General features: G+C 52.2%; 61 protein-coding genes (2 of these 61 cut by a window edge). 33 read left to right on the forward strand and 28 right to left on the reverse strand.

The features are described 5' to 3' along the window. A protein-coding gene (gene fpr, locus BZK40_RS18280; protein WP_048215185.1) for a ferredoxin--NADP(+) reductase crosses the window boundary here: on the forward strand, positions 1-152 show its end. The gene continues 595 nt to the left of window position 1, outside the view; 152 of the gene's 747 nt are visible here — the last part of the coding sequence; its start codon lies off the left edge, out of view; it ends in the stop codon at positions 150-152. 63 nt (positions 153-215) lie between these two features. Here fpr and BZK40_RS18285 read toward each other — a convergent pair whose 3' ends face one another. Beyond that, positions 216-644, reverse strand: a complete 429-nt coding sequence (locus BZK40_RS18285; protein WP_008787028.1) for a DUF805 domain-containing protein — start codon at positions 642-644, stop codon at positions 216-218. A 100-nt stretch (positions 645-744) separates the two neighbouring features. Here BZK40_RS18285 and BZK40_RS18290 point away from each other — a divergent pair, with 100 nt between their 5' ends. Then, positions 745-1,344, forward strand: a complete 600-nt coding sequence (locus BZK40_RS18290) for a YiiQ family protein (RefSeq protein WP_079935065.1) — start codon at positions 745-747, stop codon at positions 1,342-1,344. Positions 1,345-1,452: 108 nt separating this feature from the next. Beyond that, positions 1,453-2,220, forward strand: a complete 768-nt coding sequence (tpiA, locus tag BZK40_RS18295; protein ID WP_003028783.1) for a triose-phosphate isomerase — start codon at positions 1,453-1,455, stop codon at positions 2,218-2,220. 39 nt (positions 2,221-2,259) lie between these two features. On the opposite strand, the gene BZK40_RS18300 is transcribed toward tpiA, so the two are convergent. The 6 genes from BZK40_RS18300 to fieF all read right to left on the reverse strand — a co-directional run bounded on the left by BZK40_RS18300 (position 2,260) and on the right by fieF (position 9,318). Then, positions 2,260-3,732 carry a DASS family sodium-coupled anion symporter gene (locus tag BZK40_RS18300; RefSeq protein WP_003825206.1) on the reverse strand — a complete coding sequence of 491 codons (1,473 nt, stop codon included), beginning with the start codon at positions 3,730-3,732 and terminating at the stop codon, positions 2,260-2,262. 113 nt (positions 3,733-3,845) lie between these two features. After that, positions 3,846-5,150, reverse strand: a complete 1,305-nt coding sequence (locus BZK40_RS18305) for an SLC13 family permease (RefSeq protein WP_008787026.1) — start codon at positions 5,148-5,150, stop codon at positions 3,846-3,848. A gap of 73 nt (positions 5,151-5,223) precedes the next feature. Then, positions 5,224-5,973, reverse strand: coding sequence for a CDP-diacylglycerol diphosphatase (locus tag BZK40_RS18310; protein ID WP_020996109.1), 750 nt, complete (start codon positions 5,971-5,973; stop codon positions 5,224-5,226). 104 nt (positions 5,974-6,077) lie between these two features. Next, the gene (sbp, locus tag BZK40_RS18315; RefSeq protein WP_008787024.1) at positions 6,078-7,067 is read right to left on the reverse strand and encodes a sulfate/thiosulfate ABC transporter substrate-binding protein Sbp; all 990 of its coding nucleotides are present in this window, start codon (positions 7,065-7,067) and stop codon (positions 6,078-6,080) included. A gap of 200 nt (positions 7,068-7,267) precedes the next feature. Next, complete coding sequence (gene pfkA / locus BZK40_RS18320; protein WP_003825214.1) at positions 7,268-8,230, reverse strand: 6-phosphofructokinase; 963 nt, start codon at positions 8,228-8,230, stop codon at positions 7,268-7,270. 185 nt (positions 8,231-8,415) lie between these two features. Next, on the reverse strand, positions 8,416-9,318 hold the full coding sequence (gene fieF, locus BZK40_RS18325; RefSeq protein ID WP_003825216.1) for a CDF family cation-efflux transporter FieF: 903 nt from the start codon (positions 9,316-9,318) through the stop codon (positions 8,416-8,418). A gap of 247 nt (positions 9,319-9,565) precedes the next feature. Here fieF and BZK40_RS18330 point away from each other — a divergent pair, with 247 nt between their 5' ends. After that, positions 9,566-10,129 (forward strand): type IV secretion protein Rhs, encoded by a 564-nt coding sequence (locus BZK40_RS18330; protein ID WP_079935066.1) that lies wholly within the window; start codon positions 9,566-9,568, stop codon positions 10,127-10,129. Further along, entirely contained in the window at positions 10,126-10,485 is a 360-nt protein-coding gene (locus BZK40_RS18335) for a putative T6SS immunity periplasmic lipoprotein (protein WP_079935067.1), read from the forward strand. The genes BZK40_RS18330 and BZK40_RS18335 overlap by 4 nt, the downstream gene beginning before the upstream one ends. Positions 10,486-10,692: 207 nt before the next feature. Here the strand turns inward: BZK40_RS18335 and cpxP are convergent, their stop codons facing one another. After that, the gene (gene cpxP / locus BZK40_RS18340) at positions 10,693-11,193 is read right to left on the reverse strand and encodes a cell-envelope stress modulator CpxP (RefSeq protein WP_008787022.1); all 501 of its coding nucleotides are present in this window, start codon (positions 11,191-11,193) and stop codon (positions 10,693-10,695) included. Between the two features lie 150 nt (positions 11,194-11,343). Between cpxP and cpxR the strand changes: the two genes are divergently transcribed. Together cpxR and cpxA are read left to right on the forward strand one after the other, a co-directional pair. Further along, the gene (gene cpxR, locus BZK40_RS18345; RefSeq protein ID WP_003028763.1) at positions 11,344-12,042 is read left to right on the forward strand and encodes an envelope stress response regulator transcription factor CpxR; all 699 of its coding nucleotides are present in this window, start codon (positions 11,344-11,346) and stop codon (positions 12,040-12,042) included. Beyond that, positions 12,039-13,412, forward strand: a complete 1,374-nt coding sequence (gene cpxA / locus BZK40_RS18350) for an envelope stress sensor histidine kinase CpxA (RefSeq protein ID WP_003028758.1) — start codon at positions 12,039-12,041, stop codon at positions 13,410-13,412. The genes cpxR and cpxA overlap by 4 nt, the downstream gene beginning before the upstream one ends. A gap of 43 nt (positions 13,413-13,455) precedes the next feature. Here the strand turns inward: cpxA and BZK40_RS18355 are convergent, their stop codons facing one another. The 4 genes from BZK40_RS18355 to yiiM form a co-directional block, all read right to left on the reverse strand. Beyond that, positions 13,456-14,706 carry an MFS transporter gene (locus tag BZK40_RS18355; protein WP_095533158.1) on the reverse strand — a complete coding sequence of 417 codons (1,251 nt, stop codon included), beginning with the start codon at positions 14,704-14,706 and terminating at the stop codon, positions 13,456-13,458. Positions 14,707-14,828: 122 nt separating this feature from the next. Then, positions 14,829-15,782: a sugar phosphate isomerase/epimerase family protein gene (locus BZK40_RS18360; protein ID WP_020996111.1), complete on the reverse strand. Its 954-nt coding sequence runs from the start codon at positions 15,780-15,782 to the stop codon at positions 14,829-14,831. A gap of 8 nt (positions 15,783-15,790) precedes the next feature. Continuing rightward, complete coding sequence (locus BZK40_RS18365) at positions 15,791-16,495, reverse strand: GntR family transcriptional regulator (RefSeq protein ID WP_020996112.1); 705 nt, start codon at positions 16,493-16,495, stop codon at positions 15,791-15,793. Positions 16,496-16,724: 229 nt separating this feature from the next. After that, on the reverse strand, positions 16,725-17,399 hold the full coding sequence (gene yiiM / locus BZK40_RS18370; protein WP_020996113.1) for a 6-hydroxyaminopurine reductase: 675 nt from the start codon (positions 17,397-17,399) through the stop codon (positions 16,725-16,727). Between the two features lie 152 nt (positions 17,400-17,551). On the opposite strand from yiiM, the gene BZK40_RS18375 reads away from it, so the two are divergent. Further along, positions 17,552-18,448 carry a dihydrodipicolinate synthase family protein gene (locus tag BZK40_RS18375; protein WP_048237085.1) on the forward strand — a complete coding sequence of 299 codons (897 nt, stop codon included), beginning with the start codon at positions 17,552-17,554 and terminating at the stop codon, positions 18,446-18,448. 41 nt (positions 18,449-18,489) lie between these two features. On the opposite strand, the gene kdgT is transcribed toward BZK40_RS18375, so the two are convergent. Next, positions 18,490-19,473, reverse strand: a complete 984-nt coding sequence (gene kdgT, locus BZK40_RS18380) for a 2-keto-3-deoxygluconate transporter (RefSeq protein ID WP_020996114.1) — start codon at positions 19,471-19,473, stop codon at positions 18,490-18,492. Positions 19,474-19,706: 233 nt separating this feature from the next. Then, positions 19,707-20,327 (reverse strand): superoxide dismutase [Mn], encoded by a 621-nt coding sequence (sodA, locus tag BZK40_RS18385; protein WP_003825239.1) that lies wholly within the window; start codon positions 20,325-20,327, stop codon positions 19,707-19,709. Between the two features lie 289 nt (positions 20,328-20,616). On the opposite strand from sodA, the gene rhaT reads away from it, so the two are divergent. Further along, a complete protein-coding gene (gene rhaT / locus BZK40_RS18390) occupies positions 20,617-21,651 on the forward strand; it encodes an L-rhamnose/proton symporter RhaT (protein WP_003825242.1) in 1,035 nt (344 codons plus the stop codon). On the opposite strand, the gene rhaR is transcribed toward rhaT, so the two are convergent. Together rhaR and rhaS are read right to left on the reverse strand one after the other, a co-directional pair. Further along, positions 21,648-22,496, reverse strand: coding sequence for an HTH-type transcriptional activator RhaR (gene rhaR / locus BZK40_RS18395; protein WP_048215191.1), 849 nt, complete (start codon positions 22,494-22,496; stop codon positions 21,648-21,650). The genes rhaT and rhaR overlap by 4 nt on opposite strands. A 147-nt stretch (positions 22,497-22,643) precedes the next feature. Further along, positions 22,644-23,492, reverse strand: coding sequence for an HTH-type transcriptional activator RhaS (rhaS, locus tag BZK40_RS18400; RefSeq protein ID WP_008787013.1), 849 nt, complete (start codon positions 23,490-23,492; stop codon positions 22,644-22,646). A 303-nt stretch (positions 23,493-23,795) separates the two neighbouring features. Between rhaS and rhaB the strand changes: the two genes are divergently transcribed. From rhaB to rhaM, 5 genes are all read left to right on the forward strand, one after another. Further along, positions 23,796-25,265 (forward strand): rhamnulokinase, encoded by a 1,470-nt coding sequence (gene rhaB / locus BZK40_RS18410; protein ID WP_079935068.1) that lies wholly within the window; start codon positions 23,796-23,798, stop codon positions 25,263-25,265. Next, positions 25,262-26,521, forward strand: a complete 1,260-nt coding sequence (gene rhaA / locus BZK40_RS18415; protein WP_008787011.1) for an L-rhamnose isomerase — start codon at positions 25,262-25,264, stop codon at positions 26,519-26,521. The genes rhaB and rhaA overlap by 4 nt, the downstream gene beginning before the upstream one ends. A gap of 143 nt (positions 26,522-26,664) precedes the next feature. Further along, positions 26,665-27,492: a rhamnulose-1-phosphate aldolase gene (gene rhaD, locus BZK40_RS18420; protein ID WP_057066661.1), complete on the forward strand. Its 828-nt coding sequence runs from the start codon at positions 26,665-26,667 to the stop codon at positions 27,490-27,492. Between the two features lie 74 nt (positions 27,493-27,566). After that, positions 27,567-28,715: a lactaldehyde reductase gene (gene fucO, locus BZK40_RS18425; RefSeq protein WP_048237089.1), complete on the forward strand. Its 1,149-nt coding sequence runs from the start codon at positions 27,567-27,569 to the stop codon at positions 28,713-28,715. Continuing rightward, positions 28,712-29,026, forward strand: coding sequence for an L-rhamnose mutarotase (gene rhaM / locus BZK40_RS18430; protein ID WP_003825253.1), 315 nt, complete (start codon positions 28,712-28,714; stop codon positions 29,024-29,026). Before fucO ends, rhaM begins: the two co-directional genes overlap by 4 nt. Positions 29,027-29,083: 57 nt before the next feature. Here the strand turns inward: rhaM and BZK40_RS18435 are convergent, their stop codons facing one another. Beyond that, complete coding sequence (locus BZK40_RS18435) at positions 29,084-29,632, reverse strand: helix-turn-helix domain-containing protein (RefSeq protein ID WP_003825255.1); 549 nt, start codon at positions 29,630-29,632, stop codon at positions 29,084-29,086. Between the two features lie 101 nt (positions 29,633-29,733). On the opposite strand from BZK40_RS18435, the gene BZK40_RS18440 reads away from it, so the two are divergent. Both BZK40_RS18440 and BZK40_RS18445 read left to right on the forward strand, forming a co-directional pair. Continuing rightward, a complete protein-coding gene (locus BZK40_RS18440; RefSeq protein ID WP_079935069.1) occupies positions 29,734-30,393 on the forward strand; it encodes an AzlC family ABC transporter permease in 660 nt (219 codons plus the stop codon). Continuing rightward, positions 30,393-30,716, forward strand: a complete 324-nt coding sequence (locus BZK40_RS18445; RefSeq protein WP_003825260.1) for an AzlD domain-containing protein — start codon at positions 30,393-30,395, stop codon at positions 30,714-30,716. Before BZK40_RS18440 ends, BZK40_RS18445 begins: the two co-directional genes overlap by 1 nt. 42 nt (positions 30,717-30,758) lie before the next feature. On the opposite strand, the gene BZK40_RS18450 is transcribed toward BZK40_RS18445, so the two are convergent. After that, complete coding sequence (locus tag BZK40_RS18450) at positions 30,759-30,971, reverse strand: YdgH/BhsA/McbA family protein (RefSeq protein WP_003825262.1); 213 nt, start codon at positions 30,969-30,971, stop codon at positions 30,759-30,761. A gap of 129 nt (positions 30,972-31,100) precedes the next feature. On the opposite strand from BZK40_RS18450, the gene BZK40_RS18455 reads away from it, so the two are divergent. Together BZK40_RS18455 and BZK40_RS18460 are read left to right on the forward strand one after the other, a co-directional pair. Next, a complete protein-coding gene (locus tag BZK40_RS18455; RefSeq protein ID WP_079935070.1) occupies positions 31,101-31,622 on the forward strand; it encodes a Crp/Fnr family transcriptional regulator in 522 nt (173 codons plus the stop codon). Between the two features lie 58 nt (positions 31,623-31,680). Continuing rightward, positions 31,681-32,187: a YgjV family protein gene (locus BZK40_RS18460; RefSeq protein WP_048237092.1), complete on the forward strand. Its 507-nt coding sequence runs from the start codon at positions 31,681-31,683 to the stop codon at positions 32,185-32,187. On the opposite strand, the gene fdhD is transcribed toward BZK40_RS18460, so the two are convergent. After that, on the reverse strand, positions 32,154-32,990 hold the full coding sequence (fdhD, locus tag BZK40_RS18465) for a formate dehydrogenase accessory sulfurtransferase FdhD (RefSeq protein ID WP_057066657.1): 837 nt from the start codon (positions 32,988-32,990) through the stop codon (positions 32,154-32,156). The genes BZK40_RS18460 and fdhD overlap by 34 nt on opposite strands. A 194-nt stretch (positions 32,991-33,184) precedes the next feature. On the opposite strand from fdhD, the gene fdnG reads away from it, so the two are divergent. The 4 genes from fdnG to fdhE are packed head-to-tail and all read left to right on the forward strand — an operon-like array spanning position 33,185 to position 38,708. Then, the gene (fdnG, locus tag BZK40_RS18475; RefSeq protein WP_139762116.1) at positions 33,185-36,235 is read left to right on the forward strand and encodes a formate dehydrogenase-N subunit alpha; all 3,051 of its coding nucleotides are present in this window, start codon (positions 33,185-33,187) and stop codon (positions 36,233-36,235) included. Positions 36,236-36,247: 12 nt separating this feature from the next. Next, on the forward strand, positions 36,248-37,150 hold the full coding sequence (fdoH, locus tag BZK40_RS18480) for a formate dehydrogenase O subunit beta (protein WP_003825273.1): 903 nt from the start codon (positions 36,248-36,250) through the stop codon (positions 37,148-37,150). After that, positions 37,147-37,782 carry a formate dehydrogenase cytochrome b556 subunit gene (gene fdoI / locus BZK40_RS18485; protein WP_003028686.1) on the forward strand — a complete coding sequence of 212 codons (636 nt, stop codon included), beginning with the start codon at positions 37,147-37,149 and terminating at the stop codon, positions 37,780-37,782. Before fdoH ends, fdoI begins: the two co-directional genes overlap by 4 nt. After that, a complete protein-coding gene (fdhE, locus tag BZK40_RS18490; RefSeq protein WP_079935072.1) occupies positions 37,779-38,708 on the forward strand; it encodes a formate dehydrogenase accessory protein FdhE in 930 nt (309 codons plus the stop codon). The genes fdoI and fdhE overlap by 4 nt, the downstream gene beginning before the upstream one ends. A gap of 43 nt (positions 38,709-38,751) precedes the next feature. Here fdhE and nadS read toward each other — a convergent pair whose 3' ends face one another. Continuing rightward, entirely contained in the window at positions 38,752-39,039 is a 288-nt protein-coding gene (gene nadS / locus BZK40_RS18495; RefSeq protein ID WP_038635893.1) for a NadS family protein, read from the reverse strand. After that, entirely contained in the window at positions 39,040-39,351 is a 312-nt protein-coding gene (locus BZK40_RS18500; protein WP_079935073.1) for a toxin HigB-2, read from the reverse strand. 220 nt (positions 39,352-39,571) lie between these two features. On the opposite strand from BZK40_RS18500, the gene BZK40_RS18505 reads away from it, so the two are divergent. The 3 genes from BZK40_RS18505 (at position 39,572) to BZK40_RS18515 (ending at position 41,067) form a co-directional block, all read left to right on the forward strand. Continuing rightward, a complete protein-coding gene (locus BZK40_RS18505; RefSeq protein WP_079935074.1) occupies positions 39,572-40,480 on the forward strand; it encodes an alpha/beta hydrolase in 909 nt (302 codons plus the stop codon). A gap of 64 nt (positions 40,481-40,544) precedes the next feature. Further along, positions 40,545-40,787, forward strand: coding sequence for a type II toxin-antitoxin system ParD family antitoxin (locus tag BZK40_RS18510; RefSeq protein ID WP_003825282.1), 243 nt, complete (start codon positions 40,545-40,547; stop codon positions 40,785-40,787). After that, entirely contained in the window at positions 40,780-41,067 is a 288-nt protein-coding gene (locus BZK40_RS18515) for a type II toxin-antitoxin system RelE/ParE family toxin (protein WP_003825284.1), read from the forward strand. The genes BZK40_RS18510 and BZK40_RS18515 overlap by 8 nt, the downstream gene beginning before the upstream one ends. Positions 41,068-41,072: 5 nt before the next feature. Here BZK40_RS18515 and fabY read toward each other — a convergent pair whose 3' ends face one another. From fabY to BZK40_RS18545, 6 genes are all read right to left on the reverse strand, one after another. Then, entirely contained in the window at positions 41,073-42,014 is a 942-nt protein-coding gene (gene fabY / locus BZK40_RS18520) for a fatty acid biosynthesis protein FabY (protein ID WP_003825286.1), read from the reverse strand. Positions 42,015-42,058: 44 nt separating this feature from the next. Further along, positions 42,059-42,496 carry a D-aminoacyl-tRNA deacylase gene (gene dtd / locus BZK40_RS18525; RefSeq protein WP_003825289.1) on the reverse strand — a complete coding sequence of 146 codons (438 nt, stop codon included), beginning with the start codon at positions 42,494-42,496 and terminating at the stop codon, positions 42,059-42,061. Further along, positions 42,493-43,365 (reverse strand): virulence factor BrkB family protein, encoded by an 873-nt coding sequence (locus tag BZK40_RS18530; protein WP_079935075.1) that lies wholly within the window; start codon positions 43,363-43,365, stop codon positions 42,493-42,495. Before BZK40_RS18530 ends, dtd begins: the two co-directional genes overlap by 4 nt. Beyond that, positions 43,359-43,958: a glucose-1-phosphatase gene (gene yihX / locus BZK40_RS18535; RefSeq protein WP_008786997.1), complete on the reverse strand. Its 600-nt coding sequence runs from the start codon at positions 43,956-43,958 to the stop codon at positions 43,359-43,361. The genes BZK40_RS18530 and yihX overlap by 7 nt, the downstream gene beginning before the upstream one ends. A 105-nt stretch (positions 43,959-44,063) precedes the next feature. Beyond that, positions 44,064-44,867, reverse strand: coding sequence for a DeoR/GlpR family DNA-binding transcription regulator (locus tag BZK40_RS18540; protein ID WP_079935076.1), 804 nt, complete (start codon positions 44,865-44,867; stop codon positions 44,064-44,066). Between the two features lie 33 nt (positions 44,868-44,900). Beyond that, entirely contained in the window at positions 44,901-45,797 is an 897-nt protein-coding gene (locus tag BZK40_RS18545) for a sugar kinase (RefSeq protein WP_079935077.1), read from the reverse strand. Between the two features lie 166 nt (positions 45,798-45,963). Here BZK40_RS18545 and yihU point away from each other — a divergent pair, with 166 nt between their 5' ends. The 8 genes from yihU (at position 45,964) to ompL (ending at position 55,601) form a co-directional block, all read left to right on the forward strand. Beyond that, positions 45,964-46,860 carry a sulfolactaldehyde 3-reductase gene (gene yihU / locus BZK40_RS18550; protein WP_079935078.1) on the forward strand — a complete coding sequence of 299 codons (897 nt, stop codon included), beginning with the start codon at positions 45,964-45,966 and terminating at the stop codon, positions 46,858-46,860. Positions 46,861-46,870: 10 nt separating this feature from the next. Beyond that, positions 46,871-47,746, forward strand: a complete 876-nt coding sequence (gene yihT, locus BZK40_RS18555; protein ID WP_079935079.1) for a sulfofructosephosphate aldolase — start codon at positions 46,871-46,873, stop codon at positions 47,744-47,746. A 12-nt stretch (positions 47,747-47,758) separates the two neighbouring features. Next, positions 47,759-49,000, forward strand: coding sequence for a sulfoquinovose isomerase (yihS, locus tag BZK40_RS18560; RefSeq protein WP_079935080.1), 1,242 nt, complete (start codon positions 47,759-47,761; stop codon positions 48,998-49,000). A gap of 18 nt (positions 49,001-49,018) precedes the next feature. Beyond that, positions 49,019-49,861 (forward strand): aldose-1-epimerase, encoded by an 843-nt coding sequence (locus tag BZK40_RS18565; RefSeq protein ID WP_079935081.1) that lies wholly within the window; start codon positions 49,019-49,021, stop codon positions 49,859-49,861. A gap of 48 nt (positions 49,862-49,909) precedes the next feature. Then, the gene (locus BZK40_RS18570; RefSeq protein WP_079935082.1) at positions 49,910-51,946 is read left to right on the forward strand and encodes an alpha-glucosidase; all 2,037 of its coding nucleotides are present in this window, start codon (positions 49,910-49,912) and stop codon (positions 51,944-51,946) included. A gap of 45 nt (positions 51,947-51,991) precedes the next feature. After that, positions 51,992-53,374, forward strand: coding sequence for an MFS transporter (locus tag BZK40_RS18575; protein ID WP_048227542.1), 1,383 nt, complete (start codon positions 51,992-51,994; stop codon positions 53,372-53,374). Between the two features lie 46 nt (positions 53,375-53,420). Next, complete coding sequence (locus BZK40_RS18580) at positions 53,421-54,842, forward strand: MFS transporter (RefSeq protein ID WP_079935083.1); 1,422 nt, start codon at positions 53,421-53,423, stop codon at positions 54,840-54,842. Between the two features lie 66 nt (positions 54,843-54,908). Further along, complete coding sequence (ompL, locus tag BZK40_RS18585) at positions 54,909-55,601, forward strand: porin OmpL (RefSeq protein WP_060683033.1); 693 nt, start codon at positions 54,909-54,911, stop codon at positions 55,599-55,601. A 68-nt stretch (positions 55,602-55,669) separates the two neighbouring features. Here the strand turns inward: ompL and typA are convergent, their stop codons facing one another. Continuing rightward, on the reverse strand, positions 55,670-56,693 hold the 3' portion of the coding sequence (gene typA, locus BZK40_RS18590; RefSeq protein WP_008786988.1) for a ribosome-dependent GTPase TypA. It continues 800 nt past the right edge of the window; 1,024 of the gene's 1,824 nt are visible here — the last part of the coding sequence; the start codon falls outside the window, past its right edge; the stop codon is at positions 55,670-55,672.

The following is a 56,693-nucleotide window of genomic DNA, read 5'->3' on the forward strand; positions in this document are numbered from 1 at the left end:
GGCTGCCAATGGATAAAGAAACCTGTCATGTGATGCTGTGCGGAAACCCGCAGATGGTGCGCGATACCCAGCAGTTGCTGAAGGACACCCGGCAGATGACCAAACACCTGCGCCGCCGACCGGGCCATATGACCGCAGAGCACTACTGGTAAGAACGTTTCAATGCCCGGTTAACACCCGGGCATTTTGCCGGATGGCGCATACACTTATCCGGCCTACGAGTCAGCCCTGTACTTTACGTCCTGCGTATCCTTACCATATTTATTTGCGTCCTGGGTGCCAATGAACGCACCCAGATCGATAAGCATGCCGACCAGAATCAACGTTGGAACAAAGCGGCCTACCGCCCATTGCCAGACGCCGGGTAACATCGCCCAATTTCCGGCCAGCAGCATCCACGCCAGAATCATCAACAGCGCCCACGCTCCGGAACGCCCCCGGTCATGCAGACGTTTTACCGTCACTGCCGCCGTTGGCCATAGCAGACACACCAGACAAAAAGCCGCGGTCTGAATATCGAGTAATTGTTTGCTCGCCAGCGAAAACAGAACCAGCATGCCGACGATCCATAGGCCAATCCAAATCCAGAAATCACGGCGCCCGATGCGCCCTTTAAATGAGAATAACCACTGCTGTATGGTCATGTAAGTTCCTTTATTATTACCGTCCAGAACAGTTTACCCTTTTGACAAGCTCGACGGTTACCGTTTTAATCGTGAGCAGTGAGAATGAAAGGTACGATTGATGAAGCACGGATTTACACTGTTTTTATTATTGTTTTCAGCCTTAACCGCGAGCACTGCGGCATTGGCGGAAGAGCCATCGACGGCAACCACAGCCCCCTATTTACTGGCGGGCGCGCCGACCTTTGACCTGTCGATTAGCCAGTTTCGCGAAAACTTTAATACACAGAATCCGAAGCTGATCCTGAATGAGTTCCGCGCCATCGACAGCAGTCGCGATCGGGCAAATCTCACCCGCGCGGCCAGCAAAATCAATGAAAACCTGTATGCGTCTTCCGCCCTTGAGCGCGGCACCCTGAAAATCAAAAGCATGCAAATAACCTGGTTACCAATTCAGGGACCAGAGCAAAAGGCAGCTAAAGCGAAAGCGCTGGAATACATGACCGCCGTCATCCGCACCGTCGCACCGCTACTGACGAAGGAACAGAGCCAGAAAAAGCTACAAAAACTGCTCGCCGCAGGCAAAGGTAAGCACTATTACGCCGAAACAGAAGGCGCAATTCGCTATGTCGTAGCAGATAACGGTGAAAAGGGGCTGACCTTCGCTGTTGAACCGATTAAGCTGGCTCTATCTGAAAACCTCGAAGGGTCGAATAAGTGACAAAAAGCAAAGCCTTTCGGGGGATGAATCTCTATACTGTTTCACAGACCATGCTGCCCTGAGGGGCGGCCATATTCCTTAATTCGCTGACAAGCGTGGAGAAATGAAATGCGACATCCTTTAGTGATGGGTAACTGGAAACTGAACGGCAGCCGCCACATGGTAAACGAACTGGTTGCTAATCTGCGTAAAGAACTGGCTGGCGTTGCTGGCTGTGCAGTAGCGATTGCTCCGCCGGAAATGTATATCGACCTGGCGAAACACGCCGCTGCCGGTAGCCACATCATTCTGGGCGCGCAGAACGTTGACCTGAACCTGTCTGGCGCATTCACTGGTGAAACAAGTGCTGAAATGCTGAAAGACATCGGCGCGCAGTACATCATTATCGGTCACTCTGAGCGTCGTACTTACCACAAAGAATCTGACGAGCTGATCGCTAAAAAATTCGCCGTACTGAAAGAGCAGGGTCTGACTCCAGTTCTGTGCATCGGTGAAACCGAAGCAGAAAACGAAGCGGGCAAAACTGAAGAAGTTTGTGCACGTCAGATCGACGCAGTTCTGAAAACTCAGGGCGCGGCAGCATTCGAAGGCGTCGTTATCGCTTACGAACCAGTATGGGCTATCGGTACCGGTAAATCTGCAACTCCTGCTCAGGCTCAGGCTGTTCACAAATTTATTCGTGACCACATTGCTAAAGCTGACGCGAAAATCGCTGAGCAAGTAATCATCCAGTACGGCGGTTCTGTAAACGCAGCTAACGCGGCAGAACTGTTTGCTCAGCCGGACATCGACGGTGCGCTGGTTGGTGGTGCTTCTCTGAAAGCAGACGCCTTCGCCGTCATCGTTAAAGCAGCAGAAGCCGCTAAACAGGCTTAAGTTGTTAAGGCGGGAGGAGCACTCCTCCCGCCGTATTAACTACCAGTACCCCAACCAGTGCCACCAGAAGGCGCCGGTCACCCCCCAAATGGTCAGGTTGACCACACTCATCACCAGCCCCGTTTTCCACCACTCTGCCAGCGTGACATAGCCCGAACCAAAGATGATCGGCGCAGTGCCCGTGCCATAGTGCGTGAGCGACATCATCAGGGAGGAGGAGAAACCGAGCATTAAACCAAGCAGCGCTGGCGGCGCGCCGAGGCCTAATCCTGCGGCGAAGAACGCAGCGAACATAGCCGTAATATGCGCAGTTGTGCTGGCGAAAAAGTAGTGCGAGTAGACATAAAGCAGAATCAACAGCAGCGTTGCAACACTCCAGTGCACGCCAAGATGGTCGATTGCACTACCAACGCTGGTTGCCAGCCATCCCACCAACCCCAGTTTGCTGAGAAAATCCGCCATCATCACCAGCGCGGCAAACCAGACTATCGTATCCCATGCCCCGCGGCATTTAAGAATGTCATCCCAGCTCAATACGCCCGCCATCAATAGAATCGACAAACCAATTAACGCGGCGCTAGTGGGGTTTACGCTCCAGGCACTACCCATCAGCATCGCTGGAACACCCGCCCACAGGCAGAGCAGCAAAATGAACACTGCCAGGGTGATTTTTTCTGCCAGTGATAGTGGACCCAGCGCATCCAGTTTTTGCCGCGCGAACTGCGGCGCATTTGGCGTGCGCGTGATAGCTGGCGGATAGAGCCACCAGATTACAATCGGCATGACAACCAGTGATACCAGAGCAGGAAGAAGCGCCGCAATAGCCCACATTCCCCAGGTCATGTTCAGCACGCCATCCGTCCCCTTCGTCAAAAAGCTGACGATTAACGGGTTAGGTGCGGTCGCGGTGATGAACATTGCCGAGCTGATCGGGTTAATGTTGTAGTTCACCAGCGCGAGATAACGGCCCGTTGAGCCATTCTCGGCATGGCCTGGCTGCGAGCCGAGGCTCTCCGCAATCGCCCGCATTACCGGGTGGATAATGCCGCCACCACGCGCGGTATTGCTTGGCGTTACGGGTGCAATTAGCGTTTCCGCAAGGGTTAATGCCCACGCAATACCCAGCGTTCTTTTACCAAATAGCGCAATAAACCCGTAGCCAATACGCGCTCCCAGACCAGTCTTTAACAGACTTTGCGACAGCATAATGGATAAACCAATCAGCCAGATTAACTGGTTAGAAAAGCCACTCAACGCATCGTTCAACGCCGCGGAGGGTTTGCCGGGGTTAGTAACGCCAGTCATCGCCACCAGCATAATCGCCACAATCGCAATTGCGCCAATGGGCATAGCTTTACCGATAATCGCGGCGATCGTACCAATAAACAGTGCCAGCAGGTGCCACGCTTGCGGGGTTACGTCAGGAGGACACGGGATAACAAACCAGATGGTCAGCGTAATCACGAGCGAGATGATGGCGGGCCAACAGCGGATGGGGGTCAAACTGTCCATGAATCAATCCTTGAGTTTCCAGTGCGCAAATCTGCGCTCGGGCATTAACCGATATTGCCGCACATAATACAATTCACTCACTCACAAAACATAAAATTAACATTTTGATACATCTACAGTTTTCCTAACACCGTAAACCAGGCGTAATCCAGCGGCAGAAGAATCAAATACGTTGCCGCCGCCAGTGCGATACACAGCAGCATCCCCGCCCTTGCAGGTACTTTCCCGAGCGCCATCGCCACTACGATCGGTGAAGCCTGATACGGCAACAGTGGCGTTGAATAACCCAGCACCTGGATCATAATCACCGACAGCAGTGGAAATCCCGTCGCATCGGCAAAACTTTGCGCCAACGTGGTATACAGCGCCGGAACACCGTTCGCCGTCATAATAAAATTAAGCGCAGTGGTAATACCGGTCAGCGCGAGGAAACTGGTAAACGGCTTTTCCGCATCCAGCGGCATCACCTGTAACAGCGCTTCGCCAACAGCGCTACCAATACCGGTTTGCGTGACGGTGATCGCCAGCCCCAGAATACCCGCCACATAAATACAGGTACGAATGTTGACCCCAGTGGAAAACTCGTCGCCATTGATAAAGCCAACCCGTGGTAGCAATGTGATAACTGCCGCAGCCAGCCCGGTCCACGCAGGGCCAATGCCGTGCCAGCTTTCGCTTACCCACAAGAACAGCACCACCGCTAACATCCAGGCCAGACGTTTTTCATCCCGGCTCATCGGCTCCGGCGGCGTGAGATCGCGCGGCGCATGCGGCTTGCCAGGGAACAACCAGCAGATAAGCACAATGAGCACCGCGCCTTTAAGCCAACCCAGAACCGGCGTATGCAGCAGCAAATAGGGAAGATAATTGAGGTGGATGCCGTAAGAGCCTTCCGCCGCGCCGCTCATCACCAGATTCGGTACGTTAGCGGGTAAAATCGTCGCAGAAAGCTGGAACGTCCCAAACCCGACGGCCAGTGCCAGACCATACCAGGCGCGCGTGCCGTCGTTAATTCCAGCCCGTTTCGCCATCGCCGCGACGATCGGCATCAGCAGCGCAATGCGGCCCATGTTGGATGGCATTACAAATGCCAGCGCGTAACTCAGCAGCACTACGCTCGCCACCATTAACGGCCAGGAATCAGTCAACCTCGATGACAGCGCCCTCGCCGCCCTGTCCGCCAGCCCCGTTTTACGAATCGCGATACCCAGTACAAAGCCGCTAAACACCAGCCAGAACGCGGAGGACGCAAAGCCGCCAAAAATCACATCCGGTGGCGCGATTTTGGCCACCATCGCCACGGCAAAGAACAGCAGCGCCGTTATAAACTCCGGCAGCAGCGACGTAGCCCAGAGCAGAATGGTGATACCAACCACCAGAGAGGGGATAAACAGAGGGTGTGTAAGCCAGAGCGACATGCCTGTCTCCTGTTGTTTTTTTCAACAAGAATACGGGGACAGGCATGCGGAGTAAACGCCAGATTAGGTGGGGTTAACGCAGAATATCACATTGATGATCCTGAATTTCCTCAGCGGAGGCGAGATTCAGAGCCAGCAGATTGCGCTGAGTAGCCAGCAGGACAAAGGATTCGTCGCTCTGGCGCACCATCGCCAACGCATAGCTGCCCATATGCTCACGCGCATCCGGCACCTCTTCCGCCAGCATCATAAACGGGCTGCGTTGTGCCAGTTCATTTTCCGTGACGCGACGCGCCAGATATTCATGACCGCGCAGCCCACCCGGTAATGGTAGCCAGCGGGTGCTGATTTTCGCCAGGTTGTCATCCAGCTGCTTTCTGACATCGGTTCGCAGGCAGGAGATATGAATATGCAGGTGATTTTGCGTACGCCCGCTACGTGAGTTAATGGTCAGAGAGACTGCTTTGTCAGGGATTTCCTGGCCGTATTTTTGGCTCATAAAGCTACGCGCCTGCCAGGCCAGCCAGAAAAAGTTCGGCGTGCCTGATTTCAACAGCAGCGGACTTTCCGTACCGTTGATCCGCCAGGTAGGCATCAACAGATATTGCAGTGGGCCGTTACGGTCTTTGAACACCACATATCCGGCATCCGGCTTTACTTCAGCGCATGGGGCGGGGTCCTGCTGCTGCAACTGGTGCGGCAGGCATTGCTGAAGAACGATCTGGCGTAATGCGTCCGGGTTGCCGGTGAATTTCCAGTACCCGATACCTGCAGCGGCGGCGACCACAATCACCGCCAGTAAAAGATAGCCTGCTTTTTTCATTACGCGTTTCCTGTATCCCATTGAAGGGCAAGAGTAACGCAAAACCATGACAAATAAAAAACCCGGTCGCGCTAGGCCACCGGGTCGGTAAATCACAGACTTATTTATCGTTTACTGATTTGGTCGAACGTACCGCCGTTAGAGAAGTGCTCTTTCTGCGCTTTCGTCCAGCCGCCAAACTCTTCGTCGATAGTGAACAGCTTCAGCTTCGGAAATGCGTTTTCGTATTTCTTCGCGACTTCTGCATCACGTGGACGATAGTAGTTTTTCGCCGCAATTTCCTGGCCTTCCGGAGAGTAGAGATACTTCAGGTAAGCTTCCGCCACCGCTTTGGTATCTTTCTTTTCCACCACTTTATCAACCACGGACACGGTCGGCTCCGCGAGGATAGATTCACTCGGGGTCACTATCTCGAATTTATCTTTGCCCAGCTCGTTCGTTGCCAACAGCGCTTCGTTTTCCCAGGCAATCAGCACATCACCGATACCACGTTCAACGAAGGTATTGGTTGAGCCACGTGCGCCAGAATCCAGCACCTCAACGTTTTTATACAGGGCCTTCACAAAGTCTTGTGCCTTGGCCTGATCGTTGTTGTTGTGGTGCAGGGCATAGCCCCATGCCGCCAGATAGTTCCAGCGAGCTCCGCCGGAGCTTTTCGGGTTCGGCGTAATGACCGACACGCCCGGTTTGATTAAATCATTCCAGTCATGAATTTGTTTGGGATTGCCTTTGCGGACCAGGAACACGATGGTGGAGGTGTAAGGCGCGGAGTTATCAGGCAGGCGTTTAATCCAGTTTTTATCGATACGGCCACGTTCAGCAATGGCATCCACGTCGTAAGCCAGTGCCAGCGTCACAACATCGGCTTCAATGCCGTTGATGACGGAAGTCGCCTGTTTACCCGAACCGCCGTGCGACTGGCGGATCACAACGTTGTCGCCCGTTTCCTGCTTCCAGTGCGCGCTGAAGGCCTTATTGTACTGCTCGTACAATTCACGCGTTGGATCGTACGATACGTTAAGTAACTGAATATCCTTTGCCAGAACGCTGGTCGATGCCAGCAATAATGTTAACCCTACGCCCCATTTGTTCATCGCCCAGCTCTCTTAGGTAGTGTTGTGATGAGCAAAGCGTGCCAGAAAGGAATCCAAACATTAAAGAATAAAAAAAGATTTGCTATAACTTGGGGGAATATATGGAGTCGAGTTTTTGCCTGATGGCGCTACGCTTATCAGGCCTACGATTTGCATCATGTAGGCCGGATAAGGCGCAAGCCGCCATCCGGCAATTGCATTTAGTACAGTTTTTTCGCGCAGTCCAGCCAGTCACCTTTGAACGGACGCTTCATGTTTTCGATAGCGTCGATGATGTCGTGGTGAACCAGCTGCTCGTTCTGAATACCTACGCAGCGACCGCCGTGACCTTCCAGCAGAAGTTCAATGGCATAGGCGCCCATACGGGATGCCAGGATACGGTCGTAAGGAACCGGGGAACCACCACGCTGGATGTGACCCAGTACGGTTGCACGCGTTTCACGACCCGTTTCTTTCTCAATGTAATGCGCCAGTTCGTCAACGTCACACATGTGTTCAGTGATCGCTACGATTGCGTGTTTTTTACCTTTCGCGATGCCCGCTTTGATTTCAGTAACCAAATCGTCACGGCTGAATTCCACTTCCGGAACCACCACGAACTCACAACCACCGGCAATTGCAGCCGCCAGGGTCAGGTCACCACAGTAGCGGCCCATCACTTCAACGATAGAAATACGCTGGTGAGAAGAAGATGTATCACGCAGGCGGTCAATCGCTTCGACAACGGTACCCAGAGCGGTGAAGTAACCGATGGTGTAGTCGGTACCTTTGATATCGTTATCGATAGTGCCCGGCAGACCGATGCATGGGAAGCCCATTTCGGTCAGGCGTTTTGCACCCATGTAAGAACCGTCACCCCCGATAACAACCAGGGCGTCGATGCCACGCTTCTTCAGGTTTTCGATCGCCACCGCACGTACGTTTTCATCACGGAATTCCGGGAAGCGAGCAGAACCGAGGAAAGTACCGCCACGGTTGATCATGTCGGACACGCTGTAGCGGTCAAGCTGGACCATACGGTCTTCATACAAACCCAGGTAGCCATCATGGATCCCCATGACTTCCAGCCCTTCCGTCAACGCTGCACGTACAACACCACGGATTGCTGCGTTCATGCCCGGCGCATCACCGCCGCTTGTCAACACACCGATTTTCTTAATCATGACTACCTCTGAACTTTGGAATGCAAAATGAAATCTGCTGCCGGAAGTCGATTCCGCATATCGAAACGATCCAACGAATATGCAGATAGTATAACAATCACTTCCTGCTGAATTGATTCAGGTCAGGCCAAATGGTGGTAATTTATACACAAAATGCTGGCCCGGTTCACTTTTTTTACAACGAATTATGAAAGCTCAAACATCTTGCCTTCCTTGGGTACGACTGAACAGGGATCCTGATGAATGATGACATCCGATCCCGGGAAACGCCGTAAAATTGCCTGCTCAACCTGTTCAGCCACTAAATGCGCCTGAACGAGCGGCAGATTATCTTCCATTTCCAAATGAATCTGAATAAAGCGGGTCGGCCCTGACTGCCGCGTGCGAAGATCGTGAGCGCCGCTGACTCCAGGCCATGACGTCACGATATCAATAATTTCCTGACGTTCCTCATCGGGTAAAGCGCGATCCAGCAAAGATTGCACTGCCTCATACCCCATGCGTAATGCGCTATATAAAATATAGATGCCAATCCCGAGCGCAAACAAGGCATCTGCACGATGCCAGCCATACCATGCCAGCCCGAGCGCAATGAGAATCGCACCGTTCATCATAACATCAGACTGATAATGAAGCATATCTGCCCGAACGGCCTGACTTTGCGTGCGCTTCACTACCCAGCGCTGAAACGAGACCAGAATGATTGTACACACTAACGCAATGATGGTGACAACCACCCCAACGCCAGGATCTTTCATCGGCGTGGGTTGGATGAGATGCTGAATCCCGGTCAGGAATAAAAACAGCGCCGAACCAGAAATAAACATGCTTTGCGCCAGCGCCGCCAGCGATTCCGCTTTTCCGTGTCCGAACGTATGCTCATCATCGGCCGGTTGCAGCGAATAGCGCACCACCAACAGGTTGGTTAACGACGCCGCGATGTCCACCAGAGAATCCACCAGTGCAGCCAGAATACTGACCGATCCGGTGTACCACCACGCGAAAATTTTGATCAAAAGTAACAGCGATGCCATCACGGTCGCCGCGATTGCCGCCCTGCTCACCAGCCGCCCATAGGTTTGATTCATAAACACTCCTGCCAGGATATGCCGCTAGTATAACGGATGAAGTAAAACAGTCAGGCAATAACCGAGGGACAAATTTTGGGCAAAAAAACCACACACAATGTGTGGGAAACAGGAATGGAATGTTGCAGCAATACGCCACCTGAATACGTTTTATTCTGAATTTTTAAGGCCTCTCTGTAACACTTCTATTCCTCATTTGCTTTAGGTGTACGATAAACACTCAATCTACATATCTTGAGGGATTAAGATGGCGTATTACCCTAATTCTATTGACTGGAAACCGATCCAAGACGGAGGTCTGCGTAGGTTAAGGCTTGGCGAGATAAATCTTGCAAACTCGCTCTTTGGCTTCAGCATTCTTTACTATCAGGTTTGGGTTCATCTGGAAAGTTATCTTCCTTTTGATACTCAAAACCCAGGTCAGGCGATGACGCCTGACGGCGAAATGTGGTTTAGAACAATAAAATACGAAGATGATTTCTCGATGCCAACAAAACAGCCAACTCCAAATGACCAGCATCTTTTTTTGCATGAAATGATGCATGTTTGGCAGCACCAATATGGAATGTGGGTACGAACACGCGGGGCGTTCTCATGGGCTGCTGACTATACATACAGCCTAAATGAAAAAAATCTACTTGATTACGGACTGGAGCAACAAGCATCCTTAGTCAGTGATTACTGGTTGTTAAAGCACTATGGGTTTGATGGGCATAGCGATCTGTATGTTTACCGTGATTATGACCCAGAAGAACCGGCGCTGGAATTAATGCAGAAATATGAAAAGGTACTCGGGAGCTTTCCGATATGAAGAAATCGTTCTTTTTTCTCCCTTTACTTTTATTTCTGGCAGGGTGCCCAGGGAAAGGCAGAGAGGGTGCAGAGTCCGGTGAACGACGGGCGATCTACGTAGATGGCAATCGTGTTTGCTTTACCATAGATAAAAATGATGTGTTAAACCGCTATATTCTGTCAACTAATGGTAGAGAAGATAAAAAATTATTAGTCGGCGATTTTAAACATCTCATCTACCCAAGTACCTGCTTCACGGTCAATTTAGAAAAAGGGGTGGTGTATGGTGCAAGCTATACCTTAAATGGAAAAAATCACTACTACACATTTATCATTACCAATGATGGAAAAGTGTTGGATTTAGGAAAAAGCTAAGCATTATTATCAGATTACGCCGCTCTACATAAAGACAGTAAGTTACATTGAAGTCAGCCACACATAACAAAAGCTGTTTTCAGCTCCAAATACTATCTGCGAGTAGCTGTTTATCTTTGGTAATTCACTGTAATTTTGGGCAAAAAAAACCCCCACATCATGTGGGGGAAGACAGGGATGGTGTCTATGGCAAGGAAAACAGGGTTACTACTGGGAACGTGAGTTGCTACTACTCAATAAATTCAACGATGAGCTTTTTTTCCAGTGCGCTACATCGCGCAGTTGCTCCATTCGTTGTTCATGTTTCTCATTTAAAACCGCTTGCTGCTCTGGCGTTAACAGGCGATACATCTGGTTGCGGATCCTGGCTATTTCAACCTGGCGGGCAACCTGTTCTTGCGCCATTCTTTCTGCCTGAGCGCGCACTGCGCTTTCATCAAATTTCTCTGCGGTGACAAGGCGATGCATTGTCTCCATTTCGCTAACATTAACAGGAGGCTGTTCGTGTCTTGCCTGCTGCATTAAATCTCGCATCTGTTGACGTTGATGTTCGGTTAAACTGATACCGTCAAACATGTGGCTCTGAACGCTGCGTTGCGATGAGCCTTCACCCAGGTGCCAGTGATCGCCTGTGACGACTTCAGCTGCATGGCTAAATGTACTGAGTGCCAGCGTTGAGGCCATGACGGCAGCGGTAACTTTGCCCATCACTTGCTCCCAAAATCTTTTCTGTCGCGATTCAACGAGAGACAGTTTACGATTCGGGCTGCAAACATGCGTCAGGGGGTGTAAAACAACGTAAAGTCATAGATTAGCGACGCCTGATGACGTAATTTCTGCCTCGGAGGTACGTAAACAATGAATAAAATCCTGTTAGTTGATGATGACCGAGAGCTGACTTCCCTGTTAAAGGAGTTGCTCGAAATGGAAGGTTTCGATGTGCTGGTTGCCTATGATGGGGAACAGGCGCTTGAGCTTCTGGATGACAGCATCGATTTACTTTTGCTCGACGTCATGATGCCGAAGAAAAACGGCATTGATACGCTGAAAGCACTTCGTCAGACACACCAGACACCTGTAATCATGCTGACCGCTCGCGGCAGCGAATTGGATCGCGTACTTGGCCTTGAGCTGGGCGCGGACGACTATTTACCTAAACCGTTTAACGACCGTGAACTGGTCGCGCGCATCCGCGCTATTCTACGTCGCTCACACTGGAGCGAACAGCAGCAGAACAGCGATAACGGCTCGCCGACGCTGGAAGTAGATGCGTTAAGCCTTAATCCGGGTCGCCAGGAAGCCAGCTTTGACGGGCAAATTCTGGAGTTAACCGGCACCGAATTCACCCTGCTCTATTTGCTGGCTCAGCATCTCGGTCAGGTGGTTTCGCGTGAACACCTGAGCCAGGAAGTGCTGGGCAAACGCCTGACGCCTTTCGATCGCGCGATCGACATGCATATCTCGAACCTGCGTCGTAAGCTGCCAGAGCGTAAAGACGGACACCCGTGGTTTAAAACCCTGCGTGGTCGCGGCTACCTGATGGTCTCCGCTTCATGATAGGGAGCTTAACCGCACGCATCTTTGCCATCTTCTGGTTGACGCTGGCGCTGGTGTTGATGTTGGTACTGATGTTACCCAAGCTCGACTCACGCCAGATGACCGAGCTACTGGACAGCGAGCAGCGCCAGGGGTTAATGATTGAGCAACATGTTGAAGCTGAACTGGCGAACGATCCACCCAACGATTTGATGTGGTGGCGTCGCTTGTTTCGGGCGATAGACAAGTGGGCGCCGCCAGGACAGCGGTTATTACTTGTTACGACGGAAGGACGCGTGATCGGCGCAGAACGCAACGAAATGCAGATCATTCGTAACTTTATTGGTCAGGCCGATAACGCCGACCATCCGCAAAAGAAAAAATACGGTCGCGTTGAGATGGTCGGGCCTTTCTCCGTCAGAGACGGTGAAGATAACTACCAGTTGTATCTCATACGACCTGCCAGCAGCTCACAATCTGACTTTATCAACCTGCTGTTCGACCGACCGCTGTTGTTGCTGATCGTCACCATGTTAGTCAGCTCACCGCTATTGCTTTGGCTTGCCTGGAGTCTGGCGAAACCGGCGCGTAAGTTGAAAAACGCGGCGGATGAAGTAGCTCAGGGTAACCTGCGTCAGCATCCAGAGCTGGAAGCCGGTCCGCAGGAGTTTCTGGCGGCAGGCGCAAGCTTTAACCAGATGGTTACGGCGCTGGAACGGATGATGACCACACAGCAACGCCTGCTGTCGGACATCTCTCACGAGCTGAGAACACCGCTAACGCGTCTGCAACTGGGCACCGCTCTGCTGCGCCGTCGTAGCGGTGAGAGCAAAGAGCTGGAGCGCATTGAAACAGAAGCACACCGACTGGACAGCATGATCAACGACCTGCTGGTGATGTCACGTAATCAGCAGAAAAACGCGCTGGTCAGTGAAACAGTGAAAGCTAATCAGCTTTGGGGCGAAGTGCTGGATAACGCCGCCTTTGAAGCTGAGCAGATGGGTAAATCGCTCACGGTGAATTTCCCGCCGGGTCCGTGGCCGCTGTACGGTAACCCAAATGCGTTGGAAAGTGCGCTGGAAAACATTGTGCGCAATGCCCTGCGCTATTCACATACGAAGATTGAAGTTGGCTTCGCGGTGGATATCGACGGGATTACCATCACCGTGGACGACGATGGCCCAGGCGTTAGCCCTGAAGACAGAGAACAGATTTTCCGTCCGTTCTATCGTACCGATGAGGCGCGCGATCGCGAGTCTGGCGGAACGGGTCTGGGTCTGGCGATTGTTGAAACCGCAATTCAGCAGCATCGTGGCTGGGTGAAGGCCGAAGACAGCCCGCTGGGTGGTTTACGGCTGGTGATTTGGTTACCGCTGTATAAACGCGCGTAACAGGCTTCCCCGGTACGACATAATTACCGGGGAAGCATTCACGTTATGCCGCCGCAGCCGCCGCCGCTAGCTTTTGCTTTTTAATTCGCTTCACCAGAATGGTCGAGCAGATAAAGCCCATTAAGCTGAACGCAATCATCACGCTAAAGACATAGTTGTAGCCAGTGATGCCGCTATTGGTATCCAGCAAATAGCCGTACAACGTGTACGCAAACATCGCTGGCATATAACCGATGATGCAACCAAATGCCATTGCCGAGCCCGCATACTCACGTGGGGTACCGATCTCATCCATCGGCGCGAAGAAAATGGCGCGCTGTGAGAAGATAATCGCTCCGAACCCTAATGTCGCCGCCATACCGATATACACGTTCATTGTTTGATGCGGTAACTGCATGAACACAAGCATCGCCACAGCAGAGATCAGGAACGTCCACTTCAGATACACTGTCGGTGATTTAGCAACTTTATCTGCCAACATTCCACCAATCGGCCCACCTACCATTTTTAACGCATACTGGTTGATGATGCCGTACGCACCGACGAGAGCTACCGGAAGCATATAGATATCTTTTAAGAACGGAATAAAGTAAGTCAGTCCACAGTACGCGGCATAAACGAAGAAAATACCTAAAGAAGCCAGCCAAACATTAGGGCAGGACAAAACATGTTTGATACCCTTTAACACTTCCATGTTGGCACTGGTTTTCTCGCCGCCTTTCACTTTGTCATCATCGACAATAAAGTACGTCACAATACCTGCCACAAGCGTAATTACCGTATAGAACAACAGGCCCGCCTGCATCCCCGCTTTACCTTCACCAAACTGAACGAAGACAAACAGAGCGCCAGATGCAACGATAACATCCACCACACCACGTCCGGCTTCTAAAAAGCCGAACATGCGTCCTTGTTCTTCTTTCGTTCCCAGCAAACGAACGGCTTTCAGCAATACCGGCCAATAAACCACATCGGCAAAGAAAGCCATCGCGGCAAAGCAAATGAGATAACCAGTAAATGACGGTAGCGTTGCCAGATATAAGCCACATAACCCAACGCCAATCAGACCGAACGGTAATAATATTTTCTTGGAGTAACGATCTGCGATATAGAGAGAAAGAAAAAGTCCGGTTGTCTGAACAATCGTATAAACCGTAAAGCTCAACCCAATTTGCGTATTAGTTAAACCCCAGTCATTCTGCATTGGCACATAGAAAACATCTTTCATACTTGAAAGCTTGAATATCGTGCCGCCGCCTAAAATCAAAAAACAGAGCCTTGCCCATTTATTCATGAACATGATTAAACCCTCATTGCTTGTTGAGAGAAATATCTAAATTAAATTGTATAATTAATAAAGCCAGGGGATTATTTTCATAATCCTTTCCGCATTTAATAATATTTTAAGAAAACTAATTAATTGCCTATAAACTTGTCACATATATCACGAATGTATTTTATTTGGGCAAGAGCATGTTCTTTTTCCTGCGCCAGTCGCGCATCAATCATGTTGCTGTCAGGCAGCGGCGTATAACTTGCATCGCGCCATGGGATCCATGGATTATCACCCTCATCGTCGAAGCGAAATGCAGGGGCATAATATTCAACTTCTTCTTCCAGGCCAAAAGCATGTACTTGCGGTTTATCTTCACCTAAAAGTAATAATGCCTTAAGCATCTCTTCCATGGGTAAATCGCCGTGTCCTGAACGACAAGCCTCATGCCCCCAGCCTTTACCTTCTTTAATAATTTTTGCGTCTTTGATATGCACCTGAGTGATCAGAGGAGACATAACCTCTAACGCAGAAAGCGGCTGCTCATTGGCATTAATCATGTTGCCAAAATCAAACAGAATAGAGAGATTTTTCATCCCGCTATTGTTAACCAGCGTCACCAGCTCATGGCCTTGCAGATCTTCATGCTGTTCGATAGTAAAGCTTAGTCCGCAATCGTCATACTGAGACAGCCACGCAATATCATTGGCAATCTTCGCCATAACATCGTTGAGATGCCCTTCATAACGCGGGTAGAAACGCACTGAAGTTGCACCAGTAGCAACAGCAATACGGATGGCATCCGTCAATGTCGCCTTATCCGATGCGCTCGTTTCGATATGCACATCCAGATTATATTTTTTGGCCTTCTCTTTAAAATCGTGTAGCTGCTGATCGTTCAGTTTCTGCAGTGATTGGGACTCACCATCCTCAACATGTATTTTTACACCCTTCAATTTTTGCTGATGCGCAATATCCAGAAGATCCCCCGGCAGGACTCTCTCGTAGCGCATATTCAGATGAAAAGCATAAGCATGTAGGTACAGCGGTATATTTCTCGCGCGTTCCGCAAGAAGTTCTTGGTTACATTTTCCCATTATTTTTCTCATTCATCGCGAATAACAAGTTCCACTGATTCAAGTCGCCAGTATTCGAAATCAACCTGAACCACTTTTTTATCTCGGGTAGCCCGATGTTTTTCTACTAAAATTCCATACGTATTAGGCGCAACACCCAGCTCTTTGCAGGCCACTTCTGGCATATTGACCGGTTTAAAAATCATTTCTTTGATATTTAAAACATGACCAAACGCATCTTCCCAGACGCTGGCAAAAGACTGATTGCCCAATTTATTAATGAATCCTGGCGCAACATCAGCATCAATATAGGATTCATGGTAAAACACTTTATGTGAATCAAGACCGCACCAGCCGGTAACTAAATAGCGGTCACCGGAGGAGAGAAAAACATCATCAACATGATGCGGAACTGTATCAATGGTTTCTTTGGTTAAATAATCCCAAAAAGGCTTACGTCCCTGAGCACAGGCTTCAGCATTGAAGCTGGAAAGTGATTTAGGGTTATAAATAAATCGCTTCGACGAAATAAACCAACCACTGCGGTTCTTGCGGAAAATACGCGCATCGATCTCAAGCTCAATCAGAACCTGACGTAAGGTCATACGCTTTGCATCCAGCAGCTCACATAACTCCCTTTCCGAAGGCAATTTGGACCCCGCTGGTAAATTCTTCTCGTTTAACCAGCTTTCAAAGCGCTCCCTGAGCACATCAACATTGTTTTTCTTTTTCATTTCGCTCATCTGGTTTAAACCAATTTGAAGCTAAGATATTTGAGTGCAGGAAATACTCAAGTTTTTTTTCAACGCAGAGTTTCTTTTTGTGGACCAGGTATCAAGAATGGCTTTGAAGCAAACCGAGACCGTCAGGTTTTTGCCCGGTTTTGTACACAGGGGGGATGAAGCACGGGGGAGAGGTAAATCAGGTGTCTCCACCTGATTTAACTGCCAGATGAAGGTAGGTTTATTTTCCCCACAAACGGCGGGAATTGTCTTCGATCTTGCCGCTTAAACGGCGCTTTTGCATCGTTCTGGTCCAGCTTTTTGATAACCCAGCAGCCGACAGTAAACGGTGATATTGCGAATCATCAAACGGCATATGCCAGGCGATAGCAATGGCCTCCCGCACGCTGACGTCGCTCACGCGTGACGCCAGGATCAATGGCGCGTCTGCTGACACCTGACCAGGCGCGATGACGCTACACAGCCAGCCCGTCTTGCCCGCATCCTGCATCTGGCTGGCCATATCGCTGATGCCAAAATGGAAATTCAGCTTAAAGCACGGCGAGCGCGGCTGCGTGACCTGAATCAGCGCCTCTCCCCACTGGAAAATGTCGCCAATATACACATTATCTTCAGTCAGCCCCTCAGTAGAGAGGTTCTCACCAAACGCGGGGGCGACAAATAGCTCCGCCTGCTCCGGAAACGCTTGTCTCCAGTGCTGATAGTGTTCACGCGGATAGTGACACAGCGCGCGATCCGGCCCGCCGTGAATTTTCGTTTCCGCTTGTTCATCCCCCGTCAGCCCCAGTTCGGTCAGCATCAACTCACCGTCAATCTGGACTTTAGCAATCGCGCTGGGACGGCTTCCCGTGTAGTCCCGAACTTTGCCTGTAAAAACATCGACCGGATATCGCATCTGTTCCCTCTCCCGATAAATTTCCCCCATTACACCACATTTATTTTACCCCAGTCGCTCAAAATGAGAGCACGGTTCACATGAAACTTAGGGACACATGCTATCAATGTAATCTGGTTTTGAAACATCATTTCAAATAAGGAGTCGACAACGTGACTGGTCAATCGCAATTTGCTGGCGTCTGGTGTCCTTCCATTACGCCAATGGACAATGATGGCAAGATCGATCTCAACGGTCTAAGCCAACATCTCAAACGCCTTACCGAGGCCAAAATCGACGTGATTTTGCTGATGGGCAGCATCGGGGAATTTGCCTCCTTCACGCTCGAAGAAAGACTGCTGCTGATCCGCGAGGCCCGCGCCATGAGCTCGCTGAAGATGGTCGCCAACGTCTCATCCACCTGCCAGAATGATGTTTTATTGATGGCGCAGGAAGCGTATCGCTCAGGTTACGATGCCGTGATGATCCTGCCGCCCTACTACTACGGACAAACAGCGAAACAGCTGCTGAGCTACTTCCGTCAGTTGGGGCAGACACTCAGCGGCAAATGGTTTGCTTATAACTTCCCGGCACGCACCGGCTGCGATTTAACTCCCGAACTGGTAGCCACCCTCGCCGCCGAGTTCCCGAATTTCGCTGGCATTAAAGACACCGTCGACTGCCAGTCCCATACCCGCAGTATGATTCAGACCACCCGCGCCGTGCGGGAGGATTTTGCCGTGCTGTCCGGCTATGACGAATACTACATTCCCAACCTGTTAGCAGGTGGCGCGGGGATTATTTCAGGGTTGAACAACGTCATGCCGGAACTGTTTGTCAGCGCGCGGGAAGCGTTCAAACAGGGCGACCTGGCAGCGCTTCGCGATATTCAGGACCAGATTGGCACCTACATGTCCATCTATGCCATCGGCGAAGATTTTGTCACCACCATCAAAACCGTGGTATCGCGTAAGTTTGGCTATTGTACCAGCGTGTCACGTAATGCCGGTGGAGAGTTGAACGAGAGTGAGTGTCGAACAATCGATGAGGTGTTTGTCGTCAAAGGGTAAATAATTAAGCCGGATGGTGCAGACCATCCGGCTTAAGAGACTTACTTCACGGTGCCACGAATATCAATTTCTGCCGCCCTTGCTTTGGCCCTTTTCGACCAGATAGACGTGATAATCGGCACCAGAATGGAGGTCACAATCACCGACGTGGCGACCAGGGAAGTTGCTGCCGGTGCCATCGGTTTAAATGCCGGAACCATTTCAGCAATCAGCACAGGCGTAGCAACCGCCGCCCCCGCAGAACTGGAAGCGGCAATCCCCGCCGTACCATCGCCACCACCAATCAGTTTATCGGCGATAATCAATGGAATACCAGTGATAATAATCACCGCCACGCCCAGCAGAATACCCAGCACGCCGGTCTGCGCAATCACGCTCAAATCAATGGTGTTACCTAATGCGAAGGCAAAGAACGGGATCAGCGTCTGCACCGCTTTGCTGAAGAACTCCCGCAGTTCAGGGTCCAGATTCCCCAGCGCAAAGCCAATCAGGAACGGCAATACCGCACCAACAAATACGTGTGGTTCAAACGACGCGATCCCGGCGGTTCCCAGAATCACCATGGTCATCAGCGGGCCAGACTCCAGCGACATCAGGACAAACGCCCCGGCCTCTTCTTTGGTGCCGTACTGCTGCATAATCGAGGCATACAGCCCGCCGTTGGTCATATCCATCGCGGCCACCAGCGCCAGCGTAGACAACCCAGCGAAGAATCCGACCTCTACACCATGTTCCGGCAGAATGCGTGAAGCAATCGCTGCAACCACCCACGCCACCAGAATCTTGGTTATGACTAACGTACCTGATTTGCGCAGCACGGTGCCGGTGGCGCTTAGCTTGATCGACGCCCCCATGCAAAAGAACCAGACTGCCAGGATAGGCACCGTACCGGTGATCATACCGTTGGTAAAAGAGCCGAAATATTTCCCGGCGCCGGGGGAAAAGGTGTGACACAACGCGCCCAGGAAAAGCGGCACCAGCATCATACCACCTGGGATTTTCTCTATCGTACGTTTGATCTGCATTTCCATCACCTGTAGACATAAAAATGGGGCAATTTTTATGGGCGATTGCATCTTGCTTTGAGATGCGCCCGTCTTGATGAAAAGAAGATAGACATTCATAGAGACTATAAAAGTGATCCCACTCGCATAATAAAACCTTGTTTCAATTTAAGTGGATCATTGTTTTTATATTGAGTTTGATCACAAAAAAACCCCACAAGCATCGCTTGCAGGGCTTTGTTAAAGCGTAGAACTTATTTTTTTGCTGCGAAACGCGCGGCAGCTTCGTCCCAGTTCACGACGTTCCAGAACTCTTTGATGTAGTCCGGGCGACGGTTCTGGAATTTCAGGTAGTAAGCGTGTTCCCAAACGTCCAGGCCCACGATTGGGAAACCGGAAGCGCCAGAGATAGCTTCACCCATCAGCGGGGAATCCTGGTTGGCGGTGGAAACAACAGCCAGTTTGTCACCTTTCAGAACCAGCCACGCCCAGCCGGAGCCAAAGCGGGTTGCCGCTGCTTTTTCAAATTCAGCTTTGAAGTTGTCAACGGAGCCGAAGTCACGTTCGATAGCCGCTTTCAGGTCGCCCTGCAGCGTAGTACCGGTTTTCAGGCCTTTCCAGAACAGGCTGTGGTTAGCGTGACCGCCCGCGTTGTTACGCAGTACGGTTTTCTTGTCTGCTGGCAGTTGATCCAGTTTGGTGATCAGCTCTTCAACGGACAGGCTGGCGAATTCAGGCAGGCTTTCCAGCGCAGCGTTGGCGTTATTTACGTAAGCCTGGTGGTGTTTGGTGTGGTGGATTTCCATCGTCTGCTTATCGAAGTGCGGTTCAAGGGCATCATAAGCGTACGGCAGGGATGGCAGTGTATAACTCATAATCATCTCCAGTATTGTCGGGCGGCCAGTGTTAACGCCGCGTAAGCAGTTGGGTCATTATAGTTAATTAAATGATATTGAAAATGATTATCAATGCCGTACTTTTTACATGGTCTTAATGAATCAAACCCATTGTTAAAGATGTGAGCCGAATCACCCACTTAACGTGATAATTGCCAACATGCGCAAAAGGGCGGCAATCGTCAAAAGGTTAACCACCTGCGTAATTTTTAAACTCGTTAGGTCGGAGGGGTCATTACCGACGATAAAAAATAACGAGGATTAAGTCATGAGTAACGCGATTACGATGGGTATCTTTTGGCATTTGATAGGGGCAGCCAGTGCCGCCTGTTTCTATGCCCCGTTCAAGCAAGTCAAACATTGGTCATGGGAAACGATGTGGTCGGTTGGCGGGATCGTCTCCTGGATAATCCTGCCGTGGACCATCAGCGCCATGTTACTTCCCGATTTCTGGGCCTACTTCAGCTCCTTCAGCCTCTCCACGCTGGCGCCGGTATTTCTGTTTGGTGCAATGTGGGGGATTGGCAATATCAACTATGGCCTGACCATGCGCTATCTCGGTATGTCGATGGGTATCGGGATTGCGATAGGTATTACGCTGATTGTCGGCACGCTGATGACCCCGATTATCAACGGCAATTTTGATGTACTGATCAATACCTCTGGTGGCCGCATGACGCTGCTTGGCGTACTGGTCGCGCTGATTGGCGTGGGTATTGTTACCCGTGCCGGTCAGTTAAAAGAACGCAAAATGGGCATCAAAGCGGAAGATTTCAACCTGAAAAAAGGTCTGGTTCTGGCCGTCATGTGCGGTATTTTCTCCGCCGGGATGTCCTTTGCGATGAACGCGGCGAAACCGATGCACGATGCCGCCGCCGCGTTGGGCGTCGATCCGCTGTATGTCGCCCTGCCTAGCTATGTGGTCATTATGGGCGGTGGCGCGCTTGTTAACCTGGGCTTCTGCTTCATTCGTCTGGCAAAAGTGAAGAACTTGTCGATAAAAGCCGACTTCTCGTTAGCCAAACCGCTGATTATCACCAACGTGCTGCTCTCTGCGCTTGGTGGCTTGATGTGGTATCTGCAATTCTTCTTCTACGCCTGGGGCCACGCACGTATTCCGGCGCAGTATGACTATGTAAGCTGGATGCTGCACATGAGCTTCTATGTTCTGTGCGGCGGGATTGTCGGTCTGGTATTGAAAGAGTGGAAAAACGCGGGTCGTCGTCCGGTCAGCGTGCTAAGCCTCGGCTGCGTAGTGATCATTGTCGCGGCAAACATTGTCGGTCTGGGAATGGCCAGCTAAGCATGCTGAGTACTGAGATGACGCCACTGGCTCGGCGTCATCCCGGTTTCCCGCGTAAATACCACCGAAAAGTAGTTACTGTCCTCAAAGCCGCAGCGCATGGAAATCTCGCTAATCATCAACCGACTATGTTTGAGCAGATACTGCGCATGGCAAACCCGCACCTGGCGGAGATACTGGTTGATGGTCATCCCGGTCTGGCTGCGAAACTGCTGGCGCAAAACGCGCTCGCTGCATTGTTCGCGCTCGCAAAACGTATCCAGTTCAAACGCATGCTCATGGCTACCGGCTAACGCGGTGATCAGTTTATCCAGCAGCGTTTCACTGGAGGTCGCCGGTAGCGTATCCGTGGCATAACGATGCCGCTTAAGGTGTGTCACCAACTGCCCGAACAGCAGTTCAGCCATGGTAAAAGCCTGTGCATCACGTTGATTGCTTTCATGCTCAAGCTGGCTTATCACCTGTCGGACCTGGCTCATGCCAACGCTACCGAGTCGCCAGTGCGGCTGCCTCGGCGTACCGTCAAATCCGGGGATCGCCCCTTGCCAGTCAACATTCAGCGTCAACCGCTCCGGGCAGTAGATGATATTTTGCAACACCAGGTCGTTCACGGAGGTGTAGGAGTGTTTATCTTCGGCGCGAATGTAAAACAGATCGCCACGGGTTATCCGGTACGGGCGATCGTTAAGGACATGCAGACCATTACCGCGCCAGACCATAACCAGCTCGCAAAACTCGTGGGTATGCTCAGCAAAGACATCCTGCGGATAACGGTCAGCCACGGCCACAGCCTGCTGCTCATGCGCAAAGAAGTCTGATTTCAGAAGGACCAGATGATTCGCCATCACAATATTCCCTGTCGGATGGCGGCTACGCCTTATCCGACCTACAGATTACGTGACACGTAGGCCGGATAAGGCGTAGCCACCATCCGGCGTTAAGGGACATGATTATCTGAGATTCGGCGGTAAAAAACGTTGATAGCTTTCGCGTTACTGGAGGCGGCTTGCCACAACGAGATCGCGCCCCTGACGAATATCGCGTGGTGACCACTTGAACTCACGGCGAAAAAGCGTCGAAAAGTGGTTACTGTCGCCGAATCCGCAGAGATAAGCGATGTCTGTCACGCTGTCATCACTGTGGCGAAGCAGATGCCGGGCCTTGATCAGCCGCAAGCGGTTAAGGTAGCGCTGCGGCGTCAATCCGGTTTGCTGTTTGAGCTGGCGATGCAGAGTGCGCAAAGAGAGGGAAAACTTCTCAGCCAGCGCCTCCCAACACACCTCGTCGGCAAAGTTATCTTCCAGCCACGCCATCAGGAGGTTAAGCCGCGCGTCGTTATCGGTCGCAGCTTCCATCAGGCTGCTTTTACGCAGCAGCACCAGCAGTTGCATAAACAGGATCTCGCGATTTGCCGCCGTTGGTGTATCCATCCCCTCACCGAGCGCTTCCATCTGCCCCACCAGTTGTCGAACCTGCTGCAATACCCCCTGATTCACCCGCCAATGGGAGGGATACTGCCCGTTCTGTTCCTGAGGTAAAAGCTGATTCAGCCCAGCCAGAAATTGAAACGCATCCGGAGAGCGATACAACACATTGGTCAGGCACAGATTGTCAGTATGTTCATATAAATGCCGGTCATGATCGCGAACGAAACACACCGTACCGCCGCTGATGGTGTAAGGCTGCCCGTTGAACACATGGATCCCCGTTCCATGTTCGACCACCACAATTTCATGAAAATCATGATGATGCTCTGGAAACGCAGGTTGAGGAAGCCGCGGTTCAATAGCCACTGGCGCTTTACCTGTCGGAAAAAAATCCACGCAATGCAATACCGTCATGATGACATCCTTCCCGATCAAATGAACATGGCTGAATAGTAATTAAGGGTTATCACCCTCACCTTAAATTTTTGACGCCAAAGTGCGTAAACACGGTCAATTCTTCAAGAAATGGCGGGAAAGATCGCGAATTGCGGAAGGCGTCACATCCGCTAAAACAGGTCCTATTAATAGAAATTGTGAACAGCGTCACGTTCACCTTTGCCATGTTGCCAGCCGCTAATTGTGGCTGTCACTGTCAAGAAGGTACGCTTTATCTGGGGTTCTTAGACTGAGTACAATAAAACTCAGAAGGACCTCGCTATGACTTTTCGCCATTGTGTCGCAGTCGATCTCGGCGCATCCAGTGGGCGCGTAATGCTGGCGCGTTACGACAGTGAACACCGCTCCCTGACGCTACGTGAAATCCACCGCTTCATGAACTGCCTGCAAAAAACAGACGGTTTTGACACCTGGGACATCGACAGCCTGGAAAACGATATTCGTCTTGGCCTGAAAAAAGTCTGCGATGAAGGCATTCGGATAGACAGCATCGGCATTGATACCTGGGGCGTGGATTACGTTCTGATCGATAACATCGGTCAACGTGTCGGTCTGCCGGTCTCTTACCGTGACAGCCGCACGACCGGCATTATGGCGCAGGCGATGGAGCAGCCGGGTAAAGGTGAAATTTACCGCCGTAGCGGCATTCAGTTTCTGCCCTTTAACACCCTGTATCAACTGCGTGCGCTGGTTGAACAGCAGCCAGAACTGCTCCCGCAGGTGGCCCATGCCCTGCTGATCCCCGACTACTTCAGCTTTCGCCTGACCGACAAAATGAACTGGGAATACACCAACGCCACCACCACCCAGCTAGTCAATATCAATACCGACGACTGGGATGACACACTGCTGGCGTGGACCGGGGCAGACAAAGCCTGGTTTGGTCGCCCGACGCATCCAGGGAACGTGATCGGCCACTGGATTTGCCCACAGAAAAACCAAATTCCGGTTGTCGCCGTCGCCAGTCACGACACGGCCAGCGCGGTCATTGCTTCTCCGCTGGCCGACAAAAACAGCGCCTATCTCTCTTCCGGGACCTGGTCGCTGATGGGCTTTGAGAGCAGAACACCGTATACCAACGATGCGGCGCTGGCGGCGAATATTACCAACGAAGGCGGCGCGGAAGGACGCTACCGTGTCCTGAAAAATATTATGGGGCTGTGGCTGCTCCAGCGCGTATTAAAAGAGCACCAGATTACCGACCTGCCAACGCTTATCAGCCAAACGCAAGCGCTGCCGGCCTGCCAGTTCCTGATAAACCCGAACGACGATCGCTTTATCAACCCCGACGATATGAGTGCAGAAATTCAGGCAGCATGCCGTGAATCAGGCCAACCCGTTCCCCTGCAAAACGCCGAACTGGCGCGCTGTATCTTCGACAGCCTGGCGTTGCTGTACGCCGACATCCTGCAAGAACTGGCACAACTGCGTGGTGCAGCATTTAGCCAACTGCACATTGTCGGTGGCGGCTGCCAGAACACCTTACTGAACCAGCTATGTGCGGATGCCTGCGGTATTCGCGTGATGTCCGGGCCGATTGAGGCTTCCACGCTCGGCAATATTGGCATCCAACTGATGACGCTGGACGAGCTGAACAACGTCGATGATTTCCGTCAGGTGGTGCGCGCCAACTACGAACTGACCACCTTCATTCCCAATCCTGAAAGTGAAATTGCCCGCTACCAGGCGCAGTTTCAATCACTACGACAGACAAAGGAGCTTTGCGCATGACCACTCAACTTGAACAAGCCTGGGAACTGGCAAAACTGCGTTTCGCCGCGGTAGGCATTGATGTCGAGGCGGCCTTACGCCAGCTCGATCGTCTGCCGGTCTCCATGCACTGCTGGCAGGGCGATGATGTCGCCGGTTTCGAAAATCCGGAAGGCTCGCTCACTGGCGGTATTCAGGCTACCGGTAACTATCCGGGTAAAGCGCGTAACGCCACCGAACTGCGGGCCGATCTGGAGCAGGCGCTGAGCCTGATTCCTGGTCCAAAACGTCTGAATTTGCACGCGATCTATCTGGAATCTGATACGCCGGTTGCCCGCGACCAAATCAAACCTGAGCACTTTAAAAACTGGGTGGAGTGGGCGAAAGCGAACCAGTTAGGGCTGGATTTCAACCCATCCTGCTTCTCACACCCGCTGAGCGCCGACGGTTTCACGCTGGCGCACGCCGACGACACCATTCGCCAGTTTTGGATCGATCACTGCAAAGCCAGCCGTCGCGTCTCGGCGTATTTTGGCGAGCAGTTGGGTACACCATCGGTGATGAACATCTGGATCCCGGATGGCATGAAAGACATCACCGTTGACCGTTTAGCGCCGCGCCAGCGTCTGCTGGACGCACTGGACGAAGTGATCAGCGAGAAACTCGACCCAGCGCACCATATCGATGCCGTCGAAAGCAAGCTGTTTGGCATCGGTGCGGAAAGCTACACCGTGGGCTCTAACGAGTTCTACATGGGTTACGCCACCAGCCGCCAGACCGCACTGTGTCTGGATGCGGGCCACTTCCATCCGACTGAAGTGATCTCCGACAAAATTTCCGCCGCCATGCTGTATGTACCACGCCTGCTGCTGCACGTCAGCCGTCCGGTGCGCTGGGACAGCGATCACGTGGTGCTGCTGGATGATGAAACTCAGGCGATTGCCAGCGAGATCGTTCGCCACAACCTGTTCGACCGCGTACACATTGGCCTCGACTTCTTCGACGCCTCCATTAACCGCATCGCCGCGTGGGTGATCGGCACCCGCAATATGAAAAAAGCCCTGCTGCGCGCGCTGTTAGAACCCACCGAGCAACTGCGTCAGCTCGAAGCCAGCGGCGACTACACCGCACGTCTGGCCCTGCTGGAAGAGCAAAAATCGCTGCCGTGGCAGGCCGTCTGGGAGATGTATTGCCAGCGCCACGACACGCCTGCGGGCAGCCAGTGGCTGGACAGCGTGCGCGCTTATGAAAAAGAGATTTTGAGCAAACGTAGCTAACCGTGACGCCAGGCTTGTAGGCTGGATAAGACGCCCCGCGTCGCCATCCGGCAATAAATGAAACACGATTGCCGGATGGCGCTTCGCTTATCCGGCCTACGTAAGACCCGATAACGTTCGGGCAATAAACAGGAACACCGAACATGCAAAAAATTACGACTTCCTGGTTCGTCCAGGGGATGATCAAAGCCACTTCTGATGCGTGGCTGAAAGGCTGGGACGAGCGTAATGGCGGCAACCTGACGCTGCGTCTTGATGAAGCAGATATCGCGCCGTTTAGCGCCGATTTCCACGAAAAACCACGCTATATTGCGCTAAGTCAGCCGATGCCGCTGCTGGCAAACACACCGTTTATCGTCACCGGTTCCGGTAAGTTTTTCCGTAACGTCCAGCTCGATCCCGCGGCAAACTTGGGCGTGGTACAAGTAGACAGCGACGGTGCGGGCTACCACATCCTCTGGGGCCTGACCCACGAGGCCGTGCCGACCTCTGAACTGCCGGCTCACTTTCTCTCTCACTGCGAACGCATTAAAGCGACGAACGGTAAAGACCGCGTGATCATGCACTGCCATGCCACCAACCTGATCGCTCTGACCTACGTACTGGAAAACAACACAGCGCTGATTACCCGCAAGCTGTGGGAAGGCAGCACCGAGTGCCTGGTGGTGTTCCCGGATGGCGTTGGCATTCTGCCGTGGATGGTGCCGGGTACAGATGAAATTGGTCAGGCTACCGCCGAGGAAATGCAGAAACACTCGCTGGTACTTTGGCCGTTCCACGGCGTGTTCGGAAGCGGACCTACCCTCGACGAAGCGTTCGGTTTGATAGATACCGCAGAGAAATCCGCCGAAGTTCTGGTCAAAATCTTTTCGATGGGCGGTATGAAGCAGACCATCTCACGTGAAGAGCTGGTCGCACTTGGCAAACGCTTTGGTGTTACGCCGCTGGCAAGCGCCATAGAGCTGTACTGATACCTCCCAACACAACGCCGGATGCGGCTTCGCTTTATCCGGCCTACAGGATTTTATTATTAAGGAGAATAATGATGAGCTTTATGTTGGCACTGCCAAAAATTAGCCTGCATGGCGCCGGCGCGATTGCCGATATGGTGAATCTCGTGGCGAATAAACAATGGGGCAAAGCGCTGATCGTCACCGATGGTCAACTGGTAAAACTGGGCCTGCTGGATAGCCTGTTTGCCGCGCTGGATAAACATCAAATGTCTTACCACTTGTTTGATGAAGTATTCCCGAACCCGACAGAAGAGCTGGTACAAAAAGGTTTTGCAGCCTATCAGAACGCAGAATGTGACTACATCATCGCCTTCGGTGGCGGCAGCCCGATCGATACCGCCAAAGCGGTGAAAATCCTGACAGCCAACCCTGGCCCTTCTACCACTTACTCCGGCGTGGGCAAAGTGAAAAATGCTGGCGTCCCGCTGGTCGCCATCAACACTACCGCCGGTACGGCAGCAGAGATGACCAGCAACGCGGTCATTATCGACTCTGCCCGTAAGGTTAAAGAGGTGATCATCGACCCGAATATCATCCCGGACATCGCTGTGGATGATGCCAGCGTAATGCTGGAAATCCCGGCCTCCGTCACCGCCGCAACCGGTATGGACGCCCTGACCCACGCGGTGGAAGCCTATGTTTCCGTTGGTGCTCATCCGCTCACCGACGCTAACGCACTGGAAGCGATTCGCCTGATCAACCTGTGGCTACCAAAAGCGGTCGACGACGGTCATAACCTCGAAGCTCGTGAGCAAATGGCGTTTGGTCAGTATCTGGCGGGGATGGCATTTAACAGCGCTGGTCTGGGTCTGGTGCATGCGCTGGCGCACCAGCCGGGCGCAACCCATAATCTGCCACACGGCGTCTGCAACGCCATCCTGCTGCCGGTAATCGAAAACTTTAACCGTCCGAACGCCGTAGCGCGCTTTGCCCGCGTGGCGCAGGCGATGGGCGTCGATACCCGTGACATGAGCGATGAAGCGGCAAGTATGGAGGCCATCAACGCGATTCGTGCACTCAGCAAGCGTGTTGGTATTCCTGTGGGCTTTAGTTCCCTTGGCGTGACGAAAGAGGATATTGAAGGCTGGCTGGATAAAGCGTTGGCCGATCCGTGTGCGCCATGCAACCCGCGCACCGCCAGCCGCGACGAGGTCCGTGAGCTGTATCTGGAGGCGTTATGATCCGTAAGGCCTTTGTGATGCAGGTGAATGCCGACGCGCACGTTGAATATCAACGTCGGCACAATCCCATCTGGCCAGAGCTGGAAGCGGTGCTGAAAGAGCACGGCGCCCATCACTACGCGATTTATCTCGATCAGGCGCGCAATCTGCTGTTCGCCACCGTTGAGATTGAGTCCGAAGAACGCTGGAATGCCGTTGCCAGCACCGACGTTTGCCAACGTTGGTGGAAGCATATGCGTGACGTAATGCCAGCAAACCCGGACAACAGCCCGGTTAGCGCAGAGCTAAAAGAAGTGTTTTATTTGCAATAGACTTGTAGGCCGGATAAGGCGCTAACGCGCCGCATCCGGCACAACGCAACAGAACAGTTAGTTCTGCTCAGAAACCAGAATCGCCTGGGTGTCAGGCTCCAGCGCTTTAAAAATATGCGCCCGATCGGCGGGGTAACAAATATAGTCCCCCTCACCTAACTCCTCCGGCGCTTCCGTCAATCCTACCATCGCCTTACCCTGCGTCACGATGATGTGTTCAACCGATCCAGGTGGATGCGGCTGTGAAATACGATCCGCGCCCGGCTGCGTCAGCAGCAGATAGATATCCCGCCGCGCCCCCGGCGGGCAGGCGGCCAGTAAAATGGCCTGGTAGTGGGCCTGCTCAGCCACCACCTTTGTTCCTTCGCCGCGGCGAATCACCTGCGTTTTTTGTTCCTGCGGCTCCAGCAGGCGAGCAAAGGGAATATCTAACGCCACACACAGCGACCAGAGCGTTTCCAGGCTAGGATTGCCATTGCCCGCTTCCAATTGCGAGAGTGTCGATTTTGCAATCCCTGCGCGACGGGCAATCTCTGCCAATGACAAACCGGTGCGCTGACGTTCACGCACAAGGCTTTTCGCGATCATACTGATGGGCTGGGTCATTCACGACTCCATGTTCTCTATATCGAACGATTCGTTCGACTTGTAATATTAACTGGTCGCGTTCATTATAATGGAAATTCGTTCGATATGGCTAAAACGGTATGAAACATTATTTTTCCAGTCTCAAAAGCGACACGATAAAAGCAATATTTTTAGTCTGTCTGGCCGTCGGCGTAGTCGGCATGTCATACGGCTCGTTGGCGATGGCCTACGGCTTCCCGCTGTGGGTGCCGTTTGTGCTTTCGATTACGGTACTGGCGGGTGCGTCCGAGTTTATGTTTATCGGTATCGTCGCCAGCGGCGGTAACCCACTGGCGGCAGCGGCTGCCGGTTTACTGGTCAACGCCCGACACGTGCCGTTTGGCGTCACGGTGCGCGATCTGGTGGGCTCCCGGGCTGCGAGTTTCCTCGGCTGTCATATCATGAACGACGAAAGCGTAGTCTTTGGCCTGTCGCAAAAAACGCCCGAACAACGTAAAGCCGCCTTCTGGCTGTGCGGTCTGGGCGTCGCGCTTTTCTGGCCTGTTGGCACACTGATCGGCGCGGGCGTCGGCAAACTGCTCCCCGCCCCGGAAACCATCGGTCTGGATGCCGTCTTCCCTGCAATTTTATTAGCCTTAGTGGTCCCGGCCTTTAAAAACCGCACCACGCTGATTCGCGCCTGTAGCGGCGCCGGGTTGTCGCTTGCCGCCATCCCCTTTGCGCCGGTCGGTTTACCTGTTTTGCTCTCACTGTTTGGCTTACTGACGAGGAAAAAATAATGGGCAACATGACGCTGTTTATCGTCGGTATCGCCATGTTATCTCTGGGAACATATTTAATGCGTTTAGGAGGAGCGAAGCTTGGGAGCCGTTTAGCGTTCTCGGAACGCTCGCAGGCGCTGCTTTCCGACGCCGCAACGGTATTACTGTTCTCCGTTGCGCTGGCGACCACCTTTTACGAAGGTGAACACTTCGCTGGCATGGCCCGCGTGCTGGGCGTGGCTTTTGCGGTATTTCTCGCCTGGCGCAAGATGCCGCTAATCGTGGTGATCGTCGCTGCCGCAGTGGTGACCGCATTACTGCGAATGGCGGGTATAAACTAAAAAAGCGCCTCAAGGGCGCTCTTTCGACAGTACTAAGGTATCTTATTTCAGCAGTTCGGCGGTCATGTGCACGCGGTTACCGGTGTATGCCTGAGTGATTTTGTAATCGCTGGCGCCCGCACGTTCAGCCTGAGCGGCGATTTTTGCTTCAGCGCTTTCCAGCGTAGAACCGGTTGCGGTCACTGTCTGAGCAGCGAAAGAACCAAAAGAAGTAGCCAGAGCAATAACTGCGACAAAAGTTTTGATGCTTTTCATAATATAAACCCTTTAACTTAGTTGTTTGAGTAAGGCACCGTGCCTTGATGTGATAAATAATAGGCTGATACCCGAACAACTGAAAGCGGAAGGATTTGCCAGTCTTATTCAAATTATTTGAGAGATAAGATGTTACGTAATCAGGAATCACAATGGCTTGCTGGCAGCCGTAGAAAAACGCAACCGGCGGGTAATTGGTTACTTCGTCAGGGTGAACCACAAAGTAAAATTCATCTTTTACATCATGGTGTGGCTCGCGCGGTTTATCACGCGGACAACGGCGTTGAAAGGGTTAAAGAGTTCTACTTTGCCGGGGAATACTGCTTTCTGTACCTGAACTGGCTAACTAACACACCTGCCGATTACAGCCTACAAATGATCGCCGCGGGAGAAACCACTGAAATCCCCTTGGCTTTGCTTGATGCGCCGGAAAATCGGGATATTAAGATTCAGCTACTGGCCCAGCAATTGATCTACAAAGAGAAAAAAGAGCAAATGCTGCTACTCAATACCCCAGAGCAACGCTATCAGTACGTACAAACACACTTCCCGGACTGGGAGTCACAGCTCACCCAGCGCGATCTTGCCAGCTATATCGGCATTACCCCCGTTAGCCTGTCCCGTATTCGCCAGCGTCTTAACAAAGGTTAACGCCTTACGGTGATGTGTCGATTATTGTCCCGTCACTCTTTAATAGATGGCGACCACAATGAACGCATTTCTTCTTTCTCAGATGCTGGCTGGCATCAGCTTCTTACTGGATATTTCCGCTTTTCATTTTCAACGCCGGGCTATCACTTTAACGCTGCTCACCAGCTCTACTTCTCTGTTAGCTATCCATTTCTATCTTTTGGATCAACACGCTGCGGCTGGGTTAATGATCATTGCCGCATGCCGCTACGCGACAGCCATCGTCACGTTTCACCGCTGGGTGATGTGGGGATTTATGCTGGGGTCGCTGCTGTGTAGCATTTATCTTTGGCAAAATCTGTCGAGTATTTTGCCGCTGATGGGAAGCCTGCTGATGACCTTTGCGTCATTTCAAAAACGCAGCGGAAAATTACGGGGATACACCTTGTGTGGCAGCCTGTGTTGGCTGCTGAACAATGTGATTGTTGGCTCGCCAGTTGCCGTAATCATGGAACTGGCATTTTCCGGCAGTATTCTGGCCGCCTGGTGGCGTCACTGCGCGACCAGACGTTGCGGATGCGTATAGATCGTCGCCCTGCCCGGTTTGCAAAAACCCACCAGCGTCAGGTTACAACGTTCGGCAACTTCCACGGCGAGCGTTGTCGCCGCAGAAACAGCAAACAGGACCTCCACACCGCACATCGCCGACTTCTGCACCATCTCATAACTGGCGCGGCTGGAGACTAATACTGCGCCCTGTTGCCAGGTTTCCCCTTCGATTGCACGTCGTCCCAGCAGTTTATCCAACGCAACATGACGTCCAACATCTTCATGCCCGCCCGCCAGATGACCTGACGGCTGTATCCAGGCAGCCGCGTGCGTGCAGCCTGTCAGTTGCCCCACGGGTTGAAAATCGTTGAGATGTCGTAAAGCGTTATCAAGATTCGCCAGATCGAATGTCTGGGTAAACGGCAGCGGCTGGACCGGCTTGCCAATGTCATTGAGCTGCTCCACGCCACAAACGCCGCAACCGGTGCGACCGGCCAGCGCGCGACGACGCTCCTTCAGCCCCATAAAGCGACGGCTGGACAGTTCAACCTGCACTTCCAATCCGTTGCAGGAAGGCACTACGTCCATTCCGTAGATATCCTGCGGGGACTCAATAATGCCTTCAGAAAGTGAAAAACCCACCGCGAAGTGCTCAAGATCTTTCGGTGATGCCATCATCACCACGTGCGAAATCCCGTTGTATACCAGCGCAACCGGCACTTCTTCAGCTACCTCATCAGGCTGAGGATGTTGCAAATCCTCGCGCTTCCAGAGGGTCAACTGGCGCGATCCTGTCGAAGATGTCACATTCTTGATGTTTTCTTGAATAATCTTATTCACTTTCTTTTAACCATATTGGAACACGCATACCAACATTGTGGTATTCTTTACAAATCCCTCCTGGACGGAGGGAAATTCACCCAATTCTGGACCTTTGCGGTCCCGTCCGCAAAGAAAAATAACAACCACTTCCCTCGCGTTCGCGTTACAGAAAAGCGAAGGGAACGTGACAATGTCGAAACAAGGAGCGAACCATGCAGGTCAGCAGAAGGCAGTTCTTTAAGATCTGCGCTGGCGGTATGGCAGGCACCACGGCAGCGGCACTGGGCTTTGCACCCGGCGTAGCGCTCGCGGAAACACGGCAATATAAACTGCTGCGCACCCGCGAAACCCGTAACACCTGCACTTACTGTTCCGTTGGCTGTGGACTGTTAATGTACAGCCTCGGTGACGGCGCAAAAAACGCCAAAGCATCCATCTTCCATATCGAAGGGGACCCGGATCACCCGGTGAACCGTGGAGCATTGTGCCCGAAAGGGGCAGGACTTGTGGACTTCATCCACTCCGAAAGCCGCCTGAAATTCCCGGAATATCGCGCACCAGGCTCAGATAAGTGGCAACAGATTAGCTGGGATGAGGCATTTGACCGCATCGCTAAGCTGATGAAAGAAGACCGCGACGCTAACTACGTTGCACAAAACGCTGAAGGCGTAACCGTTAACCGCTGGCTTTCCACCGGAATGCTGTGTGCTTCCGCTTCCAGTAACGAAACCGGCTATTTAACGCAAAAATTCTCCCGCGCGCTCGGTATGCTCGCGGTCGACAACCAGGCACGCGTCTGACACGGACCAACGGTAGCAAGTCTTGCTCCAACATTTGGTCGCGGTGCGATGACCAACCACTGGGTCGACATTAAAAACGCCAACCTCGTCGTGGTGATGGGCGGTAACGCCGCTGAAGCTCACCCGGTCGGATTCCGCTGGGCGATGGAAGCCAAAATTCACAACGGCGCGAAGCTGATTGTTATCGATCCACGCTTTACGCGAACCGCTGCGGTGGCTGATTTCTATGCGCCAATTCGTTCCGGTACTGACATTGCTTTCCTGTCAGGCGTTTTGCTGTACCTGCTGAACAACGAAAAATTTAACCGCGAATACACTGAGGCCTATACCAACGCCAGCCTGATCGTGCGTGAGGATTACGGTTTCGAAGATGGCCTGTTCACCGGCTACGACGCGGACAAACGCAAGTATGACAAAACCAGCTGGAACTACGAGCTGGATGAAAAAGGCTTCGCCAAACGCGATGTCACCCTGCAACATCCGCGCTGCGTGTGGAACCTGCTGAAACAGCACGTCTCCCGCTACACGCCGGACGTCGTAGAAAACATCTGCGGTACGCCAAAGGCCGACTTCCTGAAGGTCTGTGAGTACATTGCAGAAACCAGTGCCAAAGATAAAACCGCGTCGTTCCTGTACGCCCTGGGCTGGACACAACACTCCGTGGGTGCGCAGAACATCCGTACCATGGCGATGATCCAGTTGCTGCTTGGCAACATGGGGATGGCAGGCGGCGGCGTTAACGCCCTGCGCGGTCACTCCAACATTCAGGGTTTGACCGACTTAGGCCTGCTGTCACAAAGCCTGCCAGGCTATATGACGCTGCCGAGCGAAAAACAGACTGACCTGCAAACCTACCTTGCCGCCAACACGCCAAAACCGTTGCTGGAAGGTCAGGTGAACTACTGGGGCAACTACCCGAAATTCTTCGTTTCGATGATGAAAGCCTTCTTTGGCGATAAAGCGACAGCGGAAAACAGCTGGGGCTTCGACTGGCTGCCGAAGTGGGATAAAGGGTACGACGTCCTGCAGTACTTCGAGATGATGAATCAGGGCAAAGTGAATGGCTATATCTGCCAGGGCTTTAACCCGGTCGCGTCATTCCCGAACAAAAACAAAGTTGTGGCTTCACTGTCCAAACTGAAGTTCCTGGTCACTATCGACCCGCTCAACACCGAGACCTCCACTTTCTGGCAGAACCACGGTGAGTCAAACGATGTTGATCCGTCGAAAATCCAGACCGAAGTATTCCGTCTGCCGTCCACCTGCTTCGCCGAAGAGAACGGTTCTATCGTTAACTCCGGTCGCTGGCTGCAGTGGCACTGGAAAGGCGCGGACGCCCCGGGGATTGCCGTTACCGATGGCGAAATCCTCGCCGGTATCTTCCTGCGTCTGCGCAAGATGTATGCCGAGCAAGGTGGCGCGAACCCGGAACAGGTGCTGAGCATGACCTGGAACTACTCCACCCCGCACGAACCGGCTTCGGAAGAAGTGGCGATGGAGAGCAACGGTAAAGCGCTGGCCGACATTACCGACCCGGCAACCGGTGCGGTTATCGTCAAGAAAGGCCAACAGCTTAGCTCGTTCGCCCAACTGCGTGACGATGGCACGACCTCCAGCGGCTGCTGGATTTTTGCCGGTAGCTGGACGCCGGAAGGCAACCAGATGGCACGTCGCGATAACGCCGACCCGTCAGGCCTTGGTAATACGCTGGGCTGGGCCTGGGCATGGCCGCTTAACCGACGCATTCTGTATAACCGCGCCTCCGCTGATCCGCAGGGGAATCCGTGGGATCCAAAACGTCAGATCCTGAAATGGGATGGGGCGAAGTGGAGCGGGATGGATATTCCGGACTACAGCGCTGCCGCACCTGGCAGCAACGTAGGGCCGTTCATCATGCAGCCGGAAGGGATGGGACGCCTGTTTGCTATCGATAAGATGGCGGAAGGTCCGTTCCCGGAACACTACGAGCCGTTTGAAACACCGCTGGGGACTAACCCACTGCACCCGAACGTTATCTCTAACCCTGCCGCACGCATCTTTAAAGGTGACGCACAAGCACTGGGTAAAGCAGATAAGTTCCCGTACGTCGGTACAACCTACCGTCTGACCGAGCACTTCCACTACTGGACCAAGCATGCGCTGCTGAATGCCATCGCTCAGCCGGAACAGTTTGTGGAAATTGGCGAGAAGCTGGCGAATAAGCTCGGTATCTCCCACGGCGATACCGTCAAAGTCTCCTCTAATCGCGGCTACATTAAGGCCAAGGCGGTGGTGACCAAACGTATTCGCACGCTGAAGGCTAACGGTAAGGATATCGACACTATCGGTATTCCGATTCACTGGGGCTACGAAGGTGTGGCGAAAAAAGGCTTTATCGCTAACACGTTAACGCCATTCGTCGGTGATGCGAACACGCAGACGCCGGAATTTAAGTCCTTCCTCGTGAACGTGGAAAAGGTGTAACGGAGACGACCTATGGCTTATCAATCGCAAGACATCATTCGTCGTTCCGCCACTAACGGTTTCACCCCCGCGCCTCAGGCGCGGGACCATCAGGAAGAAGTGGCGAAGCTTATCGACGTCACCACCTGTATCGGCTGTAAAGCGTGTCAGGTGGCGTGTTCTGAATGGAACGACATCCGTGATGAAGTGGGCAACAACGTTGGGGTGTACGACAACCCGGCCGATTTGACCGCCAAATCCTGGACGGTGATGCGCTTCTCGGAAGTGGAACAAAACGACAAACTGGAATGGCTTATCCGCAAGGATGGCTGTATGCACTGCGCCGATCCGGGCTGCCTGAAGGCGTGTCCGGCTGAAGGCGCAATCATTCAGTATGCCAACGGTATTGTCGACTTCCAGTCTGAGCAGTGTATCGGCTGTGGCTACTGCATCGCGGGCTGCCCGTTCGACGTGCCGCGCCTCAATCCGGAAGACAACCGCGTCTACAAATGTACGCTGTGCGTTGACCGTGTTGTGGTCGGGCAAGAACCGGCCTGCGTGAAAACCTGTCCAACCGGCGCCATTCATTTCGGCACCAAAGAGTCGATGAAAACGCTGGCAGGCGAGCGCGTGGCGGAGCTGAAAACGCGTGGTTACGAAAACGCGGGTCTGTACGATCCGGCGGGTGTTGGCGGGACGCACGTGATGTACGTATTGCACCATGCTGACAAGCCAAATCTGTATCACGGCCTGCCGGAGAACCCGGAGATCAGCGCAACCGTTAAGTTCTGGAAAGGCATCTGGAAACCCCTCGCAGCCGTCGGCTTTGCAGCGACATTTGCGGCCAGCATCTTCCACTACGTCGGCGTAGGCCCGAACCGTGCGGAAGAAGAAGAAGACAATCTGCATGAAAAAGACGACGAGGTGCGCAAATGAAACGACGTGACACCATCGTGCGCTACACGGCGCCGGAACGCATCAACCACTGGATCACCGCCTTCTGCTTCATTCTGGCGGCGGTGAGCGGGATGGGCTTTCTCTTCCCGTCTTTTAACTGGCTGATGCACATCATGGGCACTCCACAACTGGCGCGAATTGTGCACCCGTTTGTCGGCGTGATCATGTTTGCCTCGTTTATCATCATGTTTTTCCGTTACTGGCACCACAATCTAATCAATCGGGATGATATCTTTTGGGCGAAGAATATTCGTAAGATTGTTGTCAACGAGGAAGTAGGTGACACGGGACGTTATAACTTCGGCCAGAAATGCGTATTCTGGGCGGCGATTATCTTCCTGGTCCTGTTGCTGGTGAGCGGAGTGGTCATCTGGCGTCCGTATTTTGCGCCTGCTTTCTCAATCCCGGTGATCCGATTCGCGTTAATGCTGCATTCATTTGCCGCAGTAGCGTTAATTGTGGTTATCATGGTGCACATTTACGCCGCCCTTTGGGTGAAAGGCACCATTACCGCGATGGTGGAAGGATGGGTTACCAGTTCATGGGCGAAGAAACATCACCCACGCTGGTACCGTGAAGTCCGCCAGAAACAGGAAAAGTCATCTGAATGAGTATTCGCATAATCCCGCAAGATGAGCTGGAGAAGAGCGAGAAACGCACGGCGGATATGATTCCGCCGTTATTATTCCCCAGACTCAAAAATTTGTATAACCGCCGCGCTGAGCGCCTGCGCGAGCTGGCCGAGAACAACCCGCTGGGCGACTACCTGCGCTTTGCCGCGCTGATTGCCCACGCGCAGGAAGTGGTGTTGTACGACCATCCGCTGCAGATGGATTTGACCGCTCGCATCAAAGAAGCGAACGATCAGGGCAAACCGCCGCTGGATATCCACGTTCTGCCACGCGACAAGCACTGGCAAAAACTGCTGCAATCGTTAATTGCTGAGCTGAAACCAGAAATGAGCGGCCCTGCGCTTGCCGTGATCGAAAATCTGGAAAAAGCCTCAGAGCAGGAACTGGAGCTGATGGCCAGCGCGCTGTTTGCCTCTGATTTCGCCTCCGTCAGCAGCGATAAAGCGCCGTTCATTTGGGCTGCCCTGTCGCTCTACTGGGCGCAGATGGCAAGCCTGATCCCCGGCAAAGCCCGTGCGGAATACGGTGAAAAGCGTCAGTACTGCCCGGTGTGTGGTTCAATGCCGGTCTCCAGCATGGTGCAAATCGGTACCACTCAGGGGCTTCGTTATCTGCACTGCAACCTGTGTGAAACCGAGTGGCACGTGGTGCGCGTGAAATGCAGCAACTGCGAGCAAAGCCGTGATTTGAACTACTGGTCGCTGGATAACGAACAGGCGGCAATTAAAGCTGAAAGCTGCGGCGACTGTGGGACTTACCTGAAGATTCTCTATCAGGAAAAAGACCCTAAAGTTGAAGCCGTGGCTGACGATCTCGCTTCACTGATGCTGGACGCGCACATGGAGCAAGAGGGCTTTGCCCGCAGCTCTATCAACCCGTTCCTGTTCCCGGGTGAAGGGGAGTAAGTTTTAAGATCTTCCCCCGGCAATTGAACCAAACTGCCGGGGATTATCTTAGTGCCTGAATGACATGTTTTGGATCATTGGCAATAGCACGTAACAACGCTTTTGCTGGACCAGTCGGTGAACGACGCCCCTGCTCCCAATTTCGCAACGTATCCACGCTTACCGATATCAAATCTGCGAAACGAGTCTGTGATAATCCTGAAGACTGGCGAATTTCCTTTATTTTCATGGCGTCAATATGAAAGGTACGGGAAGGTTGTCGCGTTCCTTCAGCGATCTCATTCATCTGAACCATACTTTGAGTTAATCGCTCAAATAGTGCCTTATCCATTTACCACCTCTCATTCAACATACGCAGCAGCACTTTTTCTTGTGGAGTCAGATCATCCTTGATCCCTTTCTGATAAATCAGCAACAATCGAATTTGTGATTTTCTGATTTGATGAAAGTAAATAATCCTCACACCGCTACGTTTGCCTTTCCCTCGCTCTCTCCAGCGAACCTTTCTCAGTCCGCCCGTTTCTTGTATCAGATCGCCACAATCAGGCTGAATCGCAAGGAATATCTGTAATCTACGGTATTCATCATCATCCAGTAATTTTTTGACGTCTTCAGTGAAGATTTCCGTTTCTATGAATAGCATTTTGAGTACGCCATTGGACTATATTAATAGAAATTAACTATACGTCAATGGCGTATAGTACATTTCCCTCACAATACAGAATTCAAACAGCAGAAACCAATGACGGTATTTAATCTGCGAGCCGCTTTCCAAAATCATACCTGCCCCCATTTTTCCCATTTTCATTCTTAGTTATCCAGGTTATAAACCTGTATATCCATACAGATAAGGAGATGTGAAAATGGCACTGGAAAGCGGGATTGCACAGCTGGTTGAGGCATTTATCGCGGCGGGACGTCCTTCTTCGCGCGAGCAGAATATTGATGACCGGAGAGCAGGCTACATCGCAAGCACGGTACTGGCCGGAGACACTGAAACCCGCGTACAGGTTGAAGATATTGAACTCGATGCCATGATGTTTCGCGTAGTTTCGCCGCGGGGCAGCACGGGAAATCTCCCCTGCGTTATCTATTATCACGGCGGCTGCTTTGTCAGCGGCGGATTTACCACACATGATAACCAGCTAAGGCAGCTCGCGTGGTACAGCGGCTGTCGGGTCATTGCGGTGCAGTATCGCCTCGCACCAGAGCACATCTTCCCGGCAGCACATAACGATGCTGAATCGGGGGCCAATATTATCTGGAAGTATGCCAAGAAACTGGGAGTAGACCGGGACAACATTACGCTGGCTGGCGATAGCGCTGGCGGGCATCTGGCGCTGGTCACCGCACTACGCCTGAAAGCTACCAGGCAATGGCAACCTGCGCAGCTTATGCTGATCTACCCGATGCTGGATGCAACCGCCAGCTTTGCGAGCTATGACCATAATGGACAGGATTACATTATCACCCGCGACACACTCCTGTCGGGCTACGAGATGTATATGCCGCAAACCAATCCACTGCATCCCGAAGCCAGCCCGCTCTGGCGTGAAGACTTCAACGGTTTACCGCCCACGCACATCATTACAGCTGAATTCGACCCACTGCGAGATGAGGGTGAGGCCCTGTATCAACGGTTCCAGGAGCAGGGCGTGGATTGCACCTGCCAACGCTATCTCGGTGTTATCCACGGATTTTTCCAGCTAGCAGGGGTGAGTCAAGCGGCACGAAGCGCAATGCGGGATGTTGCCTGGCGGCTAGGTCAGTAAGGTTGTTCATGTTTTCGTCCACGGGTGCTATCTTGTGTGAATAGATAACACAAAGGACAAACCTATGCCCAGAACTACCAGCATTACGATTGGCGAGCATCTCGATCGTTTTATTAACGAAATGATTGAAAGTGGGCGCTATGGTTCCACCAGCGAAGTTGTCCGTTCGGCATTACGTTTACTGGAAGAACAAGAATTGCGAAACAACGCATTACGCGATGCGCTGGAGGATGGGATACACAGCGGCACAAGTGACCTGACTCTACAGGAGGTCGCGCACAGGAAAAAGCGCAGTCTGAATGTATAAACTCTCTAATCAGGCAGTCGAAGATTTTGAATCTATCTATGAATACACCTGGAGAAAATTCGGTTATCAGCAGGCGGATAAATACACGACTGAAATGGAACAGCTTTTTTTACTGTTAGAGAAAAACGCTTTGATGGGACACAACTGTTCTGCGATTAAGGAAGGTACCCGTCAATACAATCATCGACAGCATGCGATTTTTTATCAAAATGCGGATTATGGCATTTTCATAATCCGCATTTTACATCAGCAAATGAACCCAATATTACATTTCAGCTAGAGGACTTACTCTTCCTCGTTCCCGCCTTCTTCATACGCGCCAAACGGTTTTGCGGGTAGCACAATGTAGGTGCCTTCAAACACCACACCCGGCGTGTCGTCGCCAAATACCCCGACCTGCATCTGAACGCGCGCCTTACGACCTCTTGCCAGACGATCCAGGTCTCCGCTCAGCGAGCCCAGATCGGCGATGGCTGTAGGTTTCCCGGTGATCGGCCTGCTGTACCGTATATGCGCGTCAGCAAGGATTATCGTCCCGCCGAGATGACGCTCGCGTAGCATCAGCCAGATTAGCCCCCAGCCCGTTAGCGTCGCCAGTGAAAACAGGCTCCCGGCAAACAGCGTATGGTGCGGGTTCTGATTGCCCGTCTCGGGCATCGTGGTGATAAATTTCTGCCCGGTATATTGCTGAATGCGCACACCCATTTTCTCACTCAATGGAATATGTTCGTACCAGGCTTGCTGTAGCTGTCCGCACCAGTCCCCGCGATGGAGAATGTCGTCCAGCGTCGCGATGGGTTTAATCATCAAAAAGTGACGCACCGGCGTGGTTTGCGGCGTGGTGATTTCTCCCTGGCTCACAAACCCCAGCTTGGCGAAAAATTCGACCGCATCTTCACGGGCGCTACAGGTTACGCGCTTTACCCCTTCCTGACGCGCCACAGACTCCAGGGTCATCGCCATCAGCGTGCCCAACCCTTTCTCCTGCACGGAAGGGTCAACGGCCATAAAGCGTATGGAGGCTTCGTTATCCGCATTGATGTACAGACGTCCTACCGCGACCAGATTCCCCTCTTCGTCCACCACCATCTGGTGATGCGCCATCGCATCCCAGGCATCCCGTTCGGAGCCTTTAGGCTGGTGCAACGGTTTACGCAGCATCTCCCAGCGAAACTGGTAGTAACGCTCCAATTCTTCTTCTGTTTGCGGTACTCGAAGGTGATACATCGTCGTATTCTCTCTTGTTGTCCGCGGCCACACCGGTAGCTGGTTCATACTTGTAACCAGAACGTCACGGGGCCATCATTAACCAGTGAAACCTGCATATCCGCAGCGAATCGACCGGTTTGCGTATTCATTTCCTGTTGGCGGCAACGCTCAACAAAGTACTCATACAGCGCCTCTGCACGATCGGGCGCAGCCCCTTTTGAAAACCCCGGGCGCATGCCGCGTTCGGTATCTGCCGCCAGCGTGAACTGTGAAACCACCAGCACGCTGCCCCCTGACTGCTGCACGTTAAGGTTCATTTTGCCTTCGGCATCGCTAAAGATTCGATAGCCGAGTACGCGCTCGCACAGGCGGTTCGCTTTCTGTTCGTCATCATCCCTTTCGACACCTAACAGGACCAAAAGTCCTGGGCCAATTTCACCCGTCACCTCGCCCTCCACGGTGACGCTGGCACGGGTTACGCGCTGAATTAATGCAATCATGGTTGCTCTGCTTCTTCTTGTTCTGCGGCTTGTTTAAGTTTGCGGTATTCCCCGAGAGTGACAGTTATTTCTGCGCCTAGCAAGACGATACACCAGGTCCAGTATACCCAGACGAATAAAATGGGGATCACCGCCAGGACACCGTAAATGAGCTGATAAGACGGGAACATCGTGATATAGAGCGCAAATCCTTTCTTTCCGGTTTCGAACAACACAGCGGCCACAAAGGCGCCAATAACCGCATCACGGTTAGGTACACGTGTAGTCGGTACGATGCTGTAAAGCAGCCAGAAAGAGAGCCAGGAAAGCACCAGCGGGAAAATACGCAGAATGTTATCAATCACCGTGTTGAGATCGCTGGCCCAGCGCAATGACAACAGATAAGAGCTGATCGCCAGACTGGCCCCCGCCAGCAGCGGCCCCAGCGTTAAAATCATCCAGTAGACGGCGAAAGAGTAAACTTTAGGCCGAGTACGCTTGCTGCGCCAGATAGTATTCAGCGCGTTATCAATGGAATACATCAGTAATAGCGCTGTCACAATCAGCCCACACGCCCCAACGGCGGTCATTTTGTTCGAGTTGGCAACGAACTGTTCGATATAACGCTGAATGACATCTCCCGTCGCCGGGATAAAGTTTGCGAAAATGAAATGACGCAGCTGGACGCTGACGTCAGAAAACATCGGAAATGCGGCGAAAAGCGCAAAAACTACGGCAATAAGCGGCACTAATGAGAGCAATGAGACATAGGCAAGATTCCCTGCCAGCGTCGTCATGTTGTCCTCATCAATCCGCTGCCATAGTAGCTTCAGCCAGGCCCGAACAGGACGTGTATGGTGCCTGGCTTGTTGCTGAACATTTTTTAGCATAGCAACTTCGCGAAATAGTCCGGAATGGTCGTTTTATCGACAACCTGGATGCTGGTAATCCCTAACCGATTAGCCCCTTCAATATTATCGGCGTTGTCGTCGAAAAATACCGCCTCATGCGCAGAAAAACCTTCAGACTGCAGGACATGCTGGTAAATCCGCGCTTCCGGTTTACGCATGCCCAGATCCTGGGAAAGGTAAATATGGTCAGCAGCCTGACGGATTTCGGGGTATTCGTCCGGCCAAAACGTCGTGTGCAGACGATTAGTATTCGACAAGACGACCACCCGATGCCCCTGCTCACGCAGCTTTTGCATGATGTCGATGACTTCAGGACGCAAGGCAACAAAAACGGCCTGCCAGCCGTGGGAGAACTGCTCATAGCTTAGCGGTAGCGCCATGTCATGACATAGCGCCTCGGCAAAGGCTTCATCCGTTATTTCACCTCGCTCGTGCTGGTGAAAAGCCTCTCCCATGGTGAAACTTTGCTTTAACGAAGCCAGCGGTACACGGCTCAGATCGCTCCAAGTACCTAACACGCGATTGAAGTCGATATCGACAATCACATTACCCAAATCAAAGATATAGAGCATGCCCTTCTCCTTATTCGCCGTGGATGAATAACTGTAGCGGGAAAGGAGAAGTTTGACTATGAGCGAATGATGGCTACGAACTTATCGAGCCATCACTGGAGAGAATTACACGGCCAGAGCATCGTCCTGTGAAGGACTCACTTGCACAATTTCCACCTGCTGTGACTGAAGTAAATTATGCAGTGCCGGGCCTGGATATTCATCGGTAAATAGCGCGGTCACCTGAGACACGTTACCAATTTCTACCGCGGCAGAAGCCGTGTATTTCGTATGATCCGCAGCCAACAGAATATGCCTTGAATGGGCCATCATCGTCTTCACTACGCTGGCCTCGTTGACATCAAACTCCAGCAGCGCACCATCACTTTCGATCGCGCCAACGCTGGTAACCAGGTAGTCGGCCCGAAAATCAGCGACAAATGCCGAGGCAGAAGGGCCAATGATGCCACTGTTATGCGGGCGTAACGTTCCCCCCGGTACCATGACTTCAAAACGCGGGTTGTTATACAGAATGTGCGCCACACGCAGGCTATTGGTGATAATGCGCAAATGATTATGGTTTAACAGCGCGCGTGCCACCTGCTCAACGGTGGTGCCAATGGTAATAAACACCGTTGACCCATCGGGAATGTAATCAGCCACCGCTTCCGCGATGGCTTTTTTCTCTTCCGTCCAGGAGACTTCACGCTGCTCAAACGCCGTATTCACCACGCTGGAAGCTCTGCCCGCGCCACCATGATGACGCGTAATTAATCCCTGCTCGCTGAGTTTACGAATATCACGACGCACGGTTTGCGTGGACACGTCCAGCAGGCTGGCCAGCTCGTCGATATTCATATAACCGCGCTCGCTAATCAGCATAAGCAGTTGATCGTGTCGCGGGTTACCGGTCAGTTCGGTAAGACTCATGAAATTTCCTCGAAAAACCATTGCCCTGGCATTTTATACAAAAAGTGACAGAAAAGATCGGGTTTGATCACAGTCAGGGATTCCGGCCCTTCCTCCCGGGCGAGTGCATTTTAACGCAGCAACCCCACTGGCAAACCTGACGGCCTCTTCTGGAGCATCGCCGCCGGCCAGGCTGAATGCGAGCGCACCGTGGAAAACATCTCCAGCTCCCGTAGTATCCACAACATCGACTTTAAATCCAGATTGATGCTGCAACGTATTATTTTTTATCCAGTCACAGCCTTCACTTCCCCGCGTTACGTAAACATGTCCATTTGTGAGCGTTTGTGCTTGTTTCAGTCCAGCGACAGAATCGTTTATCCCGGTTAAACGCGCCAGTCCAGGTTCAGAGAATGCAGCATGATCGCTTAGCGCCACCAGCTCGCTGATATCTTGTGGCGTTACGTCGCCATCCAGTACCGTCATCACTCCCACCTGACGCGCCAGCGCGAACGCCTGCCTGGCCCCTTCGTGCCAGCGAACATCCGCCAACACCACATCCCACTGGGAAAAATCGATCTTATTGAGCCAATCAGCATCCGGCAATAAATCCGGGCTGGGATAGTTAACAATAATCCGTTCCCCTTGCGCATCAACCATAATTGCCGATTGCGAAGACTTTGCCCCCGCGTAGCGCCGGGTGTAGCGGGTGTTTACCCCCAGGGATTCCAGCTCCGCCAGCAGGCTATTTCCGGTGTCGTCATCGCCCACACGGCCAATAAAGTCCACCTGCGCGCCCAGCCTCGCTGCAGCCACTGCGGCCGTTGCAGCAGGCCCGCCGCCCACTTCCGTATAACGCTTCGCCACATACTTACCTCCTTCGGTCGGTAAACCTTCCACGTAATAGATGCGATCCATCACGGCAATACCTACACAAGCAATACGAATCATGGTCATTCCTTAGGCATTTCAAGATGGGATCATTTTAATTTCACAAAATGTTTAAAAAGTGACGGCTGTCAATTTTTTGACCATAAATTACAAATACGATCAAAAACAGACAAAAACAAACGACCTTAAATGACAAAAAATGACATTCACGTCTCAGGAGAACGTTATGGCAGTTATAGCATTTATCGGATTAGGTCAGATGGGTTCACCCATGGCGAGCAACTTGCTGAAGCAGGGTCATCAACTCAGCGTCTTTGACGTTAACCCGGATGCTGTTCAGCGCCTGGTAGAAAAAGGAGCTCAGCCTGCCAGCAACCCGGCTCAGGCAGCAAAAGGGGCTGAATTTGTCATCACCATGCTGCCAAACGGCGATCTGGTGCGCAGCGTACTGTTCGGAGAGCAAGGTATCTGCGAAAGCCTCTCCCCACAGGCATTAGTGATTGATATGTCGACCATTCATCCACTGCAAACCGACAAGCTTATCGCTGATATGCGTGACAAAGGTTTCGACATGATGGATTGCCCGGTTGGACGCACCTCCGATCACGCCATCGCGGGAACGCTGTTGCTGCTGGCAGGCGGAACGGCACAGCAGGTAGAACGCGCCGCACCGGTTCTGATGGCGATGGGTAATGAATTGATCAATGCAGGGGGTCCCGGCATGGGGATCCGCGTGAAACTCATCAACAACTACATGAGTATCGCACTGAACGCTCTTTCTGCCGAAGCAGCCGTGTTGTGCGAGGCACTTGGCCTCTCCTTTGATGTGGCCTTGCAAGTTATGAGCGGCACCCCCGCCGGGAAAGGCCACTTCACTACCTCCTGGCCGAACAAAGTGCTGAAAGGCGATCTTTCCCCGGCCTTCATGATCGATTTAGCTCACAAGGATCTTGGCATCGCGCTGGACGTTGCCAACCAACTGCATGTGCCGATGCCGCTCGGTGCTGCCTCCCGCGAAGTCTATAACCAGGCGCGTGCCGCTGGCCGTGGCCGTGAAGACTGGACGGCCATTCTTGAACAGGTTCGCGCATCCGCCGGGCTAAATAAACATACAGATAAGTAAGGACTGAACAATGACGAAGTACACCCTGAAAGATATCACCCGAGCTTCTGGCGGATTTGCCATGCTGGCAGTCGATCAGCGCGAAGCCATGCGCTTAATGTTTGCCGCAGCAGGTGCAAAATCCCCGGTCAATGACAGCGTGCTGACCGATTTCAAAGTCAATGCGGCGAAGATCCTGTCCCCCTATGCCTCCGCCATTCTGGTCGATCAGCAGTTCTGCTACCGCCAGGTTGTAGAGCAAAGCGCTGTCGCCAAAAGCTGCGCCATGATTGTGGCCGCTGATGAGTTCATTCCGGGTAACGGTATTCCGGTCGATAGCGTGGTGATTGATAAAAAAATCAACCCGCAGACCGTGAAGCAAGATGGTGCTAAGGCTCTCAAACTGCTGGTGCTATGGCGTAGCGATGAAGATGCCCAACAGCGCCTGGACATGGTGAAAGAATTCAATGAGCTATGCCATTCCAATGGCTTGCTGAGCATCATCGAGCCGGTTGTTCGCCCACCGCGTCGTGGCGATAAGTTCGATCGCGAACAGGCCATTATCGATGCCGCAAAAGAGCTGGGTGATAGCGGTGCCGATCTCTACAAGGTCGAAATGCCGCTGTACGGCAAAGGTACCCAACAAGAACTGCTTAGCGCCTCTCAACGCCTGAATGAGAACATCAACATGCCGTGGGTCATTCTCTCCTCTGGTGTGGATGAAAAACTGTTCCCGCGCGCAGTCAGCGTAGCAATGACCGCAGGCGCATCTGGCTTCCTGGCCGGACGTGCGGTCTGGTCATCGGTTGTTGGCCTGCCAGATACCGAACTGATGCTGCGCGATGTTTCCGCGCCTAAATTGCAACGCCTGGGCGATATCGTCGACGAAATGATGGCCCGGCGCTAAGAGGATCTAAGAATGAAATGGTTCAACACCCTAAGCCACAACCGTTGGCTGGAGCAAGAAACCGACCGCATCTTTAACTTTGGTAAGAATGCGGCGGTACCCACCGGATTTGGCTGGCTGGGAAACAGTGGTCAGGTCAGAGCAGATATGGGGACACATCTGTGGATCACCGCCCGCATGCTGCACGTCTACTCCGTTGCCGCGTCAATGGGCCGTCCTGGCGCATATCAGCTAGTCGATCACGGCATTAAAGCACTGAACGGTGCGTTACGCGACACTCGCTACGGCGGTTGGTACGCCTGCGTAAATGATGAAGGCGTTATGGACGCCTCCAAACAGGGCTATCAGCATTTCTTTGTTTTGCTCGGTGCGGCAAGTGCGGTCACCACCGGTCATCCGCAGGCCAGACAATTGTTGGATGACGCTATCGACGTGATTGAAAAGTACTTCTGGAGCGAAGAGGAGCAGATGTGCCTGGAATCCTGGGACGAAGCTTTTAGCCAGACGGAAGATTACCGCGGCGGTAACGCCAACATGCACGCGGTCGAGGCTTTCCTGATCGTGTATGACGTTACCCATGACCGTAAATGGCTCGATCGCGCACTGCGAATTGCTTCGGTGATTATTCACGACGTAGCCCGCAGCGGGGAGTATCGCGTTAACGAACACTTCGATTCACAGTGGAACCCAATCCGCGATTACAACAAGGATAACCCAGCTCACCGTTTCCGCGCCTACGGCGGCACGCCGGGCCACTGGATCGAATGGGGCCGCCTGATGCTGCATCTGCATGCCGCGCTGGAAGCCCGTTTTGAAACGCCTCCCAAATGGCTGCTGGAAGATGCCAAAGGTTTGTTCCACGCCACCATCCGTGATGCCTGGGCACCGGACGGCGCAGATGGTTTTGTCTATTCGGTGGGCTGGGATGGTAAACCCATCGTTCGCGAAAGAGTGCGTTGGCCGATAGTCGAAGCCATGGGTACCGCCTATGCCTTGTATACCCTCACCGGCGACAGCCAATACGAAGCCTGGTACCAGAAGTGGTGGGATTACTGCATCACATATCTGATGGACTACGAGACCGGTTCATGGTGGCAGGAACTAGACACCGATAACAAGGTGACTACCAAAGTCTGGGACGGTAAGCAGGACATTTATCACCTACTGCACTGCCTGGTGATCCCGCGTCTACCGCTGGCTCCGGGCCTTGCACCGGCAGTGGCTGCCGGTCTGCTGGATATCAACGCTAAATAAGTAACAAGGTGAGCAGCCATGCATAACGGTGGAAAAACCATTCATCTTCAAGCCGGAAACTTCCAGGCAAAAATCGTCACGGTTGGTGCTGGACTAGCAGAATTGACGCACCGTGGGCGTCACATTGTGATTCCACATAAGCCGGAAGAGATGCCGCTGGCACATTTAGGAAAAGTGTTGGTTCCCTGGCCAAACCGCGTTGCAGATGGCTGCTATCAACATAACGGCAAGACCTTCCAACTTGCCGTTAACGACCATGTTTCACATACCGCCATCCATGGATTGCTGGCCTGGCGGGACTGGCAGATTAATCAACTGTCGAACACGGAAGTGTCGTTGACGATTTTTCTTCCGCCCTCTTATGGCTATCCCTTTGCGCTGGTTTCAGAGGTGATTTACCGACTGGAGGCAGACAGCGGATTGCACGTCATTATTCGGACACAGAATGTGGGTGACGAAATTGCCCCGTATGGCGCGGGAGCGCATCCCTACTTGACCTGCAATCTGCATCCTATCGATGACTGTGAATTAACACTCCCAGCGAGTGAAGAAACATGCGATGAACGGGATTTCACAACGCAGCGACGCATTGCGCAGACCACTATCGATCATACGTTCAGGACCATGCCACCTGACGCTGAGTGGGAAGTCAGGATAACCAGTCCATCGCAAAACATGTCCATTTTTTTACGCAGCCACCAGCCCTGGCTACAGGTGTACACCGGCGAAAAATTAGCACGGCGTGGCCTGGCGGTTGAACCGATGACCTGCCCGCCAGACGCCTTTAACTCCGGAATTAGCCTGATTCATCTCGCGCCCGGAGAAACACATCAAATGCATTTTTTAATCGGCAGTGAATAACAGATTTCCGACAAATTACCGAATTACCCTATTTTTACGGAGACGATAATGAATTCGCTACAACAACGGTCAACCGCCTTAGAACTCACATCATTACCTGATGGATTTGCTTTAACGTACCACCAGCGCCTGATTTTACGTCACAGCACAGAAACCCCCTGTCTGTGGATCGGCACTGGCGTTGCCGACATTGACATGTTTCGCGGCAACTTCAGCATCAAAGACAAGCTCAATGAGAAGATTGCTCTGACCGACGCCACGGTTAGCGAGTCACCTGATGGCTGGCTGGTACATTTCAGCCGCGGTAATACCATCAACGCCACGCTACACATCTCTACCGATGATCAGGGTCGTTTGAAGCTCGACCTCCATAACGAGGAACTCAGCCATAACCGTATCTGGCTGCGTCTGGCGGCCAACCCGGACGATCATATTTACGGCTGCGGCGAACAGTTCTCTTATTTCGACTTACGCGGTAAACCGTTCCCGCTGTGGACCAGCGAACAGGGCGTGGGCCGCAACAAAAACAGCTATGTCACCTGGCAGGCCGACTGCAAAGAAAATGCCGGCGGTGACTATTACTGGACCTTCTTTCCGCAGCCAACCTTCGTCAGCACACAGAAGTACTACTGCCACGTTGATAACAGTTGCTATATGAATTTCGATTTCAGCGCGCCGGAGTATCACGAACTCGCTCTGTGGGAAGACAAAACCACTCTGCGTATTGAGTGCGCCGAAACCTATATCTCTCTGCTGGAAAAACTGACTGCGCTGTTAGGACGCCAACCGGAGCTGCCGGACTGGATCTACGATGGCGTCACGCTCGGTATTCAGGGCGGTACTGAAATTTGCCAGAACAAACTGGACACCATGCGTAACGCAGGTGTGAAAGTAAACGGCATCTGGGCGCAGGATTGGTCCGGGATCCGCATGACCTCCTTTGGCAAGCGCGTGATGTGGAACTGGAAGTGGAACAGCGACAACTATCCGCAGCTGGATAACCGTATTAAGCAGTGGAAAGAAGAAGGTGTACAGTTCCTCTCCTATATCAACCCGTACGTCGCCAGCGATAAAGATCTCTGTGCCGAAGCGGCTGAACGCGGTTATCTGGCGAAAGATGCCTCAGGCGCTGACTATCTGGTTGAGTTCGGCGAGTTTTACGGCGGTGTGGTCGATCTGACCAACCCCGAAGCCTACGACTGGTTCAAAGAAGTCATCAAAAAGAACATGATTGAGCTGGGCTGCGGCGGTTGGATGGCCGACTTTGGCGAATATCTGCCAACCGATACGTATCTGCACAACGGCGTCAGCGCTGAAATTATGCATAACGCCTGGCCCGCACTGTGGGCGAAATGCAACTACGAAGCGTTACAGGAGACCGGCAAACTCGGCGAGATCCTGTTCTTTATGCGTGCGGGCTACACCGGCAGCCAAAAGTACTCCACCATGATGTGGGCAGGCGATCAGAACGTTGACTGGAGCCTCGACGACGGTCTGGCTTCCGTCGTTCCTGCGGCGCTGTCGCTGGCGATGACCGGTCACGGTCTGCACCACAGCGATATCGGCGGCTACACCACCCTGTTTGACATGAAACGCAGCAAAGAACTGCTGCTGCGCTGGTGTGACTTCAGCGCCTTCACGCCGATGATGCGCACCCACGAAGGTAACCGCCCTGGCGATAACTGGCAGTTTGATGGTGATGCTGAAACCATCGCCCACTTTGCCCGTATGACCACCGTCTTTACCACCCTGAAACCGTATCTAAAACAGGCTGTCACGCAAAACAGCGCTACCGGTCTGCCGGTGATGCGCCCGCTGTTCCTGCATTACGAAGACGATGCTCGGACCTATACCCTGAAATATCAGTATCTGCTGGGACAAGATTTGCTGGTCGCGCCGGTTCACGAACAGGGCCAGCAAAACTGGACGCTGTATCTGCCAGAGGATAGCTGGGTAAACGTCTGGACTGGGGAAACTTACCAGGGCGGTGAAATTACCGTAGATGCGCCTATTGGCAAGCCTCCGGTGTTTTATCGCGCGAAGAGTGAATGGGCGTCACTGTTTGCCACTTTACGCAACATCTAACACGGCTCGCCCGCGGGGCAACTCGCGGGCAAATGGAGAATAATAATGAGTCAGAATTCCTCTAATCCGGCAACCCTACGCTTGCCGTTCAAAGAAAAACTCGCCTATGGGATGGGTGATTTAGGCTCCAATATCCTGTTGGACATTGGTACCCTCTATTTACTCAAGTTTTATACCGATGTCCTTGGTTTACCAGGAACTTATGGCGGCATCATTTTCCTTATCGCCAAATTTTTTACCGCGTTTACCGATATGGGCACCGGGATTATGCTCGATTCCCGCCGCAAAATCGGCCCGAAAGGTAAATTCCGTCCGTTCGTTCTTTACGCCGCATTTCCAGTTACCTTGCTGGCGATTGCCAACTTTGTCGGTACACCGTTTGAAGTAACCGGTAAAACGGTGATGGCAACGGTGCTGTTTATGTTGTACGGACTGTTCTTCAGCATGATGAACTGCTCCTATGGTGCAATGGTTCCCGCGATTACGAAAAATCCGGACGAGCGCGCTTCACTGGCAGCCTGGCGACAAGGGGGCGCAACCCTGGGTTTGTTGCTATGTACAGTCGGCTTTGTACCGGTAATGAACTTGATCGAAGGCAATTCACAGCTGGGTTATATCTTCGCTGCCACGTTGTTCTCGCTGTTTGGCCTGCTGTTTATGTGGCTGTGCTATGCCGGGGTAAAAGAACGCTACGTGGAAGTGAAACCCGTGGATGCCGCGCAAAAACCGGGATTATTGCAATCCTTCCGCGCCATCGCCGGTAACCGCCCTCTGTTTATTCTGTGCGTTGCCAACCTTTGTACGCTTGGCGCATTTAACGTTAAGTTGGCAATTCAGGTCTATTACACCCAGTACGTACTGAATGACCCAATCCTCCTTTCCTGGATGGGCTTTTTCAGCATGGGCTGTATCTTCATCGGCGTCTTCTTGATGCCAGGAATGGTTAGGCGTTTCGGCAAGAAAAAAGTCTACATTGGCGGTTTGCTAATTTGGGTTGCAGGGGATTTGCTTAACTACTTCTTTGGTGGCGGTTCCGTCAGCTTTGTCGCCTTCTCCTGCCTGGCGTTCTTCGGCTCAGCATTCGTTAACAGCCTGAACTGGGCGCTGGTCTCCGATACGGTGGAATATGGCGAATGGCGAACCGGCGTACGCTCTGAAGGCACGGTATACACCGGTTTCACCTTCTTTCGTAAAGTGTCACAAGCGCTGGCAGGATTCTTCCCCGGCTGGATGCTGACGCAAATCGGCTACGTTCCCAACGTGGTGCAATCAGCAAGTACGGTCGAAGGTTTGCGTCAGTTGATCTTTATTTATCCCTGCGCTTTAGCGGTGATCACCATTGTGGCTATGGGCTGTTTCTACAACCTTAACGAGAAGATGTATGTCCGCATCGTTGAAGAGATAGAAGCGCGTAAACAACCCGTTTGATAATAATAATGAATAGCGCTCTACGGGGCGCTATTGAGGAGCGATTATGTCTTTTCATGATCCGCTAACGCTAAAACTGAGCCTGCGTGAAAAATTCGCCTACGGAGTGGGTGACTTCGGCTCAAATTTGATGCTGTGTATCGGCACACTGTATCTGCTTAAATTTTATACCGATGAACTAGGGATGCCGGCGTATTACGGTGGGATTATCTTTCTGGTGGCGAAGTTCTTCACCGCCTTCACTGATATGTTGACCGGTGTATTGCTGGACTCAAGGCGTAATATTGGCGCAAAAGGTAAATTCAGACCTTTTATTTTGTATGCGTCATTTCCTGTCGCAGTCGTTGCCAGCGCGCAGTTTTTAGCGACTGATTTTACGCTAACGGTGAAAACCGGACTGGCAACGGTGTTGTTTATGCTGTTCGGTCTGTTCTATAGCCTGATGAACTGCTCATACGGCGCGATGGTGCCTGCGATCACTAAAAACCCGCATGAACGCGCTCAGCTCGCTGCCTGGCGTCAGGGCGGCGCTACCGTAGGTCTGTTACTGTGCACCGTTGGCTTTATGCCAATTCAGGCTCTATTTGTCAGTTCGCCTTCGCTGGGTTATCTGATTGCCGCACTGATCTTTTCAGTCTGCGGGCTGTTCAGCATGTGGTGGTGTTTCAGCGGAGTGAAGGAACGCTATATCGAAATCGTGCCGGATCACCATAAGCCCAGCATTCTCAAATCGTTCTGTGCCATTTTCCGTAACCCTCCCCTGCTGGTGCTGTGTGTCGCCAACTTATGCACGCTGGCGGCATTCAACATCAAGCTGGCAATCCAGGTGTACTACACCCAGTACGTGCTCAATGATATTCATCTGCTGTCGTGGATGGGGTTCTTCAGCATGGGATGCATTCTGGTTGGGGTACTGCTGGTTCCCGCTGCGGTGAAACGCTTCGGTAAAAAGCAGGTTTACCTCGGCGGTCTGGCATTATGGGCTATCGGCGATGTACTGAACTTTTTCTGGGGCAGCACATCATTTTTGTTCGTGACATTCTCCTGTATGGCCTTCTTCGGAACCGCTTTTGTTAACAGCCTGAACTGGGCGCTGGTTCCGGATACGGTCGATTATGGCGAATGGAAAACAGGGATCCGCGCGGAAGGTTCGGTGTATACGGGTTATACCTTTTCGCGCAAAATTTCCGCTGCGCTCGCTGGTTTCCTGCCAGGCATCATGCTGACGCAAATCGGTTATATCCCCAACATAACTCAAAGCGATGCAACTTTGCTCGGCCTGCGTCAGCTTATTTTCCTTTGGCCTTGTGGATTGGCCATTATCGCTGCATTCACGATGGGTTTATTTTATAAGCTCAACGAAACTCGCTTTGCTTTTATTATTGAGGAAATCAGCCAACGGAAAAAAAACAATGCTCTATCGGATCCTGTTACCACTAAAAATAATACCTCTGCTGTAAACGTATAAAAATAATAGCCGCCTATTCCATCTTAATGGATGGCGGCCTCCCTACGCTTAAAAAATGGATTTATTATGAAAAAGTTAACAACAATAATTCTCTTATCTTCGGTTGCTTCTACCTCTGTTTTTGCGGGTGCCTATGTCGAGAACCGCGAGGCATATAATCTGGCGTCAGATCAGATAGAAGTGATGATGCGCGTTGGCTATAACTCCGATATGGGCGCGGGTATCATGCTCACCAACACCTACACCATGCAACGCAAGGATGAGTTAAAACACGGCTATAATGAAATAGAGGGCTGGTATCCGTTATTTAAACCGACAGATAAATTAACTATCCAGCCAGGTGGGTTGATAAATGATAAGAGTACGGGTTCCGGTGGTGCAGCTTATCTGGATGTTAACTATAAATTTACCCCATGGTTTAATCTTACCGTGCGTAACCGATATAACCATAATAACTACAGCTCAACCGATCTAAACGGTGACCAGGACAATAATGATACCTATGAAATAGGCAACTACTGGAATTTTACTATCACCGATAAATTTTCCTATACCTTTGAGCCGCACTATTTTATTCGAGTGAATGACTTCAATAGCAGTAACGGAAAAGATCATCACTGGGAGATTACGAATACCTTCAAGTATCGTATTAATGAACATTGGTTACCCTACCTGGAACTACGCTGGTTAGATCGCAATGTAGAACCTTATCACCGCGAACAAAATCAAATTCGTGTCGGGGCTAAGTATTTCTTCTAATCTTTCCGAAATAAAAAAGCCGCTGATAATCAGCGGCTTTTTTGTGCTTACCTGAAAAAGAGTGTTAATTACTCTTCTTTCGCGCCACGCATTGCACGGCGACGATCGTTTTCAGTCAGGTGACGCTTACGGATACGGATAGAGGTTGGTGTTACTTCTACCAGTTCGTCGTCATCGATGAATTCCAGAGCCTGCTCCAGAGTCATCTTAACCGGCGGAACCAGAACCGTTGCTTCGTCAGTACCAGACGCACGCATGTTAGTCAGTTTCTTACCGGTCAGGCAGTTTACAGTCAGGTCGTTAGAGCGGCTGTGAATACCGATGATCTGGCCTTCGTAAACTTCAGCACCGTGACCCAGGAACAGCTTACCGCGGTCCTGCAGGCTGAACAGTGCGAACGCAACTGCTTTACCCTGGCCGTTGGAGATCAGTACGCCGTTCTGACGCTGACCCACATCACCCGCACGAACATCGTCGTAGTGGCTGAAGGTGGAGTACAGCAGACCGGTACCGGAAGTCATGGTCATGAATTCTGAACGGAAGCCGATCAGACCACGGCTTGGGATCACGTAGTCAAGACGTACGCGGCCTTTGCCATCTGGATTCATGTTTTTCAGGTCGCCTTTACGCTCACCCAGAGCTTGCATCACAGAACCCTGGTGCTGCTCTTCAACGTCCAGCGTTACGTTTTCGAACGGCTCTTGTTTACGGCCGTCGATTTCGCGGAAGATTACTTTCGGACGGGAAACCGCCATTTCGAAACCTTCACGACGCATGTTTTCGATCAGAACAGACAGGTGCAGCTCACCACGACCGGATACACGGAACGCATCCGCATCTTCGGTTTCTTCAACGCGCAGCGCAACGTTGTGCACCAGCTCTTTGTTCAGGCGGTCAAGGATCTGACGAGAGGTAACATATTTACCTTCTTTACCGCAGAACGGAGAGGTGTTTACGCAGAAGAACATGGTAACGGTCGGTTCATCAACGGACAGAGCTGGCAGCGCTTCAACATTCTGCGGGTCGCAGATGGTGTCGGAGATGTTCAGTTCGCCCAGACCGGTGATCGCGATGATATCGCCTGCTTCGGCA

The sequence above is a fragment of the Citrobacter portucalensis genome, from assembly GCF_002042885.1.
Classification (GTDB): Bacteria; Pseudomonadota; Gammaproteobacteria; order Enterobacterales; family Enterobacteriaceae; genus Citrobacter; species Citrobacter portucalensis.

Bases quoted from the DNA above. Each gene is read 5' to 3' on its own strand.
- BZK40_RS18285 (WP_008787028.1), bottom strand. From the start codon at position 644: ATGACCATACAGCAGTGGTTATTCTCATTTAAAGGGCGCATCGGGCGC.
- BZK40_RS18290 (WP_079935065.1), top strand. From the start codon at position 745: ATGAAGCACGGATTTACACTGTTTTTATTATTGTTTTCAGCCTTAACC.
- tpiA (WP_003028783.1), top strand. From the start codon at position 1,453: ATGCGACATCCTTTAGTGATGGGTAACTGGAAACTGAACGGCAGCCGC.
- BZK40_RS18300 (WP_003825206.1), bottom strand. From the start codon at position 3,732: ATGGACAGTTTGACCCCCATCCGCTGTTGGCCCGCCATCATCTCGCTC.
- BZK40_RS18305 (WP_008787026.1), bottom strand. From the start codon at position 5,150: ATGTCGCTCTGGCTTACACACCCTCTGTTTATCCCCTCTCTGGTGGTT.
- BZK40_RS18310 (WP_020996109.1), bottom strand. From the start codon at position 5,973: ATGAAAAAAGCAGGCTATCTTTTACTGGCGGTGATTGTGGTCGCCGCC.
- sbp (WP_008787024.1), bottom strand. From the start codon at position 7,067: ATGAACAAATGGGGCGTAGGGTTAACATTATTGCTGGCATCGACCAGC.
- pfkA (WP_003825214.1), bottom strand. From the start codon at position 8,230: ATGATTAAGAAAATCGGTGTGTTGACAAGCGGCGGTGATGCGCCGGGC.
- fieF (WP_003825216.1), bottom strand. From the start codon at position 9,318: ATGAATCAAACCTATGGGCGGCTGGTGAGCAGGGCGGCAATCGCGGCG.
- BZK40_RS18330 (WP_079935066.1), top strand. From the start codon at position 9,566: ATGGCGTATTACCCTAATTCTATTGACTGGAAACCGATCCAAGACGGA.
- BZK40_RS18335 (WP_079935067.1), top strand. From the start codon at position 10,126: ATGAAGAAATCGTTCTTTTTTCTCCCTTTACTTTTATTTCTGGCAGGG.
- cpxP (WP_008787022.1), bottom strand. From the start codon at position 11,193: ATGGGCAAAGTTACCGCTGCCGTCATGGCCTCAACGCTGGCACTCAGT.
- cpxR (WP_003028763.1), top strand. From the start codon at position 11,344: ATGAATAAAATCCTGTTAGTTGATGATGACCGAGAGCTGACTTCCCTG.
- cpxA (WP_003028758.1), top strand. From the start codon at position 12,039: ATGATAGGGAGCTTAACCGCACGCATCTTTGCCATCTTCTGGTTGACG.
- BZK40_RS18355 (WP_095533158.1), bottom strand. From the start codon at position 14,706: ATGAATAAATGGGCAAGGCTCTGTTTTTTGATTTTAGGCGGCGGCACG.
- BZK40_RS18360 (WP_020996111.1), bottom strand. From the start codon at position 15,782: ATGGGAAAATGTAACCAAGAACTTCTTGCGGAACGCGCGAGAAATATA.
- BZK40_RS18365 (WP_020996112.1), bottom strand. From the start codon at position 16,495: ATGAAAAAGAAAAACAATGTTGATGTGCTCAGGGAGCGCTTTGAAAGC.
- yiiM (WP_020996113.1), bottom strand. From the start codon at position 17,399: ATGCGATATCCGGTCGATGTTTTTACAGGCAAAGTTCGGGACTACACG.
- kdgT (WP_020996114.1), bottom strand. From the start codon at position 19,473: ATGCAGATCAAACGTACGATAGAGAAAATCCCAGGTGGTATGATGCTG.
- sodA (WP_003825239.1), bottom strand. From the start codon at position 20,327: ATGAGTTATACACTGCCATCCCTGCCGTACGCTTATGATGCCCTTGAA.
- rhaT (WP_003825242.1), top strand. From the start codon at position 20,617: ATGAGTAACGCGATTACGATGGGTATCTTTTGGCATTTGATAGGGGCA.
- rhaR (WP_048215191.1), bottom strand. From the start codon at position 22,496: ATGGCGAATCATCTGGTCCTTCTGAAATCAGACTTCTTTGCGCATGAG.
- rhaS (WP_008787013.1), bottom strand. From the start codon at position 23,492: ATGACGGTATTGCATTGCGTGGATTTTTTTCCGACAGGTAAAGCGCCA.
- rhaB (WP_079935068.1), top strand. From the start codon at position 23,796: ATGACTTTTCGCCATTGTGTCGCAGTCGATCTCGGCGCATCCAGTGGG.
- rhaA (WP_008787011.1), top strand. From the start codon at position 25,262: ATGACCACTCAACTTGAACAAGCCTGGGAACTGGCAAAACTGCGTTTC.
- rhaD (WP_057066661.1), top strand. From the start codon at position 26,665: ATGCAAAAAATTACGACTTCCTGGTTCGTCCAGGGGATGATCAAAGCC.
- fucO (WP_048237089.1), top strand. From the start codon at position 27,567: ATGAGCTTTATGTTGGCACTGCCAAAAATTAGCCTGCATGGCGCCGGC.
- rhaM (WP_003825253.1), top strand. From the start codon at position 28,712: ATGATCCGTAAGGCCTTTGTGATGCAGGTGAATGCCGACGCGCACGTT.
- BZK40_RS18435 (WP_003825255.1), bottom strand. From the start codon at position 29,632: ATGACCCAGCCCATCAGTATGATCGCGAAAAGCCTTGTGCGTGAACGT.
- BZK40_RS18440 (WP_079935069.1), top strand. From the start codon at position 29,734: ATGAAACATTATTTTTCCAGTCTCAAAAGCGACACGATAAAAGCAATA.
- BZK40_RS18445 (WP_003825260.1), top strand. From the start codon at position 30,393: ATGGGCAACATGACGCTGTTTATCGTCGGTATCGCCATGTTATCTCTG.
- BZK40_RS18450 (WP_003825262.1), bottom strand. From the start codon at position 30,971: ATGAAAAGCATCAAAACTTTTGTCGCAGTTATTGCTCTGGCTACTTCT.
- BZK40_RS18455 (WP_079935070.1), top strand. From the start codon at position 31,101: ATGTTACGTAATCAGGAATCACAATGGCTTGCTGGCAGCCGTAGAAAA.
- BZK40_RS18460 (WP_048237092.1), top strand. From the start codon at position 31,681: ATGAACGCATTTCTTCTTTCTCAGATGCTGGCTGGCATCAGCTTCTTA.
- fdoH (WP_003825273.1), top strand. From the start codon at position 36,248: ATGGCTTATCAATCGCAAGACATCATTCGTCGTTCCGCCACTAACGGT.
- fdoI (WP_003028686.1), top strand. From the start codon at position 37,147: ATGAAACGACGTGACACCATCGTGCGCTACACGGCGCCGGAACGCATC.
- fdhE (WP_079935072.1), top strand. From the start codon at position 37,779: ATGAGTATTCGCATAATCCCGCAAGATGAGCTGGAGAAGAGCGAGAAA.
- nadS (WP_038635893.1), bottom strand. From the start codon at position 39,039: ATGGATAAGGCACTATTTGAGCGATTAACTCAAAGTATGGTTCAGATG.
- BZK40_RS18500 (WP_079935073.1), bottom strand. From the start codon at position 39,351: ATGCTATTCATAGAAACGGAAATCTTCACTGAAGACGTCAAAAAATTA.
- BZK40_RS18505 (WP_079935074.1), top strand. From the start codon at position 39,572: ATGGCACTGGAAAGCGGGATTGCACAGCTGGTTGAGGCATTTATCGCG.
- BZK40_RS18510 (WP_003825282.1), top strand. From the start codon at position 40,545: ATGCCCAGAACTACCAGCATTACGATTGGCGAGCATCTCGATCGTTTT.
- BZK40_RS18515 (WP_003825284.1), top strand. From the start codon at position 40,780: ATGTATAAACTCTCTAATCAGGCAGTCGAAGATTTTGAATCTATCTAT.
- fabY (WP_003825286.1), bottom strand. From the start codon at position 42,014: ATGTATCACCTTCGAGTACCGCAAACAGAAGAAGAATTGGAGCGTTAC.
- dtd (WP_003825289.1), bottom strand. From the start codon at position 42,496: ATGATTGCATTAATTCAGCGCGTAACCCGTGCCAGCGTCACCGTGGAG.
- BZK40_RS18530 (WP_079935075.1), bottom strand. From the start codon at position 43,365: ATGCTAAAAAATGTTCAGCAACAAGCCAGGCACCATACACGTCCTGTT.
- yihX (WP_008786997.1), bottom strand. From the start codon at position 43,958: ATGCTCTATATCTTTGATTTGGGTAATGTGATTGTCGATATCGACTTC.
- BZK40_RS18540 (WP_079935076.1), bottom strand. From the start codon at position 44,867: ATGAGTCTTACCGAACTGACCGGTAACCCGCGACACGATCAACTGCTT.
- BZK40_RS18545 (WP_079935077.1), bottom strand. From the start codon at position 45,797: ATGATTCGTATTGCTTGTGTAGGTATTGCCGTGATGGATCGCATCTAT.
- yihU (WP_079935078.1), top strand. From the start codon at position 45,964: ATGGCAGTTATAGCATTTATCGGATTAGGTCAGATGGGTTCACCCATG.
- yihT (WP_079935079.1), top strand. From the start codon at position 46,871: ATGACGAAGTACACCCTGAAAGATATCACCCGAGCTTCTGGCGGATTT.
- yihS (WP_079935080.1), top strand. From the start codon at position 47,759: ATGAAATGGTTCAACACCCTAAGCCACAACCGTTGGCTGGAGCAAGAA.
- BZK40_RS18565 (WP_079935081.1), top strand. From the start codon at position 49,019: ATGCATAACGGTGGAAAAACCATTCATCTTCAAGCCGGAAACTTCCAG.
- BZK40_RS18570 (WP_079935082.1), top strand. From the start codon at position 49,910: ATGAATTCGCTACAACAACGGTCAACCGCCTTAGAACTCACATCATTA.
- BZK40_RS18575 (WP_048227542.1), top strand. From the start codon at position 51,992: ATGAGTCAGAATTCCTCTAATCCGGCAACCCTACGCTTGCCGTTCAAA.
- BZK40_RS18580 (WP_079935083.1), top strand. From the start codon at position 53,421: ATGTCTTTTCATGATCCGCTAACGCTAAAACTGAGCCTGCGTGAAAAA.
- ompL (WP_060683033.1), top strand. From the start codon at position 54,909: ATGAAAAAGTTAACAACAATAATTCTCTTATCTTCGGTTGCTTCTACC.